This is a genomic window from Bacillus tianshenii (genome assembly GCA_020524525.2).
In the GTDB taxonomy this organism is placed as follows: domain Bacteria; phylum Bacillota; class Bacilli; order Bacillales; family Bacillaceae_N; genus Bacillus_AV.
In genome coordinates, this window is sequence record CP129018.1 from 2,882,871 (window position 1) to 2,940,541 (window position 57,671).

Annotated in this window: 59 protein-coding genes, 1 tRNA gene and 1 riboswitch (2 of these 61 cut by a window edge); of the genes, 4 read left to right on the plus strand and 56 right to left on the minus strand. The window is 40.9% G+C overall.

Annotated features, from left to right (window positions below):
* From sufC to LC040_14675, 15 genes are all read right to left on the minus strand, one after another.
* On the minus strand, positions 1-635 hold the 5' portion of the coding sequence (gene sufC, locus LC040_14605; protein ID WLR50480.1) for a Fe-S cluster assembly ATPase SufC. The gene continues 148 nt to the left of window position 1, outside the view; only the first 635 of its 783 coding nucleotides appear in the window; its start codon is at positions 633-635; the stop codon falls past the left edge of the window.
* 343 nt (positions 636-978) lie between these two features.
* Entirely contained in the window at positions 979-1,131 is a 153-nt protein-coding gene (locus tag LC040_14610) for a hypothetical protein (GenBank protein ID WLR50481.1), read from the minus strand.
* Positions 1,132-1,495: 364 nt separating this feature from the next.
* Positions 1,496-1,864: a carboxymuconolactone decarboxylase family protein gene (locus LC040_14615; protein ID WLR50482.1), complete on the minus strand. Its 369-nt coding sequence runs from the start codon at positions 1,862-1,864 to the stop codon at positions 1,496-1,498.
* 130 nt (positions 1,865-1,994) lie between these two features.
* Positions 1,995-3,311: an O-acetylhomoserine aminocarboxypropyltransferase/cysteine synthase gene (locus tag LC040_14620; GenBank protein ID WLR50483.1), complete on the minus strand. Its 1,317-nt coding sequence runs from the start codon at positions 3,309-3,311 to the stop codon at positions 1,995-1,997.
* A gap of 117 nt (positions 3,312-3,428) precedes the next feature.
* Positions 3,429-3,542, minus strand: a riboswitch (SAM riboswitch).
* Between the two features lie 85 nt (positions 3,543-3,627).
* Positions 3,628-3,978, minus strand: coding sequence for an SCP2 sterol-binding domain-containing protein (locus LC040_14625; protein WLR50484.1), 351 nt, complete (start codon positions 3,976-3,978; stop codon positions 3,628-3,630).
* A gap of 183 nt (positions 3,979-4,161) precedes the next feature.
* Positions 4,162-5,361, minus strand: coding sequence for an anti-sigma factor domain-containing protein (locus LC040_14630; protein WLR50485.1), 1,200 nt, complete (start codon positions 5,359-5,361; stop codon positions 4,162-4,164).
* On the minus strand, positions 5,361-6,128 hold the full coding sequence (sigI, locus tag LC040_14635) for an RNA polymerase sigma-I factor (protein WLR50486.1): 768 nt from the start codon (positions 6,126-6,128) through the stop codon (positions 5,361-5,363). Before sigI ends, LC040_14630 begins: the two co-directional genes overlap by 1 nt.
* A 237-nt stretch (positions 6,129-6,365) precedes the next feature.
* A complete protein-coding gene (locus LC040_14640) occupies positions 6,366-6,680 on the minus strand; it encodes a thioredoxin family protein (GenBank protein ID WLR50487.1) in 315 nt (104 codons plus the stop codon).
* A gap of 8 nt (positions 6,681-6,688) precedes the next feature.
* A complete protein-coding gene (locus LC040_14645; protein ID WLR50488.1) occupies positions 6,689-7,042 on the minus strand; it encodes a toprim domain-containing protein in 354 nt (117 codons plus the stop codon).
* Between the two features lie 186 nt (positions 7,043-7,228).
* Entirely contained in the window at positions 7,229-7,612 is a 384-nt protein-coding gene (gcvH, locus tag LC040_14650) for a glycine cleavage system protein GcvH (protein ID WLR50489.1), read from the minus strand.
* Between the two features lie 102 nt (positions 7,613-7,714).
* Positions 7,715-8,074 carry an arsenate reductase family protein gene (locus LC040_14655; protein ID WLR50490.1) on the minus strand — a complete coding sequence of 120 codons (360 nt, stop codon included), beginning with the start codon at positions 8,072-8,074 and terminating at the stop codon, positions 7,715-7,717.
* Positions 8,075-8,193: 119 nt separating this feature from the next.
* Positions 8,194-9,978, minus strand: coding sequence for an acyl-CoA dehydrogenase family protein (locus LC040_14660; protein WLR50491.1), 1,785 nt, complete (start codon positions 9,976-9,978; stop codon positions 8,194-8,196).
* 29 nt (positions 9,979-10,007) lie between these two features.
* A complete protein-coding gene (locus tag LC040_14665) occupies positions 10,008-11,186 on the minus strand; it encodes an acetyl-CoA C-acetyltransferase (GenBank protein WLR50492.1) in 1,179 nt (392 codons plus the stop codon).
* Between the two features lie 14 nt (positions 11,187-11,200).
* Positions 11,201-13,597, minus strand: coding sequence for a 3-hydroxyacyl-CoA dehydrogenase NAD-binding domain-containing protein (locus LC040_14670; protein WLR50493.1), 2,397 nt, complete (start codon positions 13,595-13,597; stop codon positions 11,201-11,203).
* A gap of 153 nt (positions 13,598-13,750) precedes the next feature.
* Positions 13,751-14,668, minus strand: a complete 918-nt coding sequence (locus LC040_14675) for a proline dehydrogenase (GenBank protein WLR50494.1) — start codon at positions 14,666-14,668, stop codon at positions 13,751-13,753.
* Between the two features lie 259 nt (positions 14,669-14,927).
* On the opposite strand from LC040_14675, the gene LC040_14680 reads away from it, so the two are divergent.
* Both LC040_14680 and LC040_14685 read left to right on the plus strand, forming a co-directional pair.
* A complete protein-coding gene (locus tag LC040_14680; protein WLR50495.1) occupies positions 14,928-15,185 on the plus strand; it encodes a hypothetical protein in 258 nt (85 codons plus the stop codon).
* A 26-nt stretch (positions 15,186-15,211) separates the two neighbouring features.
* Positions 15,212-15,559, plus strand: a complete 348-nt coding sequence (locus tag LC040_14685; GenBank protein ID WLR50496.1) for a spore coat protein — start codon at positions 15,212-15,214, stop codon at positions 15,557-15,559.
* A gap of 77 nt (positions 15,560-15,636) precedes the next feature.
* On the opposite strand, the gene LC040_14690 is transcribed toward LC040_14685, so the two are convergent.
* The 14 genes from LC040_14690 to LC040_14755 all read right to left on the minus strand — a co-directional run bounded on the left by LC040_14690 (position 15,637) and on the right by LC040_14755 (position 29,283).
* A complete protein-coding gene (locus LC040_14690) occupies positions 15,637-15,909 on the minus strand; it encodes a YusU family protein (protein WLR50497.1) in 273 nt (90 codons plus the stop codon).
* Positions 15,910-16,034: 125 nt separating this feature from the next.
* Positions 16,035-16,499, minus strand: coding sequence for an SsrA-binding protein SmpB (gene smpB, locus LC040_14695; GenBank protein WLR50498.1), 465 nt, complete (start codon positions 16,497-16,499; stop codon positions 16,035-16,037).
* A 50-nt stretch (positions 16,500-16,549) separates the two neighbouring features.
* The gene (gene rnr, locus LC040_14700; GenBank protein ID WLR50499.1) at positions 16,550-18,865 is read right to left on the minus strand and encodes a ribonuclease R; all 2,316 of its coding nucleotides are present in this window, start codon (positions 18,863-18,865) and stop codon (positions 16,550-16,552) included.
* 39 nt (positions 18,866-18,904) lie between these two features.
* Positions 18,905-19,651, minus strand: a complete 747-nt coding sequence (locus LC040_14705; GenBank protein WLR50500.1) for a carboxylesterase — start codon at positions 19,649-19,651, stop codon at positions 18,905-18,907.
* Positions 19,652-19,853: 202 nt separating this feature from the next.
* Positions 19,854-20,087 (minus strand): preprotein translocase subunit SecG, encoded by a 234-nt coding sequence (gene secG, locus LC040_14710; GenBank protein WLR50501.1) that lies wholly within the window; start codon positions 20,085-20,087, stop codon positions 19,854-19,856.
* 150 nt (positions 20,088-20,237) lie between these two features.
* On the minus strand, positions 20,238-21,521 hold the full coding sequence (gene eno / locus LC040_14715; protein ID WLR50502.1) for a phosphopyruvate hydratase: 1,284 nt from the start codon (positions 21,519-21,521) through the stop codon (positions 20,238-20,240).
* A 27-nt stretch (positions 21,522-21,548) separates the two neighbouring features.
* On the minus strand, positions 21,549-23,084 hold the full coding sequence (gene gpmI / locus LC040_14720; protein WLR50503.1) for a 2,3-bisphosphoglycerate-independent phosphoglycerate mutase: 1,536 nt from the start codon (positions 23,082-23,084) through the stop codon (positions 21,549-21,551).
* Positions 23,077-23,838 carry a triose-phosphate isomerase gene (gene tpiA / locus LC040_14725; GenBank protein WLR50504.1) on the minus strand — a complete coding sequence of 254 codons (762 nt, stop codon included), beginning with the start codon at positions 23,836-23,838 and terminating at the stop codon, positions 23,077-23,079. The genes gpmI and tpiA overlap by 8 nt, the downstream gene beginning before the upstream one ends.
* Before the next feature lie 32 nt (positions 23,839-23,870).
* On the minus strand, positions 23,871-25,055 hold the full coding sequence (locus LC040_14730) for a phosphoglycerate kinase (protein ID WLR50505.1): 1,185 nt from the start codon (positions 25,053-25,055) through the stop codon (positions 23,871-23,873).
* Positions 25,056-25,268: 213 nt separating this feature from the next.
* The gene (gap, locus tag LC040_14735) at positions 25,269-26,276 is read right to left on the minus strand and encodes a type I glyceraldehyde-3-phosphate dehydrogenase (GenBank protein WLR50506.1); all 1,008 of its coding nucleotides are present in this window, start codon (positions 26,274-26,276) and stop codon (positions 25,269-25,271) included.
* A 30-nt stretch (positions 26,277-26,306) separates the two neighbouring features.
* A complete protein-coding gene (locus LC040_14740; GenBank protein WLR50507.1) occupies positions 26,307-27,341 on the minus strand; it encodes a sugar-binding domain-containing protein in 1,035 nt (344 codons plus the stop codon).
* Between the two features lie 151 nt (positions 27,342-27,492).
* Complete coding sequence (locus tag LC040_14745) at positions 27,493-27,735, minus strand: glutaredoxin family protein (protein ID WLR53309.1); 243 nt, start codon at positions 27,733-27,735, stop codon at positions 27,493-27,495.
* A 27-nt stretch (positions 27,736-27,762) separates the two neighbouring features.
* Positions 27,763-29,070, minus strand: a complete 1,308-nt coding sequence (gene rpoN / locus LC040_14750; protein WLR50508.1) for an RNA polymerase factor sigma-54 — start codon at positions 29,068-29,070, stop codon at positions 27,763-27,765.
* 141 nt (positions 29,071-29,211) lie between these two features.
* A tRNA-Arg gene (locus tag LC040_14755) sits at positions 29,212-29,283 on the minus strand.
* A 327-nt stretch (positions 29,284-29,610) separates the two neighbouring features.
* Between LC040_14755 and clpP the strand changes: the two genes are divergently transcribed.
* Positions 29,611-30,210, plus strand: a complete 600-nt coding sequence (gene clpP, locus LC040_14760) for an ATP-dependent Clp endopeptidase proteolytic subunit ClpP (GenBank protein WLR50509.1) — start codon at positions 29,611-29,613, stop codon at positions 30,208-30,210.
* 53 nt (positions 30,211-30,263) lie between these two features.
* Here clpP and LC040_14765 read toward each other — a convergent pair whose 3' ends face one another.
* From LC040_14765 to uvrB, 27 genes are all read right to left on the minus strand, one after another.
* Positions 30,264-30,521 (minus strand): HPr family phosphocarrier protein, encoded by a 258-nt coding sequence (locus tag LC040_14765; protein ID WLR50510.1) that lies wholly within the window; start codon positions 30,519-30,521, stop codon positions 30,264-30,266.
* Between the two features lie 55 nt (positions 30,522-30,576).
* Positions 30,577-31,527, minus strand: coding sequence for a DNA-binding protein WhiA (gene whiA, locus LC040_14770; GenBank protein WLR50511.1), 951 nt, complete (start codon positions 31,525-31,527; stop codon positions 30,577-30,579).
* Between the two features lie 46 nt (positions 31,528-31,573).
* Positions 31,574-32,533 (minus strand): YvcK family protein, encoded by a 960-nt coding sequence (locus LC040_14775; protein ID WLR50512.1) that lies wholly within the window; start codon positions 32,531-32,533, stop codon positions 31,574-31,576.
* A gap of 1 nt (position 32,534) precedes the next feature.
* Positions 32,535-33,422: an RNase adapter RapZ gene (gene rapZ, locus LC040_14780; GenBank protein WLR50513.1), complete on the minus strand. Its 888-nt coding sequence runs from the start codon at positions 33,420-33,422 to the stop codon at positions 32,535-32,537.
* Positions 33,423-33,522: 100 nt separating this feature from the next.
* Positions 33,523-33,981 carry an 8-oxo-dGTP diphosphatase gene (locus tag LC040_14785; GenBank protein WLR50514.1) on the minus strand — a complete coding sequence of 153 codons (459 nt, stop codon included), beginning with the start codon at positions 33,979-33,981 and terminating at the stop codon, positions 33,523-33,525.
* 379 nt (positions 33,982-34,360) lie between these two features.
* Positions 34,361-35,305: a thioredoxin-disulfide reductase gene (gene trxB, locus LC040_14790; GenBank protein WLR50515.1), complete on the minus strand. Its 945-nt coding sequence runs from the start codon at positions 35,303-35,305 to the stop codon at positions 34,361-34,363.
* 109 nt (positions 35,306-35,414) lie between these two features.
* Positions 35,415-36,938 (minus strand): tetratricopeptide repeat protein, encoded by a 1,524-nt coding sequence (locus LC040_14795; GenBank protein WLR53310.1) that lies wholly within the window; start codon positions 36,936-36,938, stop codon positions 35,415-35,417.
* Positions 36,939-37,124: 186 nt separating this feature from the next.
* Positions 37,125-37,757 carry a bifunctional phosphoribosyl-AMP cyclohydrolase/phosphoribosyl-ATP diphosphatase HisIE gene (hisIE, locus tag LC040_14800; GenBank protein ID WLR50516.1) on the minus strand — a complete coding sequence of 211 codons (633 nt, stop codon included), beginning with the start codon at positions 37,755-37,757 and terminating at the stop codon, positions 37,125-37,127.
* Complete coding sequence (gene hisF, locus LC040_14805) at positions 37,754-38,512, minus strand: imidazole glycerol phosphate synthase subunit HisF (GenBank protein ID WLR50517.1); 759 nt, start codon at positions 38,510-38,512, stop codon at positions 37,754-37,756. Before hisF ends, hisIE begins: the two co-directional genes overlap by 4 nt.
* Positions 38,509-39,246: a 1-(5-phosphoribosyl)-5-[(5-phosphoribosylamino)methylideneamino]imidazole-4-carboxamide isomerase gene (gene hisA, locus LC040_14810; GenBank protein ID WLR50518.1), complete on the minus strand. Its 738-nt coding sequence runs from the start codon at positions 39,244-39,246 to the stop codon at positions 38,509-38,511. Before hisA ends, hisF begins: the two co-directional genes overlap by 4 nt.
* On the minus strand, positions 39,246-39,881 hold the full coding sequence (gene hisH, locus LC040_14815; protein ID WLR50519.1) for an imidazole glycerol phosphate synthase subunit HisH: 636 nt from the start codon (positions 39,879-39,881) through the stop codon (positions 39,246-39,248). Before hisH ends, hisA begins: the two co-directional genes overlap by 1 nt.
* The gene (gene hisB, locus LC040_14820) at positions 39,882-40,475 is read right to left on the minus strand and encodes an imidazoleglycerol-phosphate dehydratase HisB (GenBank protein WLR50520.1); all 594 of its coding nucleotides are present in this window, start codon (positions 40,473-40,475) and stop codon (positions 39,882-39,884) included. It lies immediately after the preceding gene.
* On the minus strand, positions 40,472-41,746 hold the full coding sequence (gene hisD, locus LC040_14825) for a histidinol dehydrogenase (GenBank protein WLR50521.1): 1,275 nt from the start codon (positions 41,744-41,746) through the stop codon (positions 40,472-40,474). The genes hisB and hisD overlap by 4 nt, the downstream gene beginning before the upstream one ends.
* Positions 41,743-42,384, minus strand: a complete 642-nt coding sequence (gene hisG / locus LC040_14830; protein WLR50522.1) for an ATP phosphoribosyltransferase — start codon at positions 42,382-42,384, stop codon at positions 41,743-41,745. The genes hisD and hisG overlap by 4 nt, the downstream gene beginning before the upstream one ends.
* Positions 42,381-43,565 (minus strand): ATP phosphoribosyltransferase regulatory subunit, encoded by a 1,185-nt coding sequence (locus LC040_14835; GenBank protein ID WLR50523.1) that lies wholly within the window; start codon positions 43,563-43,565, stop codon positions 42,381-42,383. The genes hisG and LC040_14835 overlap by 4 nt, the downstream gene beginning before the upstream one ends.
* 193 nt (positions 43,566-43,758) lie before the next feature.
* Positions 43,759-44,934 carry an amidohydrolase gene (locus LC040_14840; GenBank protein ID WLR50524.1) on the minus strand — a complete coding sequence of 392 codons (1,176 nt, stop codon included), beginning with the start codon at positions 44,932-44,934 and terminating at the stop codon, positions 43,759-43,761.
* A 107-nt stretch (positions 44,935-45,041) separates the two neighbouring features.
* The gene (locus tag LC040_14845) at positions 45,042-45,551 is read right to left on the minus strand and encodes an acyltransferase (GenBank protein WLR50525.1); all 510 of its coding nucleotides are present in this window, start codon (positions 45,549-45,551) and stop codon (positions 45,042-45,044) included.
* Positions 45,551-46,195, minus strand: coding sequence for a pyrophosphatase PpaX (ppaX, locus tag LC040_14850; protein ID WLR50526.1), 645 nt, complete (start codon positions 46,193-46,195; stop codon positions 45,551-45,553). The genes LC040_14845 and ppaX overlap by 1 nt, the downstream gene beginning before the upstream one ends.
* Positions 46,185-47,120, minus strand: coding sequence for a nucleoside recognition domain-containing protein (locus LC040_14855; GenBank protein ID WLR53311.1), 936 nt, complete (start codon positions 47,118-47,120; stop codon positions 46,185-46,187). Before LC040_14855 ends, ppaX begins: the two co-directional genes overlap by 11 nt.
* Before the next feature lie 38 nt (positions 47,121-47,158).
* Complete coding sequence (lgt, locus tag LC040_14860; protein WLR50527.1) at positions 47,159-47,977, minus strand: prolipoprotein diacylglyceryl transferase; 819 nt, start codon at positions 47,975-47,977, stop codon at positions 47,159-47,161.
* 462 nt (positions 47,978-48,439) lie between these two features.
* Complete coding sequence (gene hprK, locus LC040_14865; protein WLR50528.1) at positions 48,440-49,375, minus strand: HPr(Ser) kinase/phosphatase; 936 nt, start codon at positions 49,373-49,375, stop codon at positions 48,440-48,442.
* A gap of 176 nt (positions 49,376-49,551) precedes the next feature.
* The gene (locus tag LC040_14870) at positions 49,552-49,914 is read right to left on the minus strand and encodes a phage holin family protein (protein ID WLR50529.1); all 363 of its coding nucleotides are present in this window, start codon (positions 49,912-49,914) and stop codon (positions 49,552-49,554) included.
* Positions 49,911-50,114 (minus strand): PspC domain-containing protein, encoded by a 204-nt coding sequence (locus LC040_14875; GenBank protein WLR50530.1) that lies wholly within the window; start codon positions 50,112-50,114, stop codon positions 49,911-49,913. Before LC040_14875 ends, LC040_14870 begins: the two co-directional genes overlap by 4 nt.
* Positions 50,115-50,133: 19 nt before the next feature.
* Positions 50,134-51,216: a DUF4097 domain-containing protein gene (locus LC040_14880; protein ID WLR50531.1), complete on the minus strand. Its 1,083-nt coding sequence runs from the start codon at positions 51,214-51,216 to the stop codon at positions 50,134-50,136.
* Positions 51,217-51,241: 25 nt separating this feature from the next.
* Positions 51,242-51,553 carry a DUF4870 domain-containing protein gene (locus LC040_14885; protein ID WLR50532.1) on the minus strand — a complete coding sequence of 104 codons (312 nt, stop codon included), beginning with the start codon at positions 51,551-51,553 and terminating at the stop codon, positions 51,242-51,244.
* 190 nt (positions 51,554-51,743) lie between these two features.
* Positions 51,744-54,611: an excinuclease ABC subunit UvrA gene (gene uvrA / locus LC040_14890; GenBank protein ID WLR50533.1), complete on the minus strand. Its 2,868-nt coding sequence runs from the start codon at positions 54,609-54,611 to the stop codon at positions 51,744-51,746.
* Positions 54,612-54,637: 26 nt separating this feature from the next.
* On the minus strand, positions 54,638-56,611 hold the full coding sequence (gene uvrB / locus LC040_14895) for an excinuclease ABC subunit UvrB (GenBank protein WLR50534.1): 1,974 nt from the start codon (positions 56,609-56,611) through the stop codon (positions 54,638-54,640).
* 206 nt (positions 56,612-56,817) lie between these two features.
* On the opposite strand from uvrB, the gene LC040_14900 reads away from it, so the two are divergent.
* Positions 56,818-57,671, plus strand: the 5' portion of a protein-coding gene (locus LC040_14900) for a spore germination protein (protein ID WLR50535.1). Its footprint extends 730 nt past the window's final position; only the first 854 of its 1,584 coding nucleotides appear in the window; its start codon is at positions 56,818-56,820; its stop codon lies beyond the right edge, outside the window.

Genomic DNA, 57,671 nt, shown 5'->3' on the forward strand with positions numbered 1-57,671 from the left:
ATATAGTTTAATAAGCGTTGATAGTGAGTAATGATTAAACAGCCGAAATCGTCGCTGCGCATTTCATTGATTCCTTTTGAAACAACTTTCAACGCATCAATATCAAGACCAGAATCGATTTCATCAAGGATTGCCATCTTTGGTTCAATCATCATTAATTGAAGAATCTCGTTACGTTTTTTCTCACCGCCAGAGAAACCTTCATTTAAATAACGTTGTGCCATGTTCGGATCCATATCTAAGAAATTCATCTTCTTATCCATTGTTTTAATGAATTTCATTAATTGAATTTCGTCGCCTTCTTCACGGCGAGAATTAATTGCTGAACGAAGGAAGTCAGCATTCGTTACACCACTGATTTCACTTGGATATTGCATCGCTAAGAAAAGACCTGCACGAGCACGTTCGTCAACTTCCATTTCTAGAACGTCTTCTCCATCAAGCGTTACGCTTCCTTTTGTGATTTCATATTTAGGATGGCCCATAATTGCTGAAGCCAATGTAGATTTACCTGTACCATTTGGTCCCATGATGGCATGAATCTCGCCACCTGTGATTTCTAGATTTACACCTTTTAGAATCTCCTTGCCTTCGATTTCGACATGAAGATCTTGAATTTTTAAAGTTGATGACATAAGCCAATACCTCCAATTTAATCCTAATTCATCTTTTATTGTATACCCCTCAGATGAAAGGTCAATGTTTTATTCTCAATTTATTCTCATTCTAATCTTATAACAAATAAAACTCTATATCAACCGAAAACAACATTTAAATACTTTAAAAACAAAAAAGTTTAGAAAGTCTTTTTGCACTACGATCATTATAACTTCTCTTAGTCTCTCTTCTCTAGGGAAAAGCATTCAAAAATAAAACAATTAGTACGCCGTTAAATATTTACTCAAATAAAATATTGCTACAAAACGCAAGAAAAACCAGCAGAAACTCTACTGGTTTTTCTTACACATTGTCTCTATTCTACAAGCTTCTATTACCTTCTAGGTCACTTAACAACTTTCTGCTCTCTTGATAGTCTTTCTCTCTTCGCCTTTCAACTGCTAAACGCTTCTCAAGCTTACGGCTGTACTCGGCATAGCTCATTCCATTTGACTGGTGCATTGCACGTTCCATTTCCGCCGTATAATTCAGTTCAAGGTCACTAATGAGAAATCAATCCTTTCAAAATAATAAGTATGGAAAGGATACATAAGCAGATACCTTTATGGTTATCCCCCTTCATCCTCCGCCGTAGGCTCCATCTCTGTTTTCAACCTACAAATAAAATGTTACCATGATTCGTTATGTCCCAACAAACTAGCTATGAAGGGTGTGAAGGGGAAATACCTTTTTAAGTCGTCACTCTTTTCAGTCATCTTCTGAATATATTTATTTCCTTGCTTTTTCTTCACATAACTACCTATCCTTTTATTGTAAACGCTTCCACAAAAATTAAAAAATTCCTCTCTTAAGAAACAAGAGAGGAATTACACCAAAATTAATGTTCAATTTGTTGAAGATCTTGAATTGCTTCCTGGACAAGCGTGACACCTTGGCTCATTGAAGCACCTCCGCCAAAGGCAGCTGCCACTGCAGTTGCTTCTAGAATTTCCTGTTCAGTTGCTCCCTGGTCTAAGCATCCTTTTGTATGATAGATGATACAGTATTCATCTTGAGCAAAAACACTAATACCAAGTGCAATCATTTGCTTTTCTTTCTCTGTTACAGCCCCAGCTTTGAAGCACGCTTCTGTAAAAGCATTATAATGATGAGCAAACTCAGGCATTTTCTTCGTGAATTCTCCAAGACCAGCTTTATAATCATGCAATGCAGCTTCAGTCGCATTTCTAGGTTCAAATTGTTCCATAGAAAACCCATCCTTTCTAAATGTTATGCACCCTTTAGTATGGATTTTCATCACCACCTCTATCCCTTGATAAAGGAATGCCTTTTCAAAAGAAAATCAGCCGCAAAAATGCGACTGTTTCTTTCATTTCCTATACGTTTGCGCCTTGTTGTTTTGATGTGACCCCTGTTGCTTTCTCAATTGCCTGCTCAAGATCCTCAATTAGGTCTTCTACATTTTCAATCCCAACAGAGAGACGAATTAGGTCTTCTGTTACTCCAGACTTCTTCAAGTCTTCTGCACTTAATTGTTGATGTGTAGTACTTGCTGGATGGATAATTAAGCTCTTCGCATCCCCAACGTTTGCAACATGTGACCATAATTCAATATTGTTAATTAATGTTGCACCAGCTTCTCTTCCACCTTTGATACCGAACACGACCACTGAGCTGGAGCCCTTTGGTAAATACTTCTTCGCTAATTCGTGAGATGAATGGCTCTCTAAGTCTGGATGCAATACCCAATCAACACCAGGATGATTACTTAAGTACTCAGTAACCTTATGAGTATTTGCTACATGCTCTTTCATACGTACATGCAATGTCTCTAATCCTAAGCTTAATTGATGCGCATTAAATGGGCTTAATGCGGCACCTGTGTCACGAAGAAGCTGTACACGCGCTTTAATAATATACGCTACTTCTCCTAATGCTTCTGCATACACTAAGTTATTATAGCTTGGGTCAGGTTGAGTAAATCCAGGGAACTTATCGGAATTCCAATCAAACTTACCACCATCGACAACGACCCCGCCTAATGTTGTACCGTTTCCACCGATCCATTTTGTAGCTGAATGGACGACAATATCTGCACCGTGTTCTAGTGGTCGGCATAAGTAAGGTGTAGCAAATGTGTTATCTACAATAAGTGGCACACCTGCTTCATGTGCAATAGTTGAAACAGCTTCAATATCTAGCACGTGAAGGCTTGGGTTACCAATCAACTCAGCAAATACTGCCTTTGTTTTATCAGTAATTGCCTCTTTGAAATTCTCTGGCTTTGTTGGGTCTACAAAATGTACTTTAATTCCGAACTTCGGTAATGTCTGTGCAAATAAGTTGTACGTACCGCCATATAATGTAGAAGCACTTACAATCTCATCACCAGCTTCGGCTATATTCAAAATGGCATTTGTAATTGCTGCAGAGCCACTCGCAAACGCTAATGCTCCAACACCGCCTTCGAGTAATGCAACACGTTCTTCAAATGCACTAACAGTTGGGTTTGTAATACGTGTATAAATATTCCCTTGTTCCTTAAGACCAAATAAATTTGCAGCGTGATCAGTGCTTTGGAAATGATACGCATTTGTTGGATAAATCGGAAGAGCTTGTGCCCCTGTTTGATTATCTCGCGCCAATCCCCCATGGATACCTAGTGTTTCAAATCGATAATTTTTTTCTGACATTCTCAATCGCTCCTTTAAGTATGATAGCAAGCTAAGTTCTTCTAAAAGAAAGAGAATGAGGATGAAAAAACCCCTCTTCTGATTAAGAAGAGGGGATTGTTTAATAACTCATCGCTCTTCTCATCTTTCAGAGTCTACACTCTGCAGGAATTGGCACCGTTTTTTTCTAAAAAAAAGAAAACCGGTTGCCGGGCTTCACAGGGCCAGTCCCTCCACCTCTCTAGATAAGACATATTAACTTCATTGCTTTGATTGATTGTTATGCTATCACCTTAAAGAAAAAAAGTCAACGCTCTATTTGAAATTTTCAGTATAATCAAACAGATATCTTTTTTTGTTCATTCGAACAACAATACAAAACAGATTCAATCCTTAGCACTGAGCGATAATTTCCTGCAACTTGTAGATGACCTTGGTTCAATAATCTTCTTAACGGCTGCCTTCCAGACAACAGCTCTAACAGTTCACACTCATCACCTTTAATAATTACCTGTGCAGACTGATGCAAGGGCATGACCGTTATTTCCAGTCCTCTTAATACAAAGGTTACAACCTCACTTTCAGTTATCAACTGAACTGCTAACGGCTCTTCTTTCACTAAGGATAAGAGATGTCCTTCTAAGCTAAACCGATTCTGCAAGTCAATTAACGCCTTATGAACAACCATTTTGGCAACCCCTTTAATGTTCGATTGTTCATATTTTCTTATTCAGCTGTCTATTTCCTTGCAAAACCCTTCGACACTATTGAAGTTTTTATATACAAAAAAAGAACAAACACTGCAATGTATGACAGCATTTGTCCTTATTTCCCGAGAAATACGTCGAATAGGAATGATTTCTCTTACTAATTATGAAGCTTTCTTTGCATGTGGATTCCCGGGCTTTTCGTTCTTATTGCCATGATTACCTTTATTTTTACCTGGAGCGTTTTGAGGTCCTTTTGCCTTCACATTACTATGGCTTTTTCCTGGCTTATAGTCTTTTATATGTTTGACTTTGTTTGGACCTTTTTCTTTATTCATCTTATTTTCTTGCTTCTTTTTATCTTTTTTCTTTTTTTCTTTTTTAAGTTGTGGCTTTCGTGGTTGGCTTGCTTTTTCATTTACTACTGCCTTGTTCGGTACAGGAGCGACGAATTGAGCAGATTTCAAGCCTTCTTCCATTTCCACTACTTCTCGTTCAACTTCTTCCTGCTCTTCTACGCTGTTAGTAGATGCAGGCTGAGCTTGACCCGAAGTATCTGCTTGCCCAACTGATTCTACAGCTGCAGGCACTTCGACAGGCTCTTCCATTTCAGGCATTTGTTCTTCCGATGGATTTAGACGATTATTTAATTGCTCGACACTAAGCGTCTTCACTTCATCGATTGTCATATTTTCCTGGCCTTCTTTGGCCTGAAGATACATAAGGTATTTTCCAGTAGAGACACCATTATCGTGTGCAAGCTGTCGTTGTTCATTGTTTCCTTGCATTGTTGTTAGTGCAAGGTCTGTACCTTCAACATTTTGTTGCTTCCATTTATCAACAGCACTTGCGATCGGTTGCTGCATAGAAGCTCCAGAATCTAAAAGAGTTGTTGTTACAAGCATATCTTTGCTTTTCTTCAAGTATCCAGAAGATTTAGATGCAGCTAAAAATGCAGTCAAAAGCTGTTGTAAAGGCATCTCATCAACTGATCCTATCTGAGAAATAATCTTTTTTCCATCTTCATTAAGAGCTTTCAGTTCAATAACTTCAAGCTGATGGTTGATCCCTGCTTCTACACTTGGATTAATATCTAATCCAATGAAAGCAGCTACTGCTCGGTCATTTGTTGATAAAGGAAAAGAACTTAATAAGATTACCAAGAAAATTGCTGCAGCAGCGGCCGCAGAAAACAACGGAATACTTTTCGAATAAAGCGGAATGGCGGATGAAGCTGGTACGACAACTTCTTCACCAATTGCTACATATGGATATTTTTTTAGAGGGACTTTTTTAAACTCCCCATCTTTTGTGAGGACTACAGCTCTTCGCTTCCGAACGTCCATAACAATACCCCGCTTCATTATTCCCCTCCTTTCTGTGGTTCGATGTATGATTGCAACGCTGTGAACCCACCGATGTAGATTAACGCAACGGCTATTATATACTTTCGATTCCTCTCTATGGTTTTACGACTGCATGAAACTTTTTTCTCTAAATGTCTAATTGGTAGACGCTTTTTCGAAACGAGATATTCAACAAATTCTTGATCTTCTGCAATAAGCTTAGCAATTTCTTTTGCATTTTCACGAGCATCACGGTGTTTCGGACATTGTTTATTTAATGTTTCAAATGTAATTTTAAAATTTTCCAGCATTTCGCGATATTCCATGATCTGTTCAACGCGTTCTTCCTGCTGTTTTTTCAATTCAAAATTCTCAATCGATGTTTTTTGCTCAATATAGCTTTCTTCGTACTGTACATCGCTTTCTTCTTCTTCGTAATCCCATGCATAATGCTGCTGGTGCCGCTGTTCTTTTCGAATGTGATCAATAACGCGGCGACGAATGACCATGTTTGCAAACGTAAGAAACTTACTTCCTTGGTTCGATTGGTATTGATCAATGGCTTCGTTAAAAGCTAGCAATCCCACACTATACTCATCCATTGATTCTGAAATATACCTCTGACATACCTTTGAAATTACTTTTTTTATAAAAGGTTGATATTTTTCTAGTAATTCATTACGAATTTCCTCGTTTCCTTTTTGTGCTTCAAAAACGAGTTCTTCTACATCTATTGTTGTGTCATTTCTTTTCTGCATCCAAGAAATAAATAAAAATGGTAACATCCTCAACCACCTCTTTTCATACACCTTTATATCGTTTTCTGACTCCAAATGCAAAAGCATTTTTTGATAGGTTTGGAAATTATTTGTACAGGGTAAACATTTAAAGGTGTAGTTTACCACAATATACACAGTTATAACATACCTAACCCATTTTAGTGAAATCGAAACCGAGATTGTCTAAAAACCTTAATAATTTAGACAATTGGTGTATGTTGAGGTTATTTTTAACATTTTTATTTAATTTTCTAAATACTCTTTAAAAAACCGGAATAAATAGTCGACAGATTGAAAAGCATAAATCTTCTCTTTCATTTCTCCATTCCGAAAAACAATTAAGCAAGGAACACTTTCAATCCCCCAGCTTTTTGCGTAATGCGGAATATAGTTCAAATCAGTCCTCGCCACCTCTAAGGAAGGGATTGCTTCTTCCACAATCGTAAGCATCCTCTTCGCAAGCTGACATGTCCCACACATTGGTGTATACAAATACTGAAAATGAAGATCCTCGTCCTCTAATGCCTGGTCTAGTTGCTGCGGTGTTAGTTCTTTCATAATGCCTCCTATTTCACTAAAAATTCCGTATGAATATCGATATCTGCTCCTAATAAAACTGTTGCTAAATGATGCGGTGGAGCAGACGCTACTTCACGATAAGCCCGATCAATATAGATATGCTCTGCTTCTGGTAATTCACGCTTGAATTGACTACGGAGCTTTTCCCCAGCTGAATCAGCATCAGCTAAAATATAGACATCTTTTTCATCCAAAAGATGCGTGTCAATTAACTCATCTATTTTTGTAACACTTACCGTTCCATTCGTACAAATGATTGTTACAGGTTCTTTTATAAGTGACTTAATTTTCTTCTTATCAGAACGGCCTTCTACAATGATCACTTTCTCCACAACATCCATTATGTTCACCTGCTTATTAGAATTTCGCTTAATGATTAACATAATTTATGTATTCCCTTATTAAAAGGTTATGAGAAGACAAAACGATTGTCAAAAAATAAAAGCGATACCAAACATTATTTTGAATAAATAAAAAAACGACGGAATCTTTCATCCGCCGCTTGCTTCATCGCTGTAAAAATGTTCTTATTCTTCTTCAGTCATTTCTTGATATTGTTCAGCTGTCATTAAGTTGTCAACTTGGCTCATATCAGTTGGTTCAATTACGATCATCCAAGCTTTTTCATATGGTGATTCATTTACGAACTCAGGGCTATCATCTAGCTCTTCGTTGATTTCTACCACTTTACCGCTAACTGGAGCATACAGCTCAGAAACTGTCTTAACAGATTCAACACTGCCGAATGGCTCATCTGCTTCAATCTCGTCCCCTACTTCTGGAAGTTCAACAAACACGATGTCACCAAGCTCAGACTGTGCGAAATCTGTAATTCCTACGCGTACTTTGTCGCCTTCGACTTTTACCCATTCATGCTCTTCTGAATAACGAAACTCTTTAGGTAGATTCATTCTGCTTTCCCTCCAATATTATAATTACCCACGGACAAGGTCTTATGTACTTGCCTTCTCATTAATGAGTATATGCGATCATGAAGTTTTTGAGCAAATATCTTATTTGCTCCATACCTTTTCAAACTCGTCTTCTTTAAAGCCGACTGTTACTTTTTCACCATCTGTTACAATCGGACGCTTCAGAAGCATACCATCTGATGCTAATAACTCTAATAACTCATCCTCTTCTGCTGTCTTAACTTTGTCTTTCAAACCAAGCTCTCGATATTTCTTCCCACTCGTATTAAAAAACTTCTTAAGCTCTAAACCGCTTTTGTTATAGAAATCTTTGATTTCTTCTTTCGTTGGCGGTTGTTCAACAATATGTACTTCTTCATAAGCAATGCTGTTTTCGTCAAACCATTTCTTTGCTTTTCTGCATGTTCCACACTTTGGATACCAATAAAATGTAAGCGCCATCTTGTACCTCCATTGGTCTTTATCCCTATTATCATATCACAATAAAGGAGCGCTATACTATTTTCAAAACTGAACATATTTAAATGGAGCGCTACCTAAATAGCGCTCCATTTAAAAAATTATACGACGAATTTTTCAGCTTCTAATAATTTTTGTGCAGCTTGACGTTTCTTTTCAATCAAGTTTTTCGGTAAGTGACGAGTTAACTTACGCAGTGCACCTAGCATCATGCGGAGTGAGTCACCTGATTCGACAGCTGTCAGCGTTTCTTTTGCATCCGCTTCAATTTCAGCAAACTTCTCTTGGCAGAAGATTTCTGTATAAAGAAGCTTTTGAGCTGCTTTTTCTTGGCCGTCTTTTTGCATGGCTTTTTCTGTTCGCAATACAGCCGATTCCATTGCGTAGATAGCATTAACGATATCAGCAATATTCACAAGAACTTCTTGCTCATTCTTAAGGTTAGTTCCAAGCTTTTGAGCTGCAAGACCTGCTGCAAGCAAGCCAATTTTCTTCGCATTGCGCACTAAATATTTCTCTTGCGCTAACGGCTCATCACTAATTTCTTCTGGCATCATCATCATTAACTCATCTTGTAATGCTTTTGCCTTTTGAAGAAGTGGCAGCTCGCCTTTCATCGCTTTCTTCATTAATGTTCCAGGGACGATCATGCGGTTGATTTCATTTGTTCCTTCGAAAATACGGTTAATACGAGAATCTCGATACATTCTTTCGATCTCATATTCTGACATAAACCCGTAACCACCGTGAATTTGTACACCCTCATCCACAATATAATCAAGTGTTTCAGAGCCAAATACTTTGTTCAATGAACATTCAATTGCGTATTCCGCAATGGATTGTGCAATCGCCATCCCGTCTTTTTGCTCTTCTTCTGAAAGGGTACCCATCCGCTCCTCAAACAAGCCGACAGTTCGGTATACAGAGCTTTCCATCGCATATAATTTCGAAGCCATATTTGCTAGCTTTTCTTGAATCAGCGGGAATTTTGCAATTGGCTGCTGGAACTGCTTACGCTCATTTGCATATTTAACAGACAGTTCCATCGCACGCTTTGAAGCACCGATTGAGCCGACAGCTAGTTTATAGCGCCCTACATTAAGAATGTTGAAAGCAATGACATGGCCTTTACCAATTTCACCAAGAACATTTTCTTTCGGTACTTTTGCATCTTCCATAATTAATGTACGTGTCGAAGAGCTCTTAATTCCCATCTTCTTCTCTTCAGGGCCTGTTGAAACACCTTCATAATCACGTTCAACGATAAATGCTGTGAAATGCTCACCATCAATTTTCGCATAGACGATGAATACATCAGCAAATGCAGAGTTCGTAATCCATTGCTTCTCCCCATTTAAAACGTAATGAGTGCCTTCCTCATTTAATACAGCTGTCGTCTTAGCGCCTAGAGCATCAGAACCCGAACCTGGCTCTGTTAGTGCATATGCAGCAAGCTTCGCCCCCGTTGCAAGGTCAGGCAGGTACTTCTGCTTCTGGTCTTCATTTCCGAAAAATACAATCGGTAAAGAGCCTATCCCTACATGAGCGCCGTGTGAAATTGAAAAGCCGCCTGCTTTTGAGAATTTCTCCGCAATAAGAGCTGAGCTGACTTTATCAAGCCCAATTCCACCATATTCCTCCGGCACATCCGCTCCAAGCAGACCTAACTCTCCAGCTTGTTTCAAAAGCTTCACTGAACGGTCGAATTCATGGTTTTCTAAATGCTCAACTTGAGGCATGACTTCCTTTACAACAAACTCGTCTGTTGTCTTTGCGATCATATGATGCTCATCTGAAAAATCCTCAGGTGTATAGACACGGTCCGCTGATACTTCCTCCACTAAAAATTGTGCACCTTTAAATAAATGTTCAGCCGTTTTGCTCATCGGTTTCTCCCCTTTTTATCATTTTTTGATTACGATAATAGCTCCACTACGCCAGCTGCGCCCATTCCGCCGCCAATACACATTGTGACAACCCCAAACTGTTCATTGCGTCGTTTCATTTCGTGTAGAAGTGTTAACGTTAGCTTCGCTCCTGTACAACCAAGCGGATGACCAAGTGCAATCGCACCACCGTTAACATTTACTTTCTCTTCATTTAAGCCAAGCTCCCGAATCACTTGAATCGATTGTGACGCAAAAGCTTCATTCAACTCGAATAATCCAATATCAGAAAGACTTAACCCTGCAAGCTCTAATGCTTTTGGAATAGCTGCCACAGGGCCGATCCCCATAATTTCAGGTGGTACCCCACCTACTGCAAAGGAGCGGAACTTAGCAATTGGTTTTAATCCTTCCGCTTCTGCTTTCTCACGTTCCATCACAAGTACACTCGCTGCGCCGTCACTCATTTGCGAAGCGTTTCCAGCTGTAACGGTTCCTCGCATGTTAAATGCAGGCTTCAGCTTTGCAAGCACTTCTGTTGTCGTACCTTCTCGGACACCTTCATCTTGAGAGACGGTTACCTTCTTTTCTTGCAGTTTATTTGAATGATCTACCGCTTTTAACGTCACTTCGACTGGTACAATCTCCTCTTCGAAACGCCCTTCTTTAATAGCAGCTGCAGCACGTTGATGGCTTCTTACTGCAAATTCATCTTGTTCTTGACGACTGATGCCATACTTCTGAGCAACTTCCTCAGCTGTATGCCCCATGCTCATGTAGTATTCTGGTGCGTTTTCAACAATTTCAACATTTGGGCGAATGACATGTCCGCCCATCGGGATTAAGCTCATTGACTCAGCCCCGCCTGCTAGGACAGTGCTTGCATGACCAAGCATAATCCGCTCTGCCGCATAAGCAATTGACTGTAGACCAGAAGAACAATAACGGTTAATTGTAATCGCAGGAGTTTCATAGGAAAGACCTGCTAACGCTCCAATATTCCGGGCCATATTCATCCCTTGTTCAGCCTCTGGCATGGCGCAGCCAATAATAAGATCATCAATTTTCCCGTCATAACCGCCTGCTCTTTTTAACGTTTCTTTTATCGTTAATGCCCCAAGATCATCTGGGCGTGCATTTGCTAACATTCCTCTTTTCGCTTTGCCGACAGGCGTCCTTGCCCCGGCAACAATGACTGCTTCTTTCACAATGATATCCCCCTTTAATTGCGTAATGGCTTTCCTTTTACAAGCATGTGCTGCATACGAGCCTGTGTTTTCGCTTCCCCTACTAGACTAAGGAAGGCTTCACGTTCAAGATCCAATAGGTATTGCTCATCGACCATCGTTCCGCCTGGTACTTTCCCTCCCGCTAAAACATGTGCGAGCTTCTTAGCAATTTTCATATCATGCTCGGAAATGTAACCAGACTTCATCATGCCATATGCACCGAGCACCATCGTTGCATAGCCTGACTCACCGACTACAGGAATCTTCTTACGCTTCGGTGGTACATAGCCTTGCTCAGCAAGTGAAAGCACTTTTTGCTTTGCATCATGAAGAAGGTGGTCGCCATTTACACTAATTCCATCTTGATTTGATAGGAAGCCATGTTTCCTCGCTTCTGGAGCTGAAGTTGATACTTTTGCCATCGCAATTTTTTCGAACACATGGTTTGTAATCTTTTGTAGGTCAAAGTTTGGTCCTTCTGGCATTGATTCTAGCTGGCGAATATACATTTCTTTGTTTCCGCCTCCGCCTGGAATAACACCTACCCCCACTTCTACAAGTCCCATATACGTTTCCATGGATGCTTGGATTGAATCAGCAGGCAAACAAATTTCTGTTCCACCGCCGAGTGTCATGCCGAAAGGTGCAGCAACAACCGGTTTGTCGCTATATTTCAATCTCATCATTGCATCTTGAAAACGACGTACAACAAGTTCAATCTCAAAGAAATTATCATCTTGTGCTTCCATTAAAATCATCGCAAGGTTTGCCCCAACACAGAAGTTCTTTCCTTGATTTCCGATTACAAGCCCTTTGTAATTTTTCTCAACTTCTTCAACTGATTCAAAAATCATTTGCGTAATATCTGGACCAATAGCATTATTCGGAGAATGAAATTCCAACCCTGCAACTCCATCACCTAAATCAATCAAACTTGCACCTGTATTTTTCTTTATCACTTTGTTTTGTTCTTTTAAGAGATTTAACCGAATGACTTTTTCATTTTCTTTAAGTAGCTTATCGTCGCCATTATGGTAGAAGGAAACGCTTCCATTCTCCTGCTTATAAAATTTCTTGTGTCCTTTATCAAGCATTTCTTCAACCCAGCTTGGGATTTCTTCGCCTTCTTCTTTCATTCGCTGTACTGATTTTTCTAAGCCAATCGCATCCCATGTTTCAAATGGGCCGAGCTCCCAGCCAAATCCCCACTTCATAGCACGATCAATTGCAACAATATCATCTGCAATCTCTCCATGAAGCTTTGCTGAATAAAGTAGGACAGGCTTTAAGATGTTCCACACAAATTCACCAGCTCGATCATTTGCGTAGACAAGTGTTTTTAATTTACGCGCAAGCCCTTTTTCTTGCTTGCTCATCTCGACTGATGCCGCTTTTAGCTTTTTCCGTTCTTCGTATTCAAGCGTTTCAGGGTTCAGTTCAAGAATTTCTTTACCCTTCTCTGTTTTCTTCTTCAGATAGAAGCCTTGACCAGATTTACTTCCGAGCCATCCTTTTTCAAGCATGCTCTTCATAAAAGCCGGCACTTCAAAAACTTCTTTTTCAACACCTTCTACATTGTCATAGACATTCTTTGCAACATGAGCAAATGTATCAAGTCCGACAACATCCAATGTACGGAAGGTTGCACTTTTTGGCCGTCCGATTAACGGCCCTGTGACAGAATCAACTTCTCCAACACTGTAGCCGCCTTTTTGCATTTCTTGAACGGTAACAAGCAATCCATATGTACCGATCCGATTTGCAATAAAATTCGGCGTATCTTTCGCTTCAACCACACCTTTGCCGAGAACGTCCTCTCCAAAGCCTTTCATAAATGTAAGGACCTCAGGACCGGTATGTTGAGTCGGAATGACTTCTAACAACTTCAAATAACGCGGTGGATTAAAGAAATGTGTGCCTAAGAAATGCTTTTGAAAATCTTCTGAGCGTCCTTCTGCCATTGCTTCAATTGAAATACCTGAAGTATTGGAGCTTACAATTGTACCTGGCTTCCGAACCTCGTCAACTCGTGCAAATACTTTTTGTTTAATTTCAAGATTTTCAACAACGACTTCAATAATCCAGTCTACTTCTGAAAGCTTATGAAAATCATCTTCCATATTTCCAACTTCGATATAATCAGCATTTTCTTTTAATGCCAGTGGAGCCGGCTTCTGCTTAAAGAGTGCTTTCTTTGAATTCGCTGCCATTCTGTTTCGTACTTGTTTATCTTCAAGGGTTAATCCTTTTGCTTTCTCTTCATCTGTAAGTTCTCTTGGAACAATATCAAGCATAAGTGTAGGTATACCGACGTTTGCTAAATGTGCAGCAATGCCAGAACCCATAACTCCTGAGCCTAAGACTGCTGCTCTTCTAATCTTCCAACTCATCGTGTTTCCCCCTGTCTTCATTTGAATGAACACTCATTCATTTTTTGGTTAAAAAAATATAACCTCAGTCAATATCTATCTTTTACTATAAGATATTTTAGAAAATTTAGCAATATCTAAATATAAAATAAAAACTCAGCATTTGCCGAGTTTTTATTTTCCAAAAACACCTTTTAACACAAACGCTACGTTTGCCGGCCGCTCTGCTAAGCGCCGCATAAAATAACCATACCAATCTTTTCCGTAAGGTACATAGACACGCATGCGATACCCTTCTTGTACAAGCTCTTCCTGACGCTCCGTTCGGATGCCATAGAGCATTTGAAACTCAAATTGGTCGTTCGAAATATCGTGTTCTTTCACAAGCTTCTTTGTGTATTCAATCATTTCATCATCGTGGGTCGCCACTGCTGTATAATTCCCATTTAGAAGATGCATTTTGATGATTCGTTTATAGTTTTCATCGACATCTTTTTTATCTGGAAAAGCGACTTCAGGAGATTCTTTGTAAGCCCCCTTTACTAAGCGCAAGTTAGGGTTATATTGATTAAGGTCCTTCATATCCTCAACTGTTCGATAGAGATAAGACTGAATAACTGTTCCGATCTGGTCATATTCAGCCTTCAGCTGCTTGAAGATATTCAAGGTTGTTTCACATCGGCTATAATCTTCCATATCAATTGTAATGAAAACTTGATTCTTTACCGCTTCCTCCATAATTAGACGCATATTTTCCATCACGAGTTCTTCAGAAATATCGAGGCCCATAGACGTAAGCTTTAATGAAACTTGAGAATCCAGTTCTTCATTGGCAATAGCGCGTATTGCTTGAATCGTTTCCTGTGTCCGCTCTTTTGCTTCATGTTCCTTGTCCACAAACTCTCCAAGGTAATCAATTGTAACAGCCATTCCTTTTTTATTTAACTCTTTAATCACTTCAACTGTTTGCGCAATCGTTTCTCCAGCAACAAATCGAGCCGCGCCAAATCGCAGTCCGTATGTTTTCGCAAGCTTCGTAAAGGCTTTATTTTGAGACATAAATAAGAAAAAGTTCCGCAATGCTTTTTCCATTTGCTACACCTCCTGTAAGCGCATACATGACATGAATAAAAGAAAGTTAAGCCCTAATATTCCTTTTATTTCAACACTTTATAGCTTAACCTGAATTCGCTTATTAATTTATTACGATAACATTATATACCTATATTTTAACACTTTTTTAAAAACATGAGTATTTATCTAAGCCCATTTTCAGCAATATTGTTGTATAAAAAAGGCTAGCATTTGGAAAATTAACGTTGAATGACATGATAGAAGGAGGCAATATATTATGCAACAACAGCAAACGACAGGTCAAAACGTTATGCAGCAACCACCAGCCATCGTTTCAACGAAGGACCAGCTTTATTTAACAGATATGCTTTCTTGGAACCTACTTGCGATGAAGAAAGCTCATTTCATGGCACAGCAATGCCAAGATACTGAAGTGAAAAATGCACTTGATCAAGCTGGACAAATGCATCAACGTCACTACGAAAAAATTCTGCAACATTTACAAAGCCAGCCTGCACAAAACATGCAACAATAGCACTTAAACAAAAGGAGGTAACCAACATGCCACAACAACAAAAGCCAAACGAAGTGAAAAATCCTGAAACAACTGTCCCAAAAACACCAACAATGAATGACCGTGACTACTCAAACGACATGCTTTCAACTGAAAAATATATGACAAACTCATATTGCACATATTTAAACGAAGCAAGCAATCAACAATTATATGATGATGTCGTAACTATCTTTAAAGAAACACAAGACTGCCAACGCGACCTTTACAACCTAATGTTCAAAAAAGGCTGGTACGGTGTAGAAGCAGCAGACGTCCAAAAGCTTCAACAATCCTACCAACAATTCCAAGGCTACACAAACCAATTCCCATACAACAACCAAATGCTGCAATAAAGAAAAGCGGAGGCGGCTCGTTCTGGGGCAACAAGCATAAAGCAGCTAGATCAAGAAAAGCCATTAGTGAACACTCACTAGTGGCTTTCATCATTTTTCCGCTTATCCATTTCTGAGCGATGAGCTTCATTTAACTGTTGGATTTCTTTAATGAGCGCGCGCATTTCTTGCTTTGCTTCTGGATATGTTTCGTTCCAGTGCTTTGCCAACGCAGGCATGGACTTAGCTACTTGGTTATATAAAGCCCACATTTGGACTTTTGCTTTTAATTCACTATCCGTTTCTCCCACAAGCAGTTCTGTATACTTTTCAAGCAATGCATCAAACTGTTGGACAAATTGTTGTTCCATTCACACCACTCCTGTCTAGAGAATGATTATTCCTTAGTGTCACTTTAACAGTCTTTGTGGACAGCTTCAATTAATTCAAGATGTTGCGATCGCAATAAAACTGCCGTCACATAACGACAGTTTTCTTACATATTGCGGTCCTTGATCGCACGCTCGATATCCCGTTTCATTGCTTTTTTCTTAAGGTCTTCACGTTTATCATATTTTTTCTTACCTTTACCTAATCCGATAAGAAGCTTTGCTACGCCGTTTTTTATGTAGAGCTTTAAAGGAACAAGGGAATATCCCTTTTCTTTTGTCAATCCAATTAACTTCGAAATTTCTTTACTATGCAGTAAAAGCTTCCTCGTCCGCAATGGATCATGGTTGAAACGGTTGCCCTGTTCATAAGGGCTGATATGCATGTTATGAAGAAAAACTTCGCCTTTTTCAATACGAGCGAAAGCATCCTTTAAGTTCACTCGACCTGCCCGGATGGATTTAATCTCCGTTCCTTTAAGGACAATACCTGCTTCATATGTATCTTCAATTGTAAAATCATGCCGTGCTTTTTTATTTTGAGCAATGGCCTTTCCGCTTCCTTTTGGCATTTTCCGTCCCCCCCTTCACTTAAACCAGTGAAGCGGACGCTAGTTATGCACTAGCGTCGCTTTTTACGTTTCTTTTTCTTGTTTGAAGGTGCTGCTTCATAAAATGGTTTATTTTTGCTTTTATTGTTTTTCTTTTTATCCTTTAAGTTCACTTTTGGGTCCTTGGACTTCTTCTTCCGTGGACTTTGAATAACCTTTGGTCGGTCTTTTCGTCTAGAAGGACGGTTTTCCTTCATACCAACAATTTCAAAGTCAACAGAGCGCTCATCTTTATTTGCATCAAGAACACGAACAGTAATGGCATCGCCGATACGGAAGACATTACCTGTGCGCTCACCAATCATCGCAAATTGACGGTCGTCAAAGCGATAATAGTCATCTGTTAAGTAGCTGACATGAACTAAACCTTCAATTGTGTTTGGCAACTCAACGAACAAGCCGAAGTTTGTAACAGAACTAATAATTCCTTCAAACTCCTCGCCAATATGCTTCATCATATATTCGGCTTTCTTCATCTCATCTGTATCACGCTCAGCATCTACGGCACGGCGCTCCATTTCAGATGCATGTCGTGCAATGTCTGGCAGCTTCCCTGCCCACTCTTCTTGCGTAGCGGGATCTAGCTTCTTCTCTAATAAATATTTGCGAATTAAACGATGCACGATCAAATCTGGATAACGGCGAATTGGTGATGTAAAGTGAGTATAGAACTCTGTCGACAGTCCGAAGTGCCCGAGGTTTTGCGGTTCATAACGTGCTTGCTGCATTGAACGAAGCATTACCGTTGAAATAACTGTTTCTTCAGGTGTACCTTGGACCGTTTCAAGCACCTCTTGCAGAGCTCTTGGATGTACATCATTTGCTTTTCCTTTTACAACATAACCGAAATTCGTAATAAATTCAAAGAACCGTTGTAGCTTTTCAGCATCTGGGTCTTGGTGAATCCGGTACATGAATGGCACATTCAACCAATGGAAATGCTCTGCAATTGTTTCATTTGCAGCAAGCATGAACTCTTCGATTAAACGTTCCGCTACAGAGCGCTCCCGAATGACAACCTCTGTTGGCTCTCCTTCACTACCTACAAGAACTTTCGCTTCCTTAAAGTCAAAATCAATAGCACCACGGTCAAAACGCTTTTTCCGTAAAATTGCCGCAAGATCTTCCATATCTTCAAACATTGGAACAAGTTCAGCATATTTTTTACGAAGTTCTTCATCTTGGTCCTCAAGAATACTATTTACATCTTTATAAGTCATCCGCTCGTTTGTCTTAATGACACTTTGGAAAATCTCATGATTCACAACAGTTCCTTGGTGATCGATTTCCATTTCACAGGAAAGTGTTAAGCGGTCTACTTGTGGATTCAAACTACAAATACCATTTGATAAACGGTGAGGAATCATCGGAATAACACGGTCTACAAGATATACACTTGTTCCACGCTCTAGCGCTTCCTCATCAATTGGTGAGCCTTCTTTTGCATAATAAGACACATCGGCAATATGAACACTTAATTTATAATTGCCATTTGAAAGCTTCTGAACTGAAACGGCATCATCTAAGTCTTTTGCGTCTGCGCCATCAATTGTGACAATCATTTCATCACGTAAATCACGACGATTCTTCAATTCATCTGGATGAATCTCATCCGGGGTGTCTTTCGCTTGCTGCATCACTTCATCTGGGAATTCTTGCGGGATACCATGCTGGTGAATAATTGATAAAATATCCACACCAGGGTCATTCTTATGGCCAAGAATTTCGAGCACGTGACCCTCTGCGTTCATTCTTCCTTCTGGGTATTTTGTAATTTTAACAATTACTTTATGACCATCAGCTGCTCCGTTGTTTTTACCTTTTGGAATGAAAATATCCGTTGTTACACGCTTATCGTCTGCTTGGACAAAACCAAAATATTTATTATCTACATAGGTACCGACAATTTCAGTTACAGCCCGTTTTACAATTCTTACAATCGTTCCTTCTGCCCGAGCTCCTGTGCTATAAGAATCGATACGAACTAGCACTTGGTCTCCATGCATAGCGCTATTTATTTCAGAAGGCGGGATAAAGATATCCTCAAGCTCCTTTTCTTCACGCTCTACAAATCCAAAGCCCTTTGCATGAGCAATGAACTTACCACGTATTAAATTCATTTTCTCCGGCAAACCGTAGCGGTTGCTGCGTGTACGTACAATAAGTCCTTCTTCTTCCATTGTTACCAAAGCCTTTACAAAGTCCTTAAAAGAATCAGAGCCTTCAATTCCGAAAGCCTCTTCTAATTCTTGAACTGTTAGCGGCTTGTATGCCTCGTCCTTCATAAAAGTTAGTAACCGTTCAATATGTTCTTTTACTTCGTCCATTCCTTTCCCTCCTTCGTTTTAAAATGCCGGGTTAACCTTTTATTCCTTCCAATCAAGATGCTCCAAAAACTGATAGACATCTTCATGTAATTGATCGCGTTCTTTATCTAACGTAATCGCATGACCTGATTCTTCATACCATTTTAATTCCTTATCATCTGTCTCAACTTCATCATAAATAATATTTGCACTATCTGTGTTAATCATTTGGTCATGACGTGCTTGAACAACAAGTGTGGGCGCATAAATCATGTCGACACATTGACGAACTTCTCTGATAAGCCCTTGTAACGCTCGGATTGTTTCAAGCGGAGCATCATGGAAGTGTTCCATTTCTTTTTCAATTTGTTCGGGTGATTTTCCTTCCCGTTTTTTATATTCCTCAGCAAATTGAAGAATCCCTTTATGCATAATCTCTTCACTTTTTATATACATTGGCGCACACATCGTCACAATTCCTTTTACAGGTTCAGTGTATCCCAGCTTTAGCGAAAATAGCCCTCCTAATGAAAGACCAGCAACAGCAATTTCTTCATATCCTTCTGACTTCAAATAATCGTAACCTGCTTTTGCAGCTTTCCACCAATCTTCCGGTCCTGTTTTCACAAGCTCCTCTGGTTCAACACCATGCCCTGCATATTGAGGGCCGTGGCAAGTGTATCCTTTATTTTGCAAAAAACGCCCCATCATCCGAACGTCATTCGCATTTCCAGTGAATCCATGTAGCAATAGAACAGCACGTTTCCCGCCCTCGAATGTAAAAGGTTTTGGTGCTACAATTTTCATGATGAAAAACCTCTCCTTAACTCAATGTTTTGCTCTGTTTGATATTTAGTCTCAAATCACAAGTTGTTTGGATAATCATAATACGGGATTGCTGTGTAAATAAGTGCTCCTACTTATTTTCCGCATCTTCTTTTATTTCAAACATGGCAATTCTCGCAATAGAAAAACAGCGGTATATACCGCTGCTTTATGGTCATCTTTATTACACATCTAAGTATGTTACCGCAATTGCCAGTAAAAAGAATAGAACTGCTAACACAATAGTAATGCGGTGTAACACGGCATCCATACCACGCATCTTTTGCTTACCAAATAATTGTTCTGCACCACCAGAAATTGCGCCAGATAGTCCCGAGCTCTTTCCTGATTGCGCCAAAACAATGACAATTAATGCAATTGAAACGATGACTAACAGCGTCACAGCAACTGTATGCATAGCTTAACCTCCTAAACGCACACTTTACAATATTATAACTGTATCATAAAACTCTATATCCCTCAAGAACAGAAAGCGGAGAAAATCTAGGGAAGGATAGATAATATAAAAAACCGGCTATAAGGCGTCCCCTATAGCCGATTTAACTACTTACTTCAAGTTGTAAAATGCATTGCCACCTGCATATACTGCAAGATGCTCTAAGTCATCTTCAATGCGAAGTAATTGGTTGTATTTTGCAACGCGATCTGTACGTGATGGTGCACCAGTCTTGATTTGACCAGCATTTGTTGCTACTGCGATATCAGCAATTGTTGCGTCCTCTGTTTCACCAGAACGGTGAGAGATAACAGCTGTGTAGCCAGCGCGTTTTGCCATTTCAATCGCATCGAACGTTTCTGTCAACGTACCGATTTGGTTTACTTTAATTAAGATTGAGTTACCTACGCCTTGCTCAATACCTTGTGAAAGCTTCTTCGTATTTGTTACGAACAAGTCATCACCAACAAGTTGAACTTTGTCGCCTAAGCGCTCTGTCAATAGCTTGTGGCCTTCCCAATCGTTTTCGTCAAGACCGTCTTCAATTGAAACGATTGGATATTTAGAGACAAGCTCTTCATACCAACCAACCATTTCTTCAGACGTACGAACAACGCCTTCACCTTTCAGGTTGTACTTCCCGTCTTCATACAGCTCAGAAGACGCAACGTCCATCGCAAGCTTCACTTCTTCACCTGGCTTATAGCCGGCAGCTTCGATTGCTTGGATAATTGTTTCAAGTGCTTCTTCATTTGATTTCAAGTTTGGCGCGAAGCCACCTTCATCACCAACAGCTGTATTGTAGCCTTTATCCTTCAATACCTTTTTCAAGCTATGGAAGATTTCAGTACCTGTGCGAAGAGCCTCACGGAATGTTGGCGCACCTACAGGCATAATCATGAATTCTTGAATATCAACGTTATTGTCTGCGTGCTCACCACCGTTTACGATGTTCATCATCGGTGTAGGCAATGTCTTCGCATTGAAGCCGCCAAGATAACGGTACAATGGAATGCCTAGGAAGCCAGCTGCTGCATGTGCTGCTGCAAGTGAAACACCTAGAATAGCGTTGGCACCAAGATTGCCTTTGTTTTCAGTACCATCTAATTCAATTAGAAGGTCATCGATTCCAGCTTGGTCTAATACGTCAAAACCGATTAATGATTCAGCAATTTTATCATTCACATTTTGCACTGCTTGCTGAACACCTTTACCAAGATAACGGTCTTTGTCACCGTCACGAAGCTCAACTGCTTCGTATTCACCTGTTGAAGCACCACTTGGTACTAATGCGCGACCGAATGCGCCAGATTCTGTGAACACTTCAACTTCTACTGTTGGATTACCGCGAGAGTCTAAGACTTCGCGAGCATATACATCAACAATTAAAGACATGAAATAATCCCCTTTCAATCGTTAAGGTTATTTTTTAATTAAGGAACGTCCTGTCATCTCTTCAGGAAGCTCGACATTTAATAGATCCAATAATGTTGGTGATAAATCACCTAAGATGCCGTCATCACGCAGCTTGACACCATCTTTTGTCACAATAACTGGTACTGGATTTGTTGTGTGTGCGGTCATCGGATTGCCTTCAGGCGTAATCACTTCATCAGCATTCCCGTGGTCTGCCGTAATGACTGCGTCCCCACCTTGTGCTTGAAGCGCATCAACCACACGACCTAAGCATTCATCTACTACTTCTACTGCTTTGATAGTCGGCTCAATTTTACCTGAATGACCAACCATGTCAGGGTTAGCAAAGTTTAAAATAATCGCATCAAACTTGCCTGCTTCGATTTCCTTCACAAGTGCATCTGTTACTTCATACGCACTCATTTCAGGTTTCAAATCATACGTTGCAACTTTTGGTGAGTCAATGAGAATACGCTCTTCTCCAGGGAATTTCTCTTCACGACCGCCGCTGAAGAAGAAAGTTACATGTGGATACTTTTCTGTTTCCGCAATACGCAATTGTGTTAAGCCATTTTGCGAGAGAACTTCCCCACACGTATTATCCAAGTTTGAAGGCTTGAACGCGACGTAACCATCAACTGTTTCACTAAACTTCGTTAAACAAACAAAGAATAAATCATTTGGTGCTTTCTCACCGCGGTCAAATTCTCGGAAATCTTTATTCGTAAACGCACGTGAAATTTGGATTGCTCTGTCTGGTCGGAAGTTATAGAAGATTACCGCATCTTCATCTTCAATTGTCGCAACAGGCGTTCCATCTTCATTCGTAAGCACAGATGGTAAAACGAATTCATCATAAATGCCATTTTCATATGAATCGTCAACAAGCTCAATTGGATCTGTGTATGAAGGGCCCTCTCCATATACCATCGCGCGATATGAACGTTCGACACGATCCCAACGCTTGTCACGGTCCATTGAATAGTAACGGCCAGAGATTGTTGCGAATTCACCAACACCGTACTCGTTCATCTTTTCCTGTGCTTCCTTAATATACGTTTTCGCCGTTTGCGGTCCAACATCACGACCATCTAAGAAGCCATGAATATAGACTTTCTCAAGACCTTTATCAGCAGCCATTTTTAATAAAGCATACATATGCTTGATATGACTGTGAATGCCACCATCTGAAAGCAAGCCAAAGATATGGAGTGCTTTTCCTTTCTCTTTCGCATGCTCCATTGCTTCGTTAAATGTATTGTTATCAAAGAACTCCCCATTGCGAATCGATAAGTTCACTCGCGTTAAACTTTGATAAACAACACGCCCTGCACCAATATTTAAGTGCCCAACCTCTGAGTTACCCATCTGTCCTTCTGGAAGGCCTACCGCCTCACCGCAAGCAGTGAGTGTTGTGCGCGGATATTTCTCCCAAAGACGGTCAAAGTTTGGTGTATTGGCTTGTGCAACTGCATTTCCTTTTGTTTCTTCACGCATTCCGAAACCATCTAAGATGATTAATGCATGTGGTGTTTTAGCCATTATTCACTGCCTCCAAGAGTTGTAAGAAAGATGCTGGGTCCAAGCTTGCACCACCGACAAGTGCACCGTCGATGTTTTCTTGGTCCATATACTCTTTAATATTTGTTGGTTTAACGCTACCACCGTATTGAATACGAACTTTATCTGCAACTTCTTCAGAATATTTCTCAGCAATTGTACGACGAATATAGCCACACGTTTCATCTGCATCTTGAGCTGATGAAGATTTGCCTGTTCCAATTGCCCAGATTGGTTCATATGCAACGATAACTTCGCTTGCTTTGTCCTTCCCAAGACCTTCGAAAGCTTTTTCTACTTGCTTCCCTACGATTTCGTTTGTTTTGTTGCTTTCACGCTCTCCCAACGTTTCACCAACACAAACAATCGGTTTCAAATCATGGTCAAATGCAGAATGGACTTTCTTGTTCACTGTTTCATCTGTTTCTGCAAACATTTCACGACGTTCAGAGTGACCAATAATGACGTATTCAACTCCGACATCCTTTAACGCAACAGGACTAATTTCTCCTGTAAATGCGCCACTCTCTTCAAAGTGCATGTTTTGAGCTCCTACTTTCAAGTCTGTTTCTTTTGCTTCTTCAACAAGTTGTCCAAGAAACAATGCTGGAGCACATACAACAGAATCGACAACTTCAGGACTTGGCACTTTGCTTTTTACATTTGTTGCGAAGTCCGTTGCCTCAGATAACGTTTTATTCATTTTCCAGTTACCTGCAATAATCGGCTTACGCATACTTTCACCTCTTTAGTGGAGTGATATTTTTCTTACTTGTCATTCAGCGCCGCAACGCCTGGTAGAGTCTTTCCTTCCATGAACTCTAGAGAAGCTCCGCCACCTGTTGAAATATGGCTCATTTTATCTGCTAGCTCAAACTTTTCAACAGCCGCAGCTGAATCTCCTCCACCGATGACGGAATATGTACCTTCCGCTTCAGCAAGCGCCTCTGCTACACCTTTCGTACCGTCAGCGAATTTCTCGTACTCAAACACGCCCATCGGACCGTTCCAAATAACGAGTCTTGAATTCTTAATCACTTCCCGATACTCCTTGATTGTTTTTGGACCAATGTCCAACGCTTGCCAATCGCTTGGAATTGAATCAATATCAACAACTTCTGTATTTGCTTCTGCTGAGAACTCATCCGCAATTACAGCATCTATCGGCATGTAGAAATTGACGCCTTTTTCTTTTGCTTTGTCCATGAATTGTTTTGCAAGATCGATTTTGTCTGCCTCAAGTAGAGATTTTCCAATATCATGACCTTGCGCCTTCACGAACGTATAAGCAAGTCCGCCGCCGATAATTAGATTATCAACTTTTTCAAGCAAGTTGTCGATAACACCGATTTTATCCTTTACCTTTGCGCCACCAATGATCGCTGTGAATGGACGCTCTGGCTTCGATAAAGCCTTCCCTAATACTTCAAGCTCTTTCTCCATTAAGAAGCCTGCAACAGCTGGAAGATGCTCTGCAATTCCCGCAGTTGAAGCGTGTGCGCGGTGTGCTGCTCCGAATGCATCATTAACATACAAATCAGCAAGTGATGCAAGTGCTTTTGCAAAGTCAGGGTCGTTCTTCTTTTCGCCTGGATAGAAACGGACGTTTTCTAATAACAAGACGTCTCCATCTGACATCTTTGCAATCGCATCTTCTACTTCTGTACCATACGCCTCGTCTGTTTTCGCTACATCTTTGCCTAGCAGTTCGCTAAGACGCTTCGCAGCCGCATTCAAACGAAGTTCTTCCACCACTTCACCTTTTGGACGTCCTAGATGACTAGCCAAAATTACCTTTGCACCTTGTTCGCTCAGATGCTTAATTGTTGGTAAAGCTGCACGGATACGTGTGTCATCCGTCACCTTTCCATCCTGCATTGGTACGTTAAAGTCAACACGGCAAAATACTTTTTTACCGTTCACTTCAACGTCGCGAATCGTTTGTTTGTTCATCGCGGGGGCTTCCTCCTTTTAAACTTTGTTTTTTAAATACAACAAGGAGGGAGAGGGAACCGATGTACTGCTCCCCGCTCCCCCCATTGCTCTCAATATTCAGTGCAAAATCCACAGCGGAATTTAGAAGCACTATACAAGATTATAAGCATTGTTTTAAAAGGGTTCAAAGCAAATTAAGAAATTTTTAAAATAAAATGTTACAAGTTAAGCTTAAAGGCCTTTGCTTGCAATGTAATCAACAAGATCGACTACGCGGTAAGAATAGCCGCTTTCGTTGTCATACCAAGAAACAACCTTCACTAAGTTATCTTCAATAATCATAGTTGATAATGCATCAATTGTTGAAGAAGATGGGTTACCATTGTAGTCTCTTGATACTAGTGGTTCTTCACTGTACGCAAGAACACCTTTAAGTTCACCTTCAGCAGCTTCTTTAAATGCAGCATTTACTTCTTCTACTGATACGTTCTTATCAAGCTCAGCTACTAGGTCTACAAGTGATACATTCGGTGTTGGAACACGCATAGCCATACCATTTAACTTACCGTTAAGCTCTGGTAATACTTTTGCAACTGCTTTTGCTGCACCAGTCGTTGTTGGGATGATAGACTCTGCAGCCGCACGAGCACGACGGTAATCTTTGTGTGGTAAGTCAAGAATTTGTTGGTCATTTGTATATGAGTGAACAGTTGTCATCATACCACGTTTTAAACCAAATTTATCGTTAAGAACTTTTGCAAATGGTGCTAGGCAGTTTGTTGTACAAGATGCATTTGAAATAACGTGGTGGTTAGCTGGATCGTAATCACCTTCATTTACGCCCATAACAACTGTGATATCTTCTTCTTTCGCTGGAGCAGAGATAACAACTTTCTTCGCACCTGCTTCAATGTGCTTCGCTGCGTCGTCACGTTTTGTGAAGCGTCCTGTTGACTCAATAACTACTTCTACGCCAAGATCTCCCCACCCAAGATTTGCTGGGTCGCGTTCTGCTTTAACTGTGATTTCTTTTCCATCAACAACAAGGTTATTACCTTTAACTTCAACTTTAACATCAAGCTTGCCATGCACTGAATCATATTGTAGTAAGTGTGCAAGCATATTAGCATCTGTAAGATCATTAACTGCTACCACATCTACATTTGGATTCTTAAGTGCTGCGCGGAATACGACACGTCCGATACGTCCAAAACCATTAATACCTACTTTTACTGCCATGAAGAATTCCTCCTTAAAAGGTCTTTTTCTTTATGAAGAAAGGGAATAATCCCTAACAATCGCTTGTGCTGCACCTTCGTCTGTAATAAGAATGGTGCTTGTGTTTTGTTTCATATATGCCATTATTGCTGAAGCTTTCGAAGCTCCGCCGGCTGTCGCAATGACAGATTGAACACTCTGCAAATCTTCAAGCTGAAGTCCAACAGTTGTAACACGATGAACAATGTTTCCTTCACTGTCAAAGTAATAGCCGAATGATTCGGCTACAGCCTTTCCACTGTGAATTTTGTCAAAGTCCTCATGACTTGTTTTGCGTCTTTCAGCCATTGTTAATGCATTGCCAATTCCATGGACAACCATCGTTGGTGTTTTAATTAATGCCAAAACATCTCGAATAGATGGTTCAGCTGTGAGTGACTGGTACGCTGCTGTGCTTAACTGATCTGGGACATGTAGTAATCGATACGCCCCATTAGCTTGTTCTGCCATCTTTGCACAAATCGTGTTTGCTTGATTTTGAACATTTTCGCCGAGTCCACCCCTAGCTGGAACAAACAATAACTCTCTTCCTTTCGTATCTGGAGTCATCATCTCAGCTACAGCCGCCATTGTTGTGCCACCTGTTACAGCGATTGTATTGTTCGACTGATAGTGTCCTTTCATACAAGCAACACACGCACGTCCCATCTCAACCTTTGATAATTCATCTTTATCACTATCGCCAGAAACCACTACTACTTGGTCTAGTTGTAATATATCCTTGAGTTTTTTTTCTAAAACACCAAGACCAAGAATCTCTTTCATAATATCTTCCAATTGGTCAAGCAACCTTTCACCGTCTTCGGTTAGTTGCATACCTGTTTGAGATACATCAAGCAACCCTTGGTTTTTCAGTAGTGTCACCTCAGAACGTAAGATTCTTTCTGTCACATCTAATTGTGTTGCAAGACTTCTACGTCCAATCGGTTGCATAAAACGGATATATTGCAAAATACGATAACGCTTTTGCATAAACTCCATTAATTCCGGCAATAGTTTTTGTTGTAGTTCAAGCAATGCTTTCATGAAAATAACTCCTTAATGATTTTCTTCGCCTTTCAAACATTTGGTCAAAATTTGTCCCACATGTACATGTTTTGTCCCATCCACTGCAAAAAAAATCACTCCTGCTACATTTCTTATTCTAGCAGGAATGATCACACAGAGCAATAAAGACTTATTGATTTTTTTCAAGTAAACGGTTTCTTAATAAATCCTTTACAATCATCCCGTAATCGGCCTGCTCTCCATCAATATCAACCACAGGAATCATCAATTGATATTTCTCCAACAGTTCATCATCTGAGTAAATATCCACTTCCTTAATGTTAAGCGGAAACTCATTCTGCAGTTCGATTAATACATCTCGTGCTTGATCGCATAGTGGGCATTTTTTTCTTGAATATAGAACAACCTCGATCTTCTCCACAGCATCTGCTCCTAACCATTATTCATAACGTTTTCGCTTTGTACTTGAAGGAATATTCAGCTGGTCACGATATTTCGCAATCGTTCGACGTGAAGCTACAACACCATGCTCTTCCTTTAATAACTGTACAATCTTTTGATCGGATAGTGGTTTTTTCTTGTCTTCACTATCAATTAACTTCTTCATCGCAATCTTTACTTCATTAGAAGAAGCGTCTTCCCCTTGCTGTGTACGGATACCGGAAGAAAAGAAGCTCTTAAGTTCAAAGACCCCATGCGGTGTTTGCACATATTTTCCGGTCGTAGCCCTGCTGACAGTGGATTCATGAAGCTCTGTCTCTTCTGCAATATCTCGCAATGTCATCGGTTTTAAATGAGAGTCACCTTTCTCAAAGAAATCAGGCTGCTTCTCAATAATAGCTGTCATCACCTTCAATAATGTTAATCTTCGTTGTTGGATGCTTTTTTGAAGCCAGACAATTTGCTGATATTTATCTTGAAGATACTTCGATAGTTCTTCTTCCTTCGCCTTCTCTAAGATCCCTTTATATTGTGCATTTAACGAAACCGTCGGAATACTCTGGTCGTTAAATGAAACTGTAAAAGTACCATTCTCCTGCTTCACAGTCAGCTCAGGGATGATGTAATTAGCAGAGCCTGCGTTGTACATTGCTCCTGGGCGCGGATTTAAGGTTTGTAGCAGGTCATAGATCCTTTGCACTTCCTGAAGCGTAATATCATATTGCTTCGTTATTTGCTTCCATTTCTTTTCTGCCAGCAATTGCAAATGATCTCGCACGATTTCAGCAGCAAGTTCCTCGTCTGGATATTCATATTCCAATTGTAAATATAAACACTCTGCCAGACTGCGCGCTCCAATTCCTATAGGGTCAAGTTGTTGTAAGCGCTTTATCATTTCCTCAACTTGCGACTCTGATCGATTTAACCTTTCCGCAATATCCGATGAGTGCTCATGCAGGTAACCGTTTTCGTCAAGCAAAAAGATAAGATGCTCTAGAGTTTCACGTTCTTGTTCAGACAGCTCAAGCCATCTAGCCTGTGTCAGCAATTCATCAGATAAGGACGTACGTTGTTCAGTAGCAAAATCAAGCGGGCTTACATCATTACCACTTGATGACTTTCGCATCGTATTTCTTTGCTGTTCCCAAGTGGATTCTCGTAGTTCGATGAGGGGATTTTCCATTGATTGTTCTTGAAGAAATTCAGACAAATCTAGTGCAGAGTATTGAAGTAGTGTAATGGCTTGACGCAATTCAGTCGTCATCACCAGCTTTAATGTTTGTTGTTGAAAGAGACCTAATTCCATCTTCTCTCCTCCCCTAATATTTATTGTACAATAAATCCTTTACTAAATGGTATGGAAACTACTTGGAAGGAAGAAGTACTATCTCTATATTAAATTAAAAAAAACCTTTTACACAAGGCTTTCGTGTAAAAGGTTTTTTGACGCCCCCGGCAGGAATCGAACCCACATTTCAAGAACCGGAATCTTGCGTGTTATCCGTTACACCACGGGGGCACGTTTTTCAGACACAAGCATTATTATACATTGAATAGGTGCCTTTTGCAACAAACATCCCTTATCTGTACAAAGCGAAAAGAAATTTTGTGTTTACATGTTAATTGAAAAGGAAACATTAGAAGGTGAGACGAATAAGTAACTATAGATGTCTTACATAGCAATCCTTTTGTTTGACCTTAATTGACCTTTAATGTATCATAGAATTACAAACAACTTAATGAAAAGCAAGACTACAATGGTCAATTATGACATTTATTCCCTACATATCATAAAGCTTCTTATAGTTTACATGAGGGGAAAAACAAGTTACAAGGAGGAGTTATAATGAACTTAATCCCTACAGTTATTGAGCAAACAAATCGCGGCGAACGTGCTTATGACATTTATTCACGTTTGTTGAAAGACCGCATTATTATGCTTGGATCAGGTATCGATGATAATGTTGCAAACTCAATTGTTGCACAGCTTCTTTTCCTAGCTGCAGAAGACCCTGATAAGGACATCTCACTATACATTAACAGCCCAGGTGGTTCAATTACTGCTGGTATGGCAATCTACGATACAATGCAATACATTAAGCCAAAGGTATCAACAATTTGTATCGGTATGGCTGCTTCAATGGGTGCTTTCTTACTAGCAGCAGGTGCTGAAGGCAAACGCTTCGCACTTCCTAATAGTGAAGTTATGATTCACCAACCACTTGGCGGCACACAAGGTCAAGCTTCTGATATCGAGATTCACGCTAGACGAATTATCGAAATGCGCGAGAAACTGAACAAAATTCTTTCTGAGCGTACGGGTCAACCACTTGATATTATCCAACGTGATACAGACCGTGATAACTTCATGACTGCAGACGCTGCGAAAGAATACGGCTTAATTGACAGAGTTATTACGCAAAACCCTACAGAAGATAAGAAATAATGAAATACAAACGAAAGAAGATGCTGACTCTAATTGGCCAGCATCTTCTTTTTTTAATCTTCTTTTTCGACAAATCGAGCTAAAGCATCAACTGCTTCGCCTTCATCATTTCCTTCAGCAATTAATAAAACCTCTGAGCCTGAACTTAACGCAAGACTCATCAGCCCCATAATGCTTTTAGCATTTACTTTTTTCCCTTCTTTTTCTAGGAAAATTTCAGATGTAAAACGGTTTGCTTCTTGCACAAACATCGCAGCAGGTCTTGCTTGCAAGCCTGACTTCAATCGGATAACCACTTTTTTCTCAACCATTTATTTCTTCCTCCTTTATCAAATCACCCATCACCGACACAGCAATGGCAACCGCTTATTTATTTGTTAGGGATTCCCCTCGTTTTAATTTATCTGCTATTTCATCTATTTTACGAAGCCGATGATTGACCCCTGATTTACTTACTTTACCACTTTCAACCATCTCACCCAGCTCTTTCAGCGTAACATCTTGGTACTTAATTCGAAGTTCAGCAATCTCACGTAATTTATCAGGCAACACTTCTAAACCAACATAGTCTTTGATGAAGCGAATGTTTTCTACCTGCCTCATGGCTGCCCCAATTGTTTTGTTCAAATTGGCTGTCTCACAATTAACAAGGCGATTTACAGAATTTCGCATATCGCGAACAATCCTTACATCTTCAAAATGCAGTAATGCTTGATGAGCCCCAATGATGTTTAAGAACTCTGTAATTTTCTCGCCTTCCTTTAAGTACGAAATAAATCCTTTTTTGCGCTCAAGTGTTTTGGCATTTAACTGGAAATCGTTCATTAATTCACAAAGTGAATGATTATGTTCTTCGTATAGTGAGAAAACCTCTAAATGATAGGAGGAGGTTTCCGGATTATTTACTGAACCTCCAGCTAGAAATGCCCCACGTAAGTAGGCTCGTTTGCAGCATGTTTTTCGTGTAAACGCTTTAGAGATTGTGCGGACAAAGGTAAAGCTATCTCCTAAAATACCTAAATCCTCTAACACTTCCTTCGCATTACTTTTCAACCGCACGATATAAACATTATTTTTCTTTAACCTCATTTTTTTGCGAACAAGAAGCTCGACCTCTACTTCAAATTGTCGTTTCAATAATGTGTATATACGGCGGGCGATGGCTGCATTTTCAGTTTGCACATCGACGTTGACTTGCCTATTTGCAAAAGATAGCGTGCCATTCATGCGAATTAGTGCAGATAATTCTGCTTTTGCGCAACAGCCACTTGTCTCAAGGTGGGTTAATTCTTTTTTTGTCTCTGATGCAAATGACATCGGTTGCCGCCACCCCCTTCATCCTTTTAACATACTCTATAAATATTTATCGTGTTAACAAGCGATAGAGTAATTTTGAAACTTTTATTGTATCATGACGGATCATGTCATTTTGTTCAAGTATAAAATTATCACTAAACACTTCTAACCCGAGATTTTGCAGCCTTGAAATATCTGCTGTTACTGGTACTGCCTGTTCTTTTTCATACCGTTTTAAAATGTAGGCCGGAATGGGCTCGTTGTTCACGATAATATAATCAACGCATGGCGCGCCTAAATGATCATATAACGCTTGAATATGGTCACTTGCCGTATAGCCTAACGTTTCTCCAGGCTGAGTCATCACGTTACAAATATACACCTTCTCCGCTGATGCTCGACAAATTTCATTACCAATATGATCGACAAGCAGGTTGGGAAGTATACTTGTATAAAGGCTGCCGGGACCTAATACAATTAAATCAGACTTCTTTATTGCGTCAATTGTCTCAGGCAACGCGTCCACATGTGCAGGTGTTAAGAAAACACGTTTTATCCTTTTATTATATGTGGGAATCTTTGACTCTCCGGATACAATCGTCCCGTCTTCAAGCTCTGCATTCAAAACGATACTGCGGTTGGCTGCAGGGAGTACTTCTCCTTTTACATTCAAGACTTTACTTGTTTCACGAATAGCATGAACGAAGTCACCAGTAATCGATGTCATGGCAGCAAGAAACAGGTTTCCTAGCGCATGACCATTTAAGCCGTTTCCATTCGTAAACCGATGTTGAAATAATTCTTCAAGTAGCGGCTCTACTTCCGATAAAGCCGCCAATACATTTCGCACATCCCCCGGGGGCGGAATATCCATCTCATTTCTTAACCGCCCCGAGCTCCCCCCATCATCAGCAACAGTCACAATGGCAGTGATATCAATCGGAAACTTCTTCAATCCTCTTAGCAGGACAGAAAGCCCTGTACCCCCGCCGATGACTGTTACCTTTGGTTTCTGTCCATTGGCCATGTTACTTTGTTTCCTTTCTTTTCTCTATATCACGGTGACTTCTTTGTGTCATATACTCTTCCATGAAATGCTTACCAATATATTCAGCAAGTGTTACCGAACGGTGTTGACCGCCAGTACAACCGATTGCAATAACGAGCTGACTTTTTCCTTCTCGTTTATATTGAGGAATCATATATGTTAACAAATCAATCAGCTTATTAAGAAAAGTTTGCGTTTCAGGCTGCTTAAGTACATAGCCGGAGACTTCCTCATTCAACCCAGTTAATGGTCGAAGTGAGTCAATATAATGGGGGTTAGGTAGAAAACGAACATCTAGAACAAGGTCCGCATCAATTGGGATGCCATGTTTAAACCCAAATGACATCACATTGATATTAAAGAGATTTTGCTTATTGTTTGCGAATTTATCAATGATCGCTTCACGTAGTTGTCGTGGTTTCATCGTCGATGTATTAATAATTGTTTGCGCGCGTCCTTTAAGCTCTTCAAGCATTTTTCTTTCATGCTTAATGCCTTCAAGCGGAAGCCCTCGTGGTGCAAGAGGGTGCGCACGTCTTGTTTCTTTATATCGGCTAACAAGTGATTGATCATTTGCATCTAAGAAAAGAATTTGAGGTGTCAGCCATTCTTGTTTGTTCATTTCATCAATTGCACCTAATAAACTTTCGAAGAAATCTCGGCCACGCAAATCCATTACAATCGCTGCACGATCCATTTTATTCCCAGATTCTTTCATCAACTCTAGAAATTTCGGAAGAAGCGTAGGCGGTAGATTATCCACACAGAAATAACCTAAATCCTCAAAGCTTTGTACTGCTACAGTTTTTCCTGCTCCAGACATACCTGTAATAATGACTAACTGCATATCATGACCATGTTTGCTCATGTCTCCCGCTCCCCCTTGTATAGAAATCTAGAGTGTCTTAATAATGAATGTCTTTTTCTATATCTATATGTTTATCAGCAGTTTGGTGCACCATGCTTTCTTATGATGGATCTAGACGATAAGAGATTAATTGAAAGTCTGGTGTATAGGTAAAGTTCCCGTAGATAATCCCATTACCTTTCACGACGTAATCAATAATATGATGATCCCCAGGTGCCATTGGCAAATCCTGTACTGCTTCCACTTCATGCCATGCAATCTTTCCTTCTTCTGATTCGTTTACATTTGTTCCATCATATTCCGTTGCGAAAAACGTAAACATCATCCATTCTGAAACAACACGGTCACCATCTTTTATCGTAAACGTAAAAATCCCTTTTACGTTCGGGTTCTTAAGATAAATGCCTGTTTCTTCCCGAAACTCTCTTACAACCGTATCTTTAATTGATTCTCCCTGCTCCATCTTTCCGCCGGGGGCTACCCACCATCCGCGGCGAGGTTTTTGAAGCAGCAATACTTTGTTACCTTCTTGTAAAACACAATTTGTTACACGCTGCATATTCTCATCTCACCTCTCACGCTCTCTTATTTGGAAAAGGAGCCAGTGAATACCCTTTACATAACTCTTCTGACATTATACTATTATTTACATATGCTCACAATGGAGAAACTTCCCGTTCAGCTTTAATGATCAGATGACCAGATAAGTCATTGTAACTATGAAAGAAAATGTTCGATACTGCTATATTCGTATTTTATTCCTAATTTATCTCTCATGAGCTGAAAATAGGCACAGGGATGCCCTGTGCCAAATGAATTAATCAATATAAAAAAGGGGGTCAATTGATTAACTTCATCTTAACGAAAGTTTGTTGCATCTTTATTACAACAGCGTTAAAACAGGGTTACTTCTCTGTTAACTCCCCTTTTTTTAGATGTTAAACTCCTAGCTCTTCCTTCAGCTCTTCAATGTAATGTTGTGCGCTTTGTGCAGCAATACTTCCATCACCTGTCGCTGTGACAATTTGACGCAAAGTTTTCTCACGAATGTCGCCTGCTGCATAAATTCCTGGGACCTTTGTCTCCATTTGATCATTGGTTTCAATGTAGCCCATTTCGTTTGTAATACCAAGGCTCTTGAACGGTTCGCTTAATGGAATCATACCAACGTAGATGAACACACCATCTGTTTTGAATTCTTTTTCTTCACCTGTTTTCTTATCAACCAATGTCACACTTCCAACCTTGCCGTCTTTATCATTAATTTCTTTTACGACATGGCTCCAGATGAAGTCAATTTTTTCATTATCAAAGGCACGTTTTTGTAGAATTTTTTGAGCGCGAAGCTCATCGCGACGATGGACGATCGTTACTTTTGAAGCAAAGCGTGTTAAGTAGACACCTTCTTCTACTGCAGAGTCACCGCCACCAACAACGACTAGCTCTTTGTTCTTAAAGAATGCACCATCACAAACTGCGCAATAGGATACGCCACGACCGCTTAGTTCTTCTTCGCCTGGTACACCGATTTTTTTGTACTGTGCACCTGTTGTAATCAAAACAGTACGTGCTTTGTACTCCTTGCTTCCTGCTTTTACAATTTTGTATTCTTTTCCGTCAATGACTTCTTTAATGTCACCATACGCATATTCTGCACCGAATTTTTTCGCATGCTCAAACATTTTATTAGATAAATCCGGCCCTAGAATATGGTCATAACCTGGATAGTTCTCAACATCTTCTGTGTTTGCCATCTGACCGCCAGGTACACCACGTTCAATCATTAATGTATCGAGATTTGCACGTGACGTGTACACAGCAGCTGTCATTCCTGCTGGTCCTGCTCCGGCAATAATCACATCATAAATTTTTTCTTCACTCATTTTCTTCACTCCTTCACCGTAAGCACAATTTCCTGTTTTTCAAAACGGACAATATTTTCTGTACGTTTACTATCGTAATAAAAATCATGTGTTGTTGCTATTAAAATGCTCAATTTATTAATGTTTTAACAGTCTTCACATATTTACTTAATGTCGAAACAGATATTCCGTGATATTCCGCGATCTCTGTTTGGGTTTTTCCATTATTACTTTCTCTGCGCCAAAGGTATTCGATTGCTGCTGCCCATGCACTCGGATTTGTTAATTTGTAATTGGATTCAAACGCATTTGCCAATATTGTAAAGCACATCATATACAAATCCTGCACCTGTACTGTATGCACTTCATCATGGATTAGTGAAAACAGCATTTGTGCGATATCTATACCTGTAATCATATTTCGTTCTTCCGGCGTTGCAGTAGCATGTTCGTAGTCCCCTTGCTTTAACAAGGCGATCGCAAAGGTTTGTAAGAAGTGATCAGCTTCCTCAGCAGTTGCAAAATCCTTAATCATTGTGATTGCTTCATCATTACCGTTTTGAAACAGCGCAAACAAGGCGAAATACTTCGCCGCATCAGAGTCTGCCTCATATAACACTTTATAAAAATCGTCGTACATTTGCGTTTCAACTTTTTCAGTAACTTTGTTAACGTCTTTCCACGGCTTTAAACCTTCTTTATCAGGCTCAAGCTTTGTAAGCTCACTCCAAGCTTGTTCTGCAAACCGCTCATTACCTAACTGATAGGCAGATACGGCAAGCCAATAGAAGAAGCTCGCGTCACCTTTGTATCCTTTTTTATAAAGGGAACGAAGCCAGCGATAAGCTTGCGCGTAACTTCCGAGCATTCCAAGTGTTGTACCAAGTTTGTTTCGTTGCTCTATCTCTATAGGGTATACCCGTTCTAGTTGTGTTTGGAACACTTTTGTTTTTGTCTTATCTCCAAGATAATGACAGAAGACGGCCATATTACAGAGCGCATGAAGATTTCCTTCATTCTTCTCAAGTACTTCTTCTGTCAGCTGAACGGCTTCTGTCGCAAGCCCTCGGTAGAAATAAGCAAGTGCTAAATTGTTATAAGCTGCCCAAAATTCGGGGTAATCTTTGATAACCTCTTTAAGCACACCTTCTGCTTCTTCTAACTTCCCTTCTTCTAGAAGCTTCTTTGCTTCTTCATGACGGATAATTAAAGCTTCTTCCGCTTGAAGGGAATCGCCTGTTTCATCATCTAAGCTATCCTCAAGCTGCAGCAATTGCAGTAATTCATGGGCATCCTCTGCATACTCCCCATCAGGTGCCTCTCTCAAATATGCTTCTATATGCATCCGTGCCTCATGAAACAAACCAAGGTATGCATAATTATTTGCCAAGAAGTAATAACAGTCCGTCATCTCCGGCTCTAACTCACGTAAAACCTTCTCAAGCATCTCATTCGCTTCTTGATAATGTCCAAGTTCAGCCGTGACAATTGCAAGCTGGCACAAAAATGTAGGTTCTTCTTCATCCATGCTCGCAGCACGCAATAAATAATGCCTTGCTTTTTTCAGATCACGTTGCTGATATGCTTTCAGGCCTTTTTTGAAAAAATGTTCACCATCTTGTATAAAAGGAATTACCTTTCCTTGTTTTTTCATAAACTTCACATCAGTCCTCATAGATCCTCCGAACGATCATTAGTTTTTACCGACGATAGTATAACACACTTACCAAAATGCTCGGAGAACAAACATTAAATTCTCATCTTTTCAATATTAGTATGGTTTTCATTCTTACACAAGCAGAAAACCGCTGTAATTTCAACAGCGGCTTACTCTTGTTCGTTATTTTTTCGTCGTATGACGTTCTTCTAAGACGTTTAACACCTCATCAAGCGGTAGCTGTTGTTCACGGAGCAGCACAAGTAAATGATACAATAAGTCTGCTGACTCCCACTTCAACTCTTCTTTATCACGATTTTTTGCAGCAATAATAACTTCAGATGCCTCTTCGCCAACCTTCTTCAATATTTTGTCAACGCCTTCTTCGAATAAATACGTCGTATAGGCACCCTCAGGGCGTTCAGCCTCCCGTTTAGCGATTATTTCCTCAAGCTGCGTAAGAATGGCAAACCGATCTGCTTTCGGTGCAACCTTTTTCTCTAGCAGCGATTCGCTAAAGCAGCTATATGTACCTTTATGACAAGCAGGACCTGCTGGATCAACGAATACAAGCAATGCATCCTTGTCACAATCCCAGCGGATATCTGTGATTGTTTGTGTATTTCCTGACGTTGCTCCTTTATGCCATAGCTCCTGTCTTGAACGGCTCCAAAACCATGTTTCAAGTGTATCTAGTGACTTCTGCAAGGATTCTTTATTCATGTAAGCGAGTGTCAACACTTCCTTACTTGCGGCGTCCTGGACGATTGCCGGAACCAAGCCTTGCTTATCAAATTTAATATCATCTATGTTCATCGCACGTTCACCCCTCGTTGTCTTAAATAATCTTTCACTGCTTGAACAGATGTCTCTTTATAGTGGAAGATCGATGCGGCAAGCGCTGCATCAGCTTCCCCTCTTTCAAAGCTTTCAACAAAATGCTCAGCATTCCCTGCTCCGCCTGAGGCGATAACTGGCACCGTTACTGCCTGGCTGATCGTCTTTGTTAAATCAAGGTCAAAGCCTGTCTTTTCACCGTCTTTGTCCATAGAGGTTAATAAGATTTCTCCTGTGCCGCGGCGAACGGCTTCTTGTGCCCATTCAACAGCATCCCAGTCTGTCGGCGTTCGACCACCATGTGTATAGACACGCCACGAGCCCGTCGTTTCGTCAAATTTCGCATCAATGGCCGTCACAATGCATTGCGAACCAAAGTAATCTGACCCCTCAGTAATTAATTCAGGACGCTTCACAGCAGCTGTGTTAACAGAAACCTTATCAGCACCTGCACGTAAGATGCGCTTCATATCTTCAAGTGTATTGATGCCGCCCCCAACAGTAAAAGGAATCGCAAGCTTAGCCGCCACTTGCTCAACGACATCCACCATTGTTTCTCTTCCTTCATGTGAGGCAGAAATATCAAGAAAAACTAATTCATCTGCACCTTCTTGGTCATAAAATTCAGCAAGCTCAACAGGGTCTCCAGCGTCTCGTAATTCAACAAATTGAATCCCTTTTACAACACGACCTTCTTTTACATCTAAGCACGGGATTATTCGCTTTGTAATCATCCTCGCACCGCCTCATTTAAAGCATCACGTACAGTGAATTTTTTCTCATAGAGGGCTTTTCCGATAATGGCACCGCTAACTCCTGAATCTTGATGCTTTCCAAGCTGACGAACATCATCCAGCGAGCTGACACCACCTGAAGCAATGACTTGTTTACCAGTCGCCTTTGCCATATCAACAATCGCATCTGTATTCGGCCCTGACATCATGCCGTCCTTCGATATATCTGTAAAAATAAACACCTCTGCTCCAGCATCCGCAAGCTCTTTGCCAAGTTCCACTGCTTTCACTTTCGATGTATTTAACCAGCCTTCTGTTGCGACATAACCATCTTTCGCATCAATGCCGATTGCAATTTTCTCACCGTATTGCTTTAACATTTTCCGAACAAAATCAGGATTTGAAATCGCTGCACTGCCGAGAATAACCCGGTCCACTCCATTATCCAGATATGCCGCTACATCTTCTTCTGAACGAATGCCGCCGCCGATTTGGACTTTTACATCTAACTCTTTGGCTGCTTTCAATACATGTACATCATTCACGCGCTTGCCAGCTTTCGCCCCATCTAAGTCAACCATATGAATCCACTCTGTACCTTGTTCAGCAAAAGCCTTCGCCATATCAAACGGAGAATCTCCGTAAACTGTTTCCTTATCATAATCCCCTTGTAATAAGCGCACACACTTGCCCCCGCGCATATCGATAGCAGGATAGATTGTAAACTGACTCATCACTTCTTCTCCCCTTCCACAATGGCTGCAAAGTTCTGTAGAATTGACATACCGATTTCACTGCTTTTCTCTGGATGGAATTGTGTGCCGTATACATTGTCCCGCCCAACAACAGCTGGGACATCTACATCATACGCACTGCTCGCCAGAATGACATCTGTATCATCTGTATCGATATAATAGGAATGGACGAAATAGACATGGCCTTCTTCCACACCTTGCAGGAGATGGTTTTTTCCATGTTTGAAATCAAGCTTGTTCCAGCCCATATGAGGCACTTTATAACGTGTTCCGTCAGCTGTAGTTCCTTTGAAATGAATCGCTCTCCCCTTTAAGAAAGACAACCCTTTCGTCAAACCGTTTTCTTCACTCTCTTCGAATAACAGCTGCATGCCTAAACAAATACCGAGCAGTGGTTTTCCGTTGCTCACTTCTTCTTTTATATAATCTGTTAAGCCCTGTTCGTTTAAAATCGCCATTGCATCACGAAAAGAACCGACACCAGGGAGGATTAAACCTTTTGTTTTCTTAAGTTCCTCTGTATCATCTGTGACGATATAATCGTAATCCATTCGTTCTAATGCCTTACTAACGCTGTATAAGTTCCCCATTCCATAATCAATAATCCCGATCATTTACAACATTCCTTTCGTAGAAGGCACACCCTTCACGCGCGGATCTACTTGTGTTGCTTCATCTAAGGCACGGCCTAACGCTTTGAAGACAGCCTCAATCATATGATGTGTATTGTGACCGTAATGAACAATGACATGCAGGTTCATACGAGCTTCAAGGGCAAGCTTCCATAGAAATTCATGGACAAGCTCAGTATCAAACGTACCTACACGGCTGCTTGGAAACTCTGCACGAAACTCCAAATGAGGACGATTGCTTAAGTCAACAACAACCTGTGCTAATGCTTCATCCATCGGCACAAATGCATTCCCGTAACGCTTAATTCCTTTCTTATCTTGCAGTGCTGTTTGCAATGCTTGGCCTAAGCAAATCCCGATATCTTCTGTTGTATGATGGTCATCAATTTCGGTATCCCCATCTGCCTGCAGCTCCAAATTAAAGTGGCCATGCTTTGTAAATAAATCGAGCATATGTGTTAAAAACGGCACACCTGTTTCAAGCTTTGAAATCCCGCTCCCATCAATTCCAAATGTAAGCGAAATGTTTGTTTCATTCGTTTTGCGTTCAATTGTTGCCTGACGTTCTTGTGTCATTTCTTCTCCCCCAATCGTTTCTCCACACTTCTTGCATGTGCTTCAAGACCTTCTAGTCGTGCAAGAGCTGCAATCTTCGGTCCATTGCTTCGAAGGCTTTCAGCGCTATATGAAATAATACTTGATTTCTTCATAAAATCATCGACATTCAGCGGACTTGAAAAACGCGCTGTGCCATTTGTCGGTAAAATGTGATTTGGTCCTGCAAAATAATCCCCAACAGGCTCTGAGCTGTGTTCACCTAAGAAAATGGCGCCTGCATGACGGATTTTCCCTAAAACCCCCATCGGATTCACAGTCATCACTTCCAAATGTTCAGGTGCAAGCTCATTAACGGTTTCAATCGCATCATCTAATGTTTCCGTGACATAGATTGCGCCATAATCTCGCACAGAAGCTTCTGCAATTTCAACACGCGGAAGCTTTGCAACTTGCTCTTCAACCTCTTTCGCTGTCTGTTCAGCAAGCTTCATAGAAGACGTCACGAGCACACTTGAAGAGCGTGGGTCGTGCTCTGCCTGTGAAAGAAGGTCTGCGGCAATATACGAAGCTTTTGCCGTTTCATCTGCAAGAACAACAATTTCACTCGGTCCTGCAATCATATCAATATCAACCATACCGAATACTTCACGCTTAGCTAGTGCGACAAATATATTGCCTGGGCCTGTAATTTTATCAACGGGTGCAATTGATTCTGTTCCGTATGCAAGTGCGCCAATGGCTTGGGCTCCGCCAACTTTGTAGATTTCACGAATTCCCAGTTCATTTGCAGCAACAAGAACGCCTGCTGGAAGACTGCCATCCTTTTGCGGCGGCGACACCATTGCAATTCGCTTCACACCTGCTGCTTGGGCTGGAATGACGTTCATTAACACAGACGACGGATATGCAGCTGTTCCACCTGGTACATAGACGCCTGCAGCATCTAATGGGGTAAGCTTCTGCCCAAGAATTGTTCCGTCTTCTGATGTGGTCATCCATGATTGCTTCACTTGACGCTTATGATAGTCATGGATATTTTCTGCAGCTTCACGTAAGTAACCAATCAATGTATCATCTATTTGCTTATATGCTGCTTCTATCTCTTCATCTGTAACAAGCAATGAATCAAGCTTTACACCGTCAAACTTTTCAGTATATTTTGCTAAAGCTTGGTCCCCATTTTCCTTCACATCTTGTAATATAGTTAACACAGCTTGGCGCTGCTCTTCTGTCCCGCTGTCAATATCACGCTTTAGGGAAATGTCTTCTGTGACGCGTACAATCTTCATACTTCCACCCCTTCTTCAACAACTCCTGACAGCCGTTCTACCATTTCATCAATACGCTTATCCTTTAGACGATAGCTAACAGGATTCACAATAATTCGGGACGTAATATCTTGAATATGCTCTAATTCAACGAGGCCATTTTCACGTAACGTTCTGCCTGTTGAAACAATATCAACAATACGGTCAGCAAGCCCAATGAGTGGTGCAAGCTCAATTGACCCATTTAACTTAATAATCTCTACTTGCTCGCCTTGCTCACGGAAGTATTTCGAAGCAACTGCTGGATATTTCGTGGCAACCTTTGGTGCAACATCGTTCCCGTTCGCATCTGGCAGACCTGCTACGGCAAGGTGACACGCACTAATCTTCAGATCCAGTACTTCATAGACATCTCGCTCTTCCTCAAGCATTGTATCCTTTCCCGCAATACCTAAGTCTGCTACACCATGCTCGACATATGTTGGTACGTCCATTGGTTTAGCAAGAATAAAGCGCAGCGACTCTTCTGGCACATCAATAATTAATTTACGAGAATCATCGAATTCAGGCGGAAGACGATAGCCTGCTTTTCGTAACAATTCAGCTGCCTCTTCAAAAATACGCCCCTTAGGCATCGCCATTGTTAAAAAATCACTCATGCTTCATTCTCCTTTCCAGCCGCCCCAAGACAATAGACAAGCTCATCATATCGTTTCGTTAATTCATCGACTTGCTCAACACCCGCGATATTTTGAATGACAACTCGCTTACCTTCAGCCCGGTAATGAGCTGCTAAACGAATCGCTTCATCTTTGCGCTCTCTACTAAATAAGATTAATGTTCGTTCAATTTGCTCTTCTGGTGTATCTAATGCTTCTACAAGCCGGTCTAACCGAATGCCAAACCCAGTTGCAGGTGTATGACAGTTAAATTTCTTAAGAAGCTGGTCATAACGGCCACCGTTACAAAGCAAGAACCCAAGCTTCTCAGCATAGCCTTCAAACAAAATACCAGTGTAATAGCTCATATGACTTACAAGGTTCAAATCAACCTTCACATATTCCGTTACGCCATAAGCCTCAAGTGTTTCCCACAGCTCTTCAAGCTCATCTAATGCCTGCAATGCAGCTTTATTGTTTGTCAGCTTCCGTCCAGCTTCGATTTTGTCTTTCCCTCCGCGAAGGTTTAATAGCTGTAGAAGCACTTGTTTATCAATTGATGAAAGCGGCAAGTCTTTTACATGTTCACGATAGCCGACATAATTTTTCTCATATAAATAACGACGCAATACATCTGCTCGCTCATCATTGCCTAAGACGTCTAATGACAAGGCATTTACAAACCCAATATGGCCAAGTGCTACGGTAAAGTTTTCAAGGCCTGTGTTCTTCAATGTATGTACCATAAGTGCAATGACTTCCGCATCTGCACTGCTTGTACCATCGCCGATTAGTTCTACACCCACTTGTTCAAACTCTGCTGGGCGTCCACCTTCACGCTGCTGAGCACGAAACACATTTGCATCATATGCAAGACGAAGAGGCAAGCCTTGGTCTTGCAACCGAGATGCCGCAACCCGAGCAATCGGAGCTGTCATATCAGGACGGAGAACAAGTGTATGACCTTGCTGATCTAACAGCTTAAATAACTGCTGGTCAAGGATAGCAGATGCTTCTCCAACCGTTTCTGAGTATTCCAGCGTTGGGGTTGCAATTCGTTCATACCCCCATGCATCAATTTCACGCTCCATTTTTTCTCGAACTTTCTTTTTCGTTTCATATAACTCAGGTAATGTATCACGCATTCCAAGTGGCTTTTCAAACATAAAGAGCTTTGACACGCTATCAACACCTTCTTTATTTATATTTATTTCAAGCGAAAATACTTTAGTTCGCTAACATGGTAACAAGATGAATTATTATGTAGTCTACACAGAAAATAAACGAACGTCAACCGCAAAAACTCTTAATTTGAATAAAAAAGGTTCACCTTAATGTATTCTCTCTCCATTAAGATGAACCTTTTTCTTATTATTAATGTTTTAAATAATCAAGAGCAAATCGACTCATCACTTTTATGCCTGCACTAATTGCTTTTTCATCGAATATTAATGATGGATGATGCAACGGATATTGAGAACGCTCATCTTCGTTGTTCGTCCCAAGACGAAACAGCATACCAGGCACATGTTGAAGGTAGAAAGAAAAGTCCTCCCCACCCATGGCTGGATTCGGCAAGTACGTAACATTCTTACCACCTAATGCAACAGTAGCACTTCTTTCAAATGTATTCACTAATTCAATATTGTTAATAAGCGGCGGTGTTCCTTTATGATAGGTCAGCTCTGCTGTTCCTCTATGGGCATTTGCGATATTGGTAATAATGCGTTCAATCACCTCAGGCATTTGTTGTTGAATTTCTTTGGAGGTCGTTCGTACCGTTCCTCCCATTGTAACCTCTGGGGCGATAATATTATAAGACGACCCACCAGCAATTTTGCCAATGGTGACAACAGCTGATTCATAAGGTGGTAATTCTCTTGAGACAATGGTTTGCAGTGAATCAATGATCCGGGCTGCGATAATCATCGGGTCAACACACTTATGTGGATATGCCGCATGACCTCCCTGCCCTTGAATGGTGATATCAAAATAATCACTCGCCGCCATAATAGCCCCTTTACGAAGCCCAACCTTGCCTGCTTCTAATTCAGGCCAACAATGAAGACAGACGATCGCATCTACATCAGGATTTTTAAGCACACCAGCTTCAATCATGCTTCGTGCACCTTTCATGCGCTCTTCTCCTGGCTGGAAGATAAACTTAATCGTTCCTTCTATATCTGCACGAAACTTTGATAATATGACTGCAGTTCCAAGCAGAATCGACGTATGCACATCATGCCCGCATGCGTGCATAACCCCTTCATGCTGGGATTCAAATGAAAGCCCTGTTTGTTCAACAATCGGCAATGCATCCATATCAGCACGAAGCCCAAGTGTTTCACCCGGCTTGCCGCCTTCTAATATGCCGACAACCCCTGTTCCTCCGACATTTTCCTGCACTTCAAGGCCCAGCTTCTTCAGTTCCTCTGCAACCTTTTTTGATGTACGATATTCTTTCATACTCAGCTCAGGGTGCGCGTGTAAATCACGTCGAAAATTTATAATTTCACCTAAATAATCATTTACAATTTTGCTAATTTCCATTTTGTTACTCCTAACCAAAAAGTTCTTCTTTATAACTATATCTATATTTCCCCAAAACGCAACGAGAAAATAGAAAAAACTGCCGACGATTCATGTCAGCAGTTTTCCTATTTGCTTTCTCTCGCTTCTCGTTCTTCTTTTGTATAAATAATTCGCATCGGATTGCCGCCAGCAAGCGCTCCTGCTGGTACATCTCTATGTACAAGTGTTGCAGCTGAAACGACCGCTCCGTCACCAATTTTCACCCCTGGAAGAATGGTGGAATTTGCGCCGATCATAACCTCATCACCTATTTCAACCTTGCCAAGACGGTATTCTTCAATTAAATATTCATGTGCTAAAATCGTTGTATTATAGCCTACCACCGAATTACGCCCAACTGTAATCAATTCAGGAAACATAATATCTGGGACAACCATGAAAGCAAATGCCGTCTTCTCACCGATTTCCATCCGCAAAAATGTCCGATAAAGCCAATTCTTCAGCCTGAAAGATGGCGTATAACGTCCTATTAAAATAATGATGACGTTCTTTAGCACCTTCATAAAAGGAACAGTACGGTATACTTGCCAAAGAGAATTAGAACCAGTTACTGGATAACGGGTCGTCCTTCTCACTAAGCATCTACTCCAAGAATTCTCAAAATATCAGACATATGCTCAAACATATAGTCTGGCTTTAACTCCTCTAAATGCTCACGTCCCTTTACAGTCCATGCAACACCAGCTGTTAATGTTCCTGCATTCTTACCCGCTTCAATGTCATGGTGATTATCACCAATCATGATCGCTGTCTCTGCCTTTGAACCAAGCTGAAATAGAGCAAGGTTAACTGGCTCAGGGTTTGGCTTTGCATTTGTAACATCATCTAGCGTAACGACGACTTCAAAGAACTCTCCAAGTCCTGTCAGCTTTAAACCCATTTCAACCGTTTGACGTAGCTTTGTAGTCACGATTCCAAGCTTATACCCTTTCTTATGCAGAGCTTGAATTGTATCAAATACTCCGTCAAACTCTGTTACAAGCTCATCATGCTTGTCGTGATTAAATGTACGGTATACTTTGACCATTTCATCTACTCGTTCAGGGTTCAAAGCATGGAAACTGTCATAAAGAGGTGGTCCGATAAATTGCAGAACATCCTCCCGCGTATATTCACCTGGAAAGTATTGTTCTAATGTGTGCAAGAATGAGTTTATAATTAAATCATTTGTATCAATTAATGTTCCATCTAAGTCAAAAAGCAGTGTATCAACCTTCATAAGTGGCTTCCTTTCTATGCGTTTGTTGCAATCTATTCCATACAAATCCGATAACAGCCGTTAATAAGACAGCTGTTACAAGCCTAACAACAAGTAAAGGCCAAACCGGAATACCTAATGGAATAAAAATAAGTGTATCTTCTACTACAGCGTGGCACGCGACAAGAAAAATAAACGCTAAATATAAATCTTTCTTCTCCACACCATCTTCTTTCACAGCTTGAATCATAACACCTGCACCGTATGCTAGACCAAACACAAGTCCAGCAGCTAACGTTGTGGATGTATTCTCTTTCATGCCGAGCATTTTTGTGAAAGGAGATACCCAGCGTGAAAAAGTATCAAGCCAAGATAGGTCTTTCATAATTTGAATAAAAACCATTAGCGGTATAACAATTGCCGCTAACTGCAGAATCCCAAAACCAGCCTTCTCAACTGCTTCTAGAGCAATATTGCCCCAGCCTGTTATTTCCTTGTCTGAGGAAGGGACCATTCCGTATTTCGCAAGCTCACTGCCTCCATTCCATACAAGGTTAATAACAACCGCGGAGACAAGAGCAAGACCAATCCGGACAAGCGCCACAACCCACAGCTTAATACCAACCTTTGCTGCAACGGTCGATTCAATCAATAAGTTATGTGAAAAAGACAGCATAACCGCAAGAATGAAGACTTCCTTCACCGTTAAATCAAGCGTCAAGATCGCTCCAATAGCAGCATATAGATTTAGAAAATTACCTAGCACTAAAGGAATGGATGCATCCCCAGATAAGCCGATCCATTTCATCAAAGGCTCAAGCTGTTCAATTACCCAAGGCAATACAGGCGTATACTGCAAAAATGTCACAATCAACGTAATCGGAAAGATCACCTTTCCGAGTGTCCACGTTGTTTTCAACCCCGCTTTCAAACCGCGCACAACCATCTGCACTTTTGTTCCTCCCCTTCACCAAATCGAAATCATTACTTCTTTACTGTGTCTAAATAATTGATTTTCGCATAACCTTTAACCCGTCGAAATACCCACAAAGCAATAGCCGCCACAATTAAAGCAATGGAAATAACTTGGGCCATTCGCAAAGAGTTTGTCAGCATTAAACTATCAGTCCGCATTCCTTCAACAAAGAATCTCCCTAACGAATACCACATCACATAGCTTAAGAAAATTTCTCCGCGTTTTAAATTAACTTTACGTAAGGCAATTAAAATCACGACCCCTGCAAAATTCCAAATCGATTCATACAAAAATGTCGGATGGTGATAAGCACCATTAATGTACATTTGGTCAATGATGAAATCAGGCAAATACAAACTTTCAAGAAACTGACGTGAAACCTCTCCGCCAAAGGCTTCCTGATTCATAAAGTTTCCCCACCGCCCGATTGCTTGACCGAGAATAATGCTTGGTGCGGCAATATCAGCTAAATGCCAGAACGAGAACCCTTTTTTCTTCGTAAAAACATAGCCGGTAATCAAAGCACCGATTAAACCGCCATGAATCGCAAGCCCGCCTTCCCAAATGGCAAAAATATCGCCAGGGTGCTGTGAATAATAATCCCACGTAAACAGCACGTAGTAAGCTCTTGCAGATAAAATCGCAATCGGTATCGCAAATAATACGATATCTGTAAATGTCTCTTTCGGATAGCCGTGCCGTACGCTCTCTCTTGTAGCTAAATAAAGTCCAAGCAAAGCGCCGGTAGCAATAATTACGCCATACCAGTAGATTGTAAGTGGTCCTAGTTGCAGGAACACTCGGTCCAACTGCTGGATCTCTTCCATCTCTTCAACTCCTTCTCATCAACAAAACCTTTCATCTAGAAGCGTGCAAAGCACAACGGAGTGGAGCTCCGCCCTTTTTCAACCTCTTCGAATACTCACCTTGAAACTTCAATAAAAGCGGTGTGAGCGCAACGGAGTGGAGCTCCGCCCTTTTTCAACCTCTTTGAATACTCACCTTGAAACTTCAATAAAAGCGGTGCGAGCGCAACGAAGTGAAGCTCCGCCCTTTTTCGACCTCTTCGAATACTCACCTTGAAACTTCAATAAAAGCGGTGCGAGCGCAACGGAGTGGAGCTCCGCCCTTTTTCAACCTCTTCGAATATTCTCCCTGAAACTTCAATAAAAGCGGTGCGAGCGCAACGGAGTGGAGCTCCGCCCTTTTTCAACCTCTTCGAATACTCACCTTGAAACTTCAATAAAAGCGGTGTGAGCGCAACGGAGTGGAGCTCCGCCCTTTTTCAACTAGAAGTCATCATAATCTGTATCTTCAATAACATCTGTCAGACGGTTTGAAAATTGTTCAGCCGCGTTAACTCCCATTCGTTTAAGACGGAAATTCATCGCCGCTACTTCAATAATAACCGCTAAGTTACGACCAGGGCGAACAGGGATCGTCAGCTTCGGAACGTTCGTATCAATAATTGTCATCATTTCTTCCTCTAGTCCAAGTCGGTCATATTGCTTCGTGTGATCCCATAGTTCCAAATTAATAACAAGAGAGATCTTCTTATAATTACGAATCGCTCCCGCCCCGAACAATGTCATGACATTAATGATGCCGACTCCACGGATTTCTAGTAAATGCTGAATAAGCTCAGGTGCATTCCCTGTTAGTGTATGTTGGTCCTCTTGGCGGATTTCAACACAATCATCCGCTACAAGACGATGTCCACGCTTCACAAGCTCAAGCGCGGTCTCACTCTTACCAACACCACTTTTTCCAGTAATTAAGACACCGACACCATAGATATCGACAAGAACCCCATGAATCGCAGTACTTGGTGCCAACTTACTTTCTAAATAGTTCGTCAGCATACTAGACAAGCGTGTTGTCTTATATGGTGAACGCATAATAGGTACGTCATTTTCTTTAGAAGCCTCAATTAACTCAGCCGGGATATCTAGTTCTCTTGAAATAAACACACCTGGCGTAATGTCGGTACATAACCTGTCCATCCGGTCTTTCCGTTCACTTGAATTCAAACGGCTAAAAAACGAAAGCTCTGTTTTACCAAGCAGCTGCAGCCGTTCTGCAGGATAGTAGGTAAAATAACCAGCCATCTCAAGCCCAGGCCGTGAGATATCACTTGTCGTAATCGGACGATTAATTCCCGCTTCACCGCTGATTAATTCTAATTTAAACTTTTCAATGACATCTTTTGTCTGTACCTTCGCCATTGCTGATTCCCCTTTGTAGTATATTAATTTGAACCTGTGCATTTTATCTGCAAAATCAACTAATGAATTCGTTAATCAGTTGATTCTTATTGTAGCACTTTTTTCAAGTACAAAAAAAGCAGAACCCCCGTCTATACACCGATAAACAAATAAAAAATGCCCCTACAACAGGAGCATTAGCTGCGCTTTTCTGTAAATCGCTCAATCACGAATTTCTGAAGCAGTAAATTTAATAACGAAATAATAATAGAAGCAATGATTGCTGTGCCAAATCCATCAATGACAAACGAATCACCCATCAACCCTTGCGTAATCATAAGCGTAATCGCATTGATAATAAAGAGAAACAGCCCTAACGTCAGTACCGTGACAGGTAAAGTGAGCAGTATAAGGAATGGCTTGACGATCACATTTAAGATAGACAGCAATACACTTGCTATGATTGCTGCTCCAATTCCTTCTAGATAAAAGGAATCCATATAGCCCGCCACAACTATCAAAACGATGCTGTTGACGAGCAAATGAACGAGCCATCTCATGACTCAATAACCCCTGTATCACGAGGAAGGACAAATGATGCAATTACATAGGCAAGCGCTAACGGAAAGACTGTTGTGGCAATCATTAAGACGACGAAAATGATGCGGATAATCGTCGGGTCAACATTAATATACTCCGCAATACCGCCTAACACACCGCTAACTTTTCGATTTCTACGTGAACGATATAATTTCTTCATTACACACACCTCCAAAAACTTATCGATGCTTCACAAACACAGAGCCTGCTTTCGCCTCTGCCTCTAGCTGTAATGAATGCTCACTTCCATCATTCGTTGTGAATTTCATTTCCTTTTGGACAACATCTTTTGTTTCATTCATCGTACTGATATTTTCTAAGTAACAACCAAACCGGCCTAGATTTGATTTCAATGTACCGTGAACTTCAATATTCTTTGGTACAAATACATCGATACTGCCTGTTTTTGTATTCAGAAAGATACTGCGACTGTTTGAATCTGTAAGTGTACATTCAATATTCCCGCTAAAGCTTTTTAAGTCTACTTTTTCATAAGACCCGTGCGTAACGATGCGACCATTTAATGTTTCAATATCAAGGTCTTTCGCCTGACTGTGTTCAAGCATCACTTTTCCGTTCGCTGCTTCAAGCTCAATATCTGTTCCTTGAATACGCGCAAATCGAATGGCACCATTTGCTGTTTTTGCTTGCAATGATTTCACTTCAAGCTTCTCTCCTGACACTTGGCCATTAAATGTACGGATATTAATTTTCTCATAATGTGAACGAGGGATATAGAGAACAGTTTGGACTTTAATCGTTTTGCGTTGCATGGAGAAGTACATCCGCTCACCTTCCACTGTAAAGCGAGCATCTTTCAAAAACTCTTCTCGTGCATGCTCTTCATCTCGTGCCTTAAATACTTGCACATCACATTCAATCCTCACATCCTGCTCATCCCACGGCATACATTTGACGCTTCCATTCGCAATGTCTACATAAATGCTTTTCAAATCGACATCTTTTTGCTGAAAAATGTGATTGACTGCATACGACGTACCAAAATTAAAATCAAAATCCACATCTTTAATTTTCTTAATCGCCGTTTCGACGAAATCAGAAAATCTCGGTCTTTTTGCTTCTTTCTTATGTGTAGACTGCTCGGCATTTTCCCAGTCAACATCTACTGAAAGCGAAGTATCAGTTGAATTCGGCTCAACATTTCGGTCCCGCTCTAATGATTCAAGTAATTTAAGTGCTTCTTCCGCTGAAAGCATTCCATCTTCCACCATCTTCAAAATACGCTTACGTTCGTCCGCCATCCTGCTTCCTCCCTCATCATTTGGATTAATCATTTAATACCTTTACACCTTTAATAATATTCCAGATCAACACGACAAGATTCACACCACCAACAATTAAAGCAGTAAACACAAGCAGCCAAAAGCTCGGCTCCATATTTGCCAACCCATTTGCCACGAACACAAGAACCGCTGCGACAATTGTAATAAACGGAATTAAATGTGATAACAACGCCGATTTGGCGTGCTGCTTTGTACTCATATCACTTGAAACAATATATACGATTATTGGAAAAATAAACCCTGCAAAGAAAATACTAAAATAACAAAGTGATGAAAGAATTCGGTTTGTCTCCATAATATCCTTCTCCTCCCTTGTAAAAATATATACGTATGTGTGGGCCAAATGTTTCAACGTTTGCTTCATAGTTGAAAATATGCAGAGTCAATTCGGCATATAAAGGAAATACCCGATAACCTGCTGACTCACACAGATCATCGGGTATTTTTCTTTAGAAAAAGGGGGAGCTAAAATAGTTCTAACTTACTTAGTTCACTTCCGCCTTTTCAATTCGAGCTTCCATTCGTTTGCGGTCTCGTTCGATAATTGGCTTCATATACTGACCTGTATATGAACGTTCTTCTTTGCATATTTCTTCTGGAGTTCCGGTGGCGACGATTTGACCGCCTTTTTCACCGCCTTCTGGACCTAAATCAATGATATAATCGGATGCTTTAATAACATCAAGGTTATGTTCAATAACAAGCACGGTATCTCCATTTTCAACAAGACGCTGCAGTACTTTCAGCAAACGGGCAATATCGTCCACATGCAACCCTGTTGTCGGCTCATCCAGAATATACAGCGAACGACCTGTTGAGCGTCGATGCAGTTCGGAAGCAAGCTTCACACGCTGAGCCTCACCACCTGATAGTGTTGTGGCAGGCTGTCCAAGTGTAATGTAACCGAGTCCTACATCAAAGATCGTCTGTAGCTTACGCTTAATTTTCGGGATATTGCTGAAGAACTCAAGCGCATCCTCGACTGTCATATCAAGAATATCAGCAATATTCTTGTTCTTATATTTCACTTCAAGCGTTTCACGATTATACCGTTTCCCATCACACACTTCACAAGGCACGTACACATCTGGAAGGAAGTGCATTTCAATCTTAATAATCCCATCACCACGACATGCTTCACACCGTCCACCTTTCACATTGAAGCTGAAACGGCCTTTTTTATAGCCGCGCATTTTTGCTTCATTTGTTTGCGCGAATACGTCACGAATATCATCGAACACACCTGTGTAGGTGGCAGGGTTGGAACGTGGTGTACGCCCGATTGGCGATTGATCGATGTCGATTACTTTATCCAGCTGCTCCATTCCTTTAATTGTTTTATGAGCGCCTGGTTTACTCTTTGCACGATGAAGCTTTTGGGCAAGGGATTTATAGAGCACTTCATTGATAAGTGTGCTTTTTCCAGAACCAGACACACCTGTGACACATGTAAAGAGGCCAAGCGGGATGCTGACATCGACGTTTTGCAAGTTATTTTCTTTCGCACCTACAATCTCGATTTTCCGGTCACTAGGCTGTCTCCGTTCATATGGAAGCGGGATGAACTTCTTCCCTGATAGATACTGTCCTGTAAGAGACGAATCATCATTCATCACTTCTTTCGGCGTACCTTGTGAAGTAATTTTCCCGCCATGCGCACCAGCTCCTGGACCAATGTCAATTAAGTAATCAGCCGCAAGCATCGTATCTTCATCATGCTCCACAACAATTAGTGTATTCCCGATATCACGCATATTTTGCAGTGTGCGAATTAGTCGATCATTATCTCGTTGGTGAAGGCCGATTGACGGTTCATCTAAAATATAGAGGACACCCGTCAGCCTTGAACCAATCTGTGTCGCCAGACGAATCCGCTGTGCTTCACCACCTGACAACGTGCCTGCTGAACGACTTAATGTTAAATAATCAAGCCCAACATTGACGAGAAAACCGAGCCGTTCTTTAATTTCACGCAAAATCATGCGTGCAATTTTCATATCTTTTTCACTTAATTGCAGCCCATCGAAGAAGTTATATGAATCTTGGACCGAGCGATCCGTTACTTCACCAATGTGCTTGCCGTCTATCAATACAGAAAGGCTTTCTTTTTTCAAGCGGTGCCCTTTACAAGATGGACATGCTTTCTGAGCCATATATTTTTCCATTTGCTCACGGATATAATCTGAGCTTGTTTCTTTGTAACGGCGCTGCACATTGTTGACAACACCTTCGAAATAAATATGGTTTTCGCGTACTTGACCGAAATCATTTTCATAACGGAAATAAACTTTTTCCTTGCCGCTTCCGTAAAGAACTTTATCTAACTGACTTTGCGGAATATCCTTCACAGGAATATCCATATCAATGCCGTAGTGATTGCAGACACTTTCTAATAGCTGAGGGTAATATTGCGAACTAGTTGGTTCCCATGGTGCTAGCGCATGGTCACGCAACGAGCGTTCCCAATCAGGAATCACAAGATCAAGGTCGACCTCAAGCTTTGTACCAAGCCCATCACATTTCGGACATGCTCCATATGGACTGTTAAATGAAAACATGCGCGGCTCTAGCTCACCAATTGAAAAGCCACAATATGGACAAGCATGATGCTCACTGAAAAGAAGCTCATCTCCATCAATCAGGTCGATTTTTACTTTTCCATCTGCTAGGCGTAAGGCGGTTTGTAAGGAATCTGCAAGACGAGATTCCACACCTTCTTTGACGACAATACGGTCAATCACAACTTCAATTGAATGCTTCTTATTCTTCTCAAGCTCAATCTCTTCTGTGACTTCACGCATTTCCCCATTCACACGAAGACGCACATAACCCTGTTTCTTAATCTCTTCAAGCGTCTTCACGTGCGTACCTTTTCGACCTGATACAACGGGTGCTAATACTTGAAGCTTTGTCCGTTCTGGATATTCGAGAATTCGGTCCACCATCTGCTGAATTGTTTGCGATGTAATTTCAATTCCATGCTTCGGACAAATCGGCTTACCTACTCGTGCATATAATAAACGCAAATAATCATAGATTTCCGTAACCGTTCCAACTGTTGAACGCGGGTTTCGGCTTGTTGTTTTTTGGTCAATTGAAATCGCTGGTGAAAGTCCTTCAATTGAATCAACATCAGGCTTATCCATCTGACCGAGAAATTGACGCGCATATGCTGAGAGGGATTCAACGTAACGCCGCTGCCCTTCTGCATAAATCGTGTCAAATGCTAATGACGATTTCCCCGACCCTGATAATCCTGTTAAGACAACAAGCTTATCGCGCGGAATTTCTATATCAACATTTTTTAAATTGTGGGCGCGTGCCCCTTTTACGATAATATCTTTCACAGACATCGCCGTCATCCTTCCGCTTTCTATGCTTAACCTTTCAGCTCAATCAGAATATCTCTTAACTCTGCTGCACGTTCGAAATCAAGCGCTCTTGCAGCATCCTTCATTTCCTTCTCGAGCTTTTCGATCATTTGTTTTTGCTCTTCCTTACTCATTTCTGAAATACTTGGTTTTTCTTCATACGTCTCTGTTTCCTCTGCTGCGAATGTTGCTTTAATGACATCTCGAACATCCTTCTTAATCGTTTGCGGCGTGATGCCATGCTTTTCGTTGTATTCCATTTGAGTAACGCGTCTACGTTCTGTTTCATCGATTGCGATGCGCATCGAATCTGTTATTTTATCAGCGTACATAATGACATGACCATTTTCATTACGAGCGGCACGCCCCATTGTCTGAATTAAGGAACGCTGCGAACGTAAGAACCCTTCCTTATCAGCGTCTAAAATGGTTACAAGCGACACTTCTGGAATATCGAGTCCTTCACGCAGCAAGTTAATGCCAACGAGCACATCGTATTTTCCTAGACGCAAGTCACGAATAATTTCAATCCGCTCTAATGTGTTTATTTCAGAATGCAAATACGCAACCTTTATGCCAACTTCTTTCAAGTAGTCTGTTAAATCCTCAGACATCTTTTTCGTTAAGGTTGTCACAAGAACTCTTTCATTTCGTTCTACCCGTTTATTAATTTCACCTAACAAATCATCAATCTGCCCCTCAATTGGGCGAATGTCGACAGTTGGGTCAAGCAGACCTGTTGGACGAATAATCTGTTCGGTCATCTCTGGAGAATGTTCCTGTTCATACGGCCCAGGTGTAGCAGATACATAGACAATTTGGTTAATATGGTCTTCAAACTCCTCAAACTTCAACGGCCGGTTATCAAGAGCTGACGGCAGACGGAACCCATGGTCAACGAGCACTTGTTTACGCGCTTGGTCCCCGTTATACATCCCGCGAATTTGCGGTAATGTAACATGTGATTCATCAATCATAATTAATGAGTCTTTTGGAAAGAAATCCATCAGTGTGTATGGTGTAGAACCTGCCGGGCGCAGTGTTAAATGGCGCGAATAGTTTTCAACACCTGAACAGAAGCCCATTTCACGCATCATCTCTAAGTCATAGCGTGTTCTCTGCTCCAGCCTTTGTGCTTCAAGCAGCTTGCCTTGTTCGTGTAATTCTTTTAACCGTTCTTCTAATTCTTTCTCAATATTCTCAATTGCAACCTTCATCTTCTCTTCACGTGTAACGAAGTGGGATGCCGGGAAGATCGCTACATGCTCACGGTCCCCGATAATTTCACCAGTCAGTGCGTCCACTTCACGAATCCGGTCAATTTCATCTCCGAAAAATTCAATTCGAATACAATGCTCTTCTCGTGAGGCTGGAATAATCTCCACAATATCTCCTCGAACACGAAATGTACCACGCTTAAAATCTATATCATTGCGTGTATACTGAATATCGACTAGTTCACGCAGAAGCTTGTCACGTTCCATCTCCATCCCAACACGCAAGGAAACAACTAATTCCTTATATTCCTCTGGTGAACCTAAGCCATAGATACACGATACACTTGCGACGATGATAACATCGTTCCGTTCAAACAACGCTGTTGTGGCAGAGTGACGCAGCTTGTCAATTTCATCATTCGTACTTGCATCCTTCTCAATAAATGTATCTGTTGAAGGCACATAGGCCTCTGGTTGGTAATAATCATAGTAGCTGACAAAGTATTCAACCGCATTATTCGGGAAGAATTCCTTGAATTCACTGTAGAGCTGGCCTGCGAGTGTCTTATTATGGGCAATAACCAATGTTGGTTTATTTACTTGCTTAATGACGTTCGACATTGTGAAGGTTTTACCCGTTCCTGTTGCACCGAGTAATGTTTGGTGTGTTTTCTCTTCTTGAATCCCCTTCACTAATTGCTCGATTGCTTTCGGTTGATCTCCCTGCGGCTCGTACTTCGATACTAACTCAAACTTCTCATTCAATCCCGAAAACCTCCGTTCTCTCACTTCAATTTGCTACAAATATTGTATCATAGTTCATTCCGAAAAAACGAAAGAAACGAACTGACATTCGTATATTTGATCTTATAACATTTCTCCCTCTTTTACAAAAAATAGCTCGCTTCGGATAAAAACATTTCCACCTGCAAATGCTAGCACCAAAGGTTTACGAAAGGAGTTGCCTATGTATGAAATTTCAGTCCAAGCTTGAACAAATGAGCTTAAAAAACAAAAAGCCTCAACAAAAGAACAATCAACAAAAAGAAAATACCGATGCTCAGCATACAAAAGGCTTCTCATTTCAACTCGAGCAAAACATTTCATATGTAAAAGAAGGATTAGGCAACAGCTCTGACCTTGTTACTAGAACTATTATTCCCACGAATAACCGTGAATTAAAACTAGGCATCCTTTATATTGACGGATTGATTGACAATCATGCGATGCAAAATTATTTAATGGAAACATTGATGGTAGATATGAAGGATGCACCAACTTCCGTTAAAGCGTTCTATCCATTTATAAAAGAATCGCTCCTTCCAATTGGAGAATTGAAGGAAATCGACACATTTGAAAAAGTATTTGACCATATCCTCTCTGGTGATACCGTTCTTTTCGTTAATGGGGAGCTTCAAGCATTAGCCTTAACGACGAAAGGCTGGAAGGACCGCGGCGTTAATGAACCAACCTCTGAAAGCGTGATCCGCGGACCGAAGGAAGGATTTACTGAAACGTTGCGCACGAACACTGCTCTATTACGTCGAAAAATAAAGGACCCGAACCTCCGCATTGAGTCAAAAAAGCTAGGACGGATGACAAAAACCGATATTGCCATTGTCTACTTACACGGCACAGCCGATGAAAAAGTCGTTGAGGAGGTCCATAAGCGGTTAGATGATATTGATGTAGACGGGATCCTTGAAAGCGGGTATATCGAGGAATTTATTGAAGATGATCAGCTGTCACCTTTTCCAACAACCTATAACTCTGAGAGACCTGACACAGTCGCCGCTAGTCTGCTTGAAGGAAGAGTTGCGATTAT

Excerpts from the sequence above, each read along its gene's own strand:
- LC040_14610 (WLR50481.1), bottom strand. The coding sequence starts at position 1,131 with ATGGAACGTGCAATGCACCAGTCAAATGGAATGAGCTATGCCGAGTAC.
- LC040_14615 (WLR50482.1), bottom strand. The coding sequence starts at position 1,864 with ATGGAACAATTTGAACCTAGAAATGCGACTGAAGCTGCATTGCATGAT.
- LC040_14620 (WLR50483.1), bottom strand. The coding sequence starts at position 3,311 with ATGTCAGAAAAAAATTATCGATTTGAAACACTAGGTATCCATGGGGGA.
- LC040_14625 (WLR50484.1), bottom strand. The coding sequence starts at position 3,978 with ATGGTTGTTCATAAGGCGTTAATTGACTTGCAGAATCGGTTTAGCTTA.
- LC040_14630 (WLR50485.1), bottom strand. The coding sequence starts at position 5,361 with ATGAAGCGGGGTATTGTTATGGACGTTCGGAAGCGAAGAGCTGTAGTC.
- sigI (WLR50486.1), bottom strand. The coding sequence starts at position 6,128 with ATGTTACCATTTTTATTTATTTCTTGGATGCAGAAAAGAAATGACACA.
- LC040_14640 (WLR50487.1), bottom strand. The coding sequence starts at position 6,680 with ATGAAAGAACTAACACCGCAGCAACTAGACCAGGCATTAGAGGACGAG.
- LC040_14645 (WLR50488.1), bottom strand. The coding sequence starts at position 7,042 with ATGGATGTTGTGGAGAAAGTGATCATTGTAGAAGGCCGTTCTGATAAG.
- gcvH (WLR50489.1), bottom strand. The coding sequence starts at position 7,612 with ATGAATCTACCTAAAGAGTTTCGTTATTCAGAAGAGCATGAATGGGTA.
- LC040_14655 (WLR50490.1), bottom strand. The coding sequence starts at position 8,074 with ATGGCGCTTACATTTTATTGGTATCCAAAGTGTGGAACATGCAGAAAA.
- LC040_14660 (WLR50491.1), bottom strand. The coding sequence starts at position 9,978 with ATGAGCAAAACGGCTGAACATTTATTTAAAGGTGCACAATTTTTAGTG.
- LC040_14670 (WLR50493.1), bottom strand. The coding sequence starts at position 13,597 with ATGAGTTGGAAGATTAGAAGAGCAGCAGTCTTAGGCTCAGGAGTTATG.
- LC040_14675 (WLR50494.1), bottom strand. The coding sequence starts at position 14,668 with ATGGAAAAAGCATTGCGGAACTTTTTCTTATTTATGTCTCAAAATAAA.
- LC040_14680 (WLR50495.1), top strand. The coding sequence starts at position 14,928 with ATGCAACAACAGCAAACGACAGGTCAAAACGTTATGCAGCAACCACCA.
- LC040_14685 (WLR50496.1), top strand. The coding sequence starts at position 15,212 with ATGCCACAACAACAAAAGCCAAACGAAGTGAAAAATCCTGAAACAACT.
- LC040_14690 (WLR50497.1), bottom strand. The coding sequence starts at position 15,909 with ATGGAACAACAATTTGTCCAACAGTTTGATGCATTGCTTGAAAAGTAT.
- smpB (WLR50498.1), bottom strand. The coding sequence starts at position 16,499 with ATGCCAAAAGGAAGCGGAAAGGCCATTGCTCAAAATAAAAAAGCACGG.
- rnr (WLR50499.1), bottom strand. The coding sequence starts at position 18,865 with ATGGACGAAGTAAAAGAACATATTGAACGGTTACTAACTTTTATGAAG.
- LC040_14705 (WLR50500.1), bottom strand. The coding sequence starts at position 19,651 with ATGAAAATTGTAGCACCAAAACCTTTTACATTCGAGGGCGGGAAACGT.
- secG (WLR50501.1), bottom strand. The coding sequence starts at position 20,087 with ATGCATACAGTTGCTGTGACGCTGTTAGTCATCGTTTCAATTGCATTA.
- eno (WLR50502.1), bottom strand. The coding sequence starts at position 21,521 with ATGTCTTTAATTGTTGATGTATATGCTCGCGAAGTCTTAGACTCTCGC.
- gpmI (WLR50503.1), bottom strand. The coding sequence starts at position 23,084 with ATGGCTAAAACACCACATGCATTAATCATCTTAGATGGTTTCGGAATG.
- tpiA (WLR50504.1), bottom strand. The coding sequence starts at position 23,838 with ATGCGTAAGCCGATTATTGCAGGTAACTGGAAAATGAATAAAACGTTA.
- LC040_14730 (WLR50505.1), bottom strand. The coding sequence starts at position 25,055 with ATGAACAAACAAACGATTCGCGACGTTGAAGTGAACGGTAAAAAAGTA.
- gap (WLR50506.1), bottom strand. The coding sequence starts at position 26,276 with ATGGCAGTAAAAGTAGGTATTAATGGTTTTGGACGTATCGGACGTGTC.
- LC040_14740 (WLR50507.1), bottom strand. The coding sequence starts at position 27,341 with ATGAAAGCATTGCTTGAACTACAACAAAAACTATTGCCGGAATTAATG.
- rpoN (WLR50508.1), bottom strand. The coding sequence starts at position 29,070 with ATGGAATTAGGTCTCTTTCAACAACAAACATTAAAGCTGGTGATGACG.
- clpP (WLR50509.1), top strand. The coding sequence starts at position 29,611 with ATGAACTTAATCCCTACAGTTATTGAGCAAACAAATCGCGGCGAACGT.
- LC040_14765 (WLR50510.1), bottom strand. The coding sequence starts at position 30,521 with ATGGTTGAGAAAAAAGTGGTTATCCGATTGAAGTCAGGCTTGCAAGCA.
- whiA (WLR50511.1), bottom strand. The coding sequence starts at position 31,527 with ATGTCATTTGCATCAGAGACAAAAAAAGAATTAACCCACCTTGAGACA.
- LC040_14775 (WLR50512.1), bottom strand. The coding sequence starts at position 32,533 with ATGGCCAATGGACAGAAACCAAAGGTAACAGTCATCGGCGGGGGTACA.
- rapZ (WLR50513.1), bottom strand. The coding sequence starts at position 33,422 with ATGAGCAAACATGGTCATGATATGCAGTTAGTCATTATTACAGGTATG.
- LC040_14785 (WLR50514.1), bottom strand. The coding sequence starts at position 33,981 with ATGCAGCGTGTAACAAATTGTGTTTTACAAGAAGGTAACAAAGTATTG.
- trxB (WLR50515.1), bottom strand. The coding sequence starts at position 35,305 with ATGAGTGAAGAAAAAATTTATGATGTGATTATTGCCGGAGCAGGACCA.
- LC040_14795 (WLR53310.1), bottom strand. The coding sequence starts at position 36,938 with ATGAAAAAACAAGGAAAGGTAATTCCTTTTATACAAGATGGTGAACAT.
- hisIE (WLR50516.1), bottom strand. The coding sequence starts at position 37,757 with ATGAACATAGATGATATTAAATTTGATAAGCAAGGCTTGGTTCCGGCA.
- hisF (WLR50517.1), bottom strand. The coding sequence starts at position 38,512 with ATGATTACAAAGCGAATAATCCCGTGCTTAGATGTAAAAGAAGGTCGT.
- hisA (WLR50518.1), bottom strand. The coding sequence starts at position 39,246 with ATGAGTCAGTTTACAATCTATCCTGCTATCGATATGCGCGGGGGCAAG.
- hisH (WLR50519.1), bottom strand. The coding sequence starts at position 39,881 with ATGATCGGGATTATTGATTATGGAATGGGGAACTTATACAGCGTTAGT.
- hisB (WLR50520.1), bottom strand. The coding sequence starts at position 40,475 with ATGACACAAGAACGTCAGGCAACAATTGAACGCAAAACGAATGAAACA.
- hisD (WLR50521.1), bottom strand. The coding sequence starts at position 41,746 with ATGAAGATTGTACGCGTCACAGAAGACATTTCCCTAAAGCGTGATATT.
- hisG (WLR50522.1), bottom strand. The coding sequence starts at position 42,384 with ATGAGTGATTTTTTAACAATGGCGATGCCTAAGGGGCGTATTTTTGAA.
- LC040_14840 (WLR50524.1), bottom strand. The coding sequence starts at position 44,934 with ATGGAAATTAGCAAAATTGTAAATGATTATTTAGGTGAAATTATAAAT.
- ppaX (WLR50526.1), bottom strand. The coding sequence starts at position 46,195 with ATGAAGGTTGATACACTGCTTTTTGACTTAGATGGAACATTAATTGAT.
- LC040_14855 (WLR53311.1), bottom strand. The coding sequence starts at position 47,120 with ATGGTTGTGCGCGGTTTGAAAGCGGGGTTGAAAACAACGTGGACACTC.
- lgt (WLR50527.1), bottom strand. The coding sequence starts at position 47,977 with ATGGAAGAGATCCAGCAGTTGGACCGAGTGTTCCTGCAACTAGGACCA.
- hprK (WLR50528.1), bottom strand. The coding sequence starts at position 49,375 with ATGGCGAAGGTACAGACAAAAGATGTCATTGAAAAGTTTAAATTAGAA.
- LC040_14870 (WLR50529.1), bottom strand. The coding sequence starts at position 49,914 with ATGAGATGGCTCGTTCATTTGCTCGTCAACAGCATCGTTTTGATAGTT.
- LC040_14875 (WLR50530.1), bottom strand. The coding sequence starts at position 50,114 with ATGAAGAAATTATATCGTTCACGTAGAAATCGAAAAGTTAGCGGTGTG.
- LC040_14880 (WLR50531.1), bottom strand. The coding sequence starts at position 51,216 with ATGGCGGACGAACGTAAGCGTATTTTGAAGATGGTGGAAGATGGAATG.
- LC040_14885 (WLR50532.1), bottom strand. The coding sequence starts at position 51,553 with ATGGAGACAAACCGAATTCTTTCATCACTTTGTTATTTTAGTATTTTC.
- uvrA (WLR50533.1), bottom strand. The coding sequence starts at position 54,611 with ATGTCTGTGAAAGATATTATCGTAAAAGGGGCACGCGCCCACAATTTA.